This window comes from Okeania sp. KiyG1, assembly GCF_014132355.1.
Classification (GTDB): domain Bacteria; phylum Cyanobacteriota; class Cyanobacteriia; order Cyanobacteriales; family Microcoleaceae; genus Okeania.
Map to the genome: position 1 here is coordinate 1 of NZ_BLZO01000116.1, position 52,209 is coordinate 52,209.

The following is a 52,209-nucleotide window of genomic DNA, read 5'->3' on the forward strand; positions in this document are numbered from 1 at the left end:
TTAAAAGTCAAAAGTGATGATGAAACTTAGATATATAAATAGGATTTGCTGATTAAATCTAACAGTTTTTATAGATCAAGGTTTTAGCCTTTTTAAGTATCAAAAAGTGCGAGATTTTAAGTGGTAATGCTTCAAAAATTTAGGATTTTGGTCAAGATTTAGGCAGAACAATTTTGGGACAATTCTTACTTCTACCTCCTCGCTCATTCCCATTTCTCCTGTCTCCTACTCCTACTAAAAGACTTTTGAGCGCAAACCCTAAATACTTTTCCTACTGTTGCCTGTTGCCTGTTGCCTGTTGCCTGTTACCTGTTACCTACTATAAAATTTCTACAAACTATTCCTAATAGAATTTACAATATATTCTGGAGATTTTACAACATCTATATCTATTATTATTGCTTCTTCTGGCTCTTCAAGATCGTCAAATTGACTTCTTAGCATTTCGACTTTCATGAAGTGATTTTCTCGTTCCCTTAGTCTTTGGGCAAACAAATCAAAAGACCCTTTCAAGTAGATAAGTTTAATATTTTGTGATTCTTTTATCAGTAGATGACGATAAGCTTTTTTCAGAGCAGAACAGGCTAATATAATATTTTTATTATTATCTAACCATTGCTCAATTGCATTTCTCATTTCTATTAACCAAGGAATCCGGTCTGTATCATTTAAAGGATTACCACTACTCATTTTTTTTATATTAGCTTGGGAGTGAAAATAATCGGCATCATAAAAGTCATAATCTAGAGATTTTGCTAATAATTTTCCAATAGTAGATTTACCAGAACCGGAAACTCCCATTATGATAATAATCATTGTATTAATTCTCAAAAGTTCTTAAATATTAAAATGGCAATAGAAATAGAACGTAAGTTTTTAGTTAAAGGCAACGGGTGGCGTAATCAAGCTGTGGGACAAGTTTATCGTCAAGGTTATATGTCTACAGAAGATGGCATAACATTAAGGGCAAGAATTGCGGGAGACCAAGGCTATTTAACTATTAAAGGACCTTCTGTGGGTAATTCACGGTCAGAATATGAGTATTCTATTCCAGTTGAAGATGCTCAAGAGATGTTGAATACTTTGTGTAGTTCACCGTTAATTGAAAAGGTTAGATATAAGGTTTCTCATGGTAATTTTATTTGGGAAGTTGATGAGTTTGCTGGAGATAATCAAGGTTTAATTGTGGCTGAAGTTGAACTTGATAATGAAAATCAAGAAGTTGAATTGCCAGACTGGATAGGAGAAGAAGTATCTCACGACAAGAGATATACTAATTCTAATTTATCTAAAAATCCTTGGAAAAATTGGCATTAAATAATTAATAATTAATAATTAATAATTAATAATTAAATAATTAAGGTTTAATAGAAAAATATCAGGAAAAAGTTCATAAATAGAAAAATTTTTGGCATTTTTTGAATAATTTTTAATTATAGCCTCTGAGTTATGAGATTGTAGATAAATTTTCTGTGTGGCGATCGCTCTGATGTAGATGATAAATTGATGATTTTTTCAACTAGAGCGCTTGGGTTATAATACCACTTTGAAAAAAGAATGCTACAAAATGGTAGAGTTTGATTGGATATGCTTAAAAATAGCTGCTCCAGTTCATTTTAGATATTTATATCTATCGTTTTTCCCTTTTTTTCAATATTTTTCTCCTCTTCCTTCTTCCTTCTTCCTTCTTTATTACTTCTACCATTTGTAACAAACATTTATCAAATTGGTATAAGATGGTAGATAAATTTTCTGTGTGGCATTTCCTTTAATGTGAATGATAAATTGATGATTTTTTCAACTAAAGCGCCTGATTTATAAGATTAAAGTGTCAGAAACTTTTGTGATATTAGCAATATAAAGTAACCAGGAGTCAAAATTAATTCATGCTGTATATGGAATATCAATCAATATCAGATTTAGTGGATATTTTTCAACAATTTATTTATCCATTTCTACATACAAAATTAAATTATGACTCCTGACTTCCAAATGGTTTATCGATAAACTAGCAACAATCTTACATAAATTCTCGTGGGTCAGTCACATATCCAGTCAGGGCTGAAGCTGCTGCTGTATAAGGAGAAGCTAAATAAACTTGTGCCTGTTTATTCCCCATTCGACCAGGGAAATTACGATTAGTTGTAGACACACAAATTTCTGGTTCATTTAATCGCCCAAATGTATCTTTTGGTCCGCCTAAACAAGCAGCACAAGAGGGGGCGGCAGGTTCAATACAACCAGCATCTAAAAATATTTCTGAGAGGGTTTTTCCATCATGTTTTAAGCTAAATAAATCCTCATAAACTTTCTGAGTTGCTGGTACTAAATAGGTGGGAACTTTCACCTGATGACCTTTCATAAGTTTAGCTGCATGAAGAAAGTCAGAAATTTTCCCACCAGTACAGGAACCTATATAAACTCGGTCAATTTTGACATCCCTACAGTTGCGTGCAAGTTCCCGGTTATCAGGAGAATGGGGTTTGGCCACCACAGGTTCTAGTTTTGTCACATCGTAGGAGCGATCGCTATAAAATGCCACATTTTCATCTGTATGAAATGACTCAAATGTTTTATCTGTTCGACCTTGCAAATATTTAAAAGTAGTTTCATCCGCAGCGATAACTCCATTTTTACCACCTGCTTCAATGACCATATTGCAAAGGGTCATTCGTTCTTCCATTGTCATCTGTTCTACAGTCTCGCCAGCAAATTCCATTGTTCTGTAGGTAGCGCCGGAAACAGAAATATCTCCAATAATTTGCAGTATTAAATCTTTTGCTAATAAATAGTCTGGCATTTCTCCATTCAAGACAAACCGCATAGTTGCTGGAACTTTTACCAACAGCTTCCCAGTTCCTAAAATAAAAGCAGCGTCGGTATTGCCGATACCTGTGGCAAATTGTCCAAAAGCACCTGCATTACAAGTATGGGAGTCTGTACCAAACAAAACTTCCCCTGGACGGGTGTGTCCTTCTTGAGCAAGAGCAACGTGGCAAACTCCTTTGTAGTCTGGGTTAGCTTTGAAATTTGAGCGATCGATAATGTCGTAAAAGTATTTGATATTTTGTTCTTGGGCAAAGTCCCGCAAGATATCTACATTACGGTTAGCTCGTTTGTCGGCGGTGAAAATATAGTGGTCTGGGATGAGAACGATTTTTTCCCGGTCCCAAACTTTGGCATTTTCGCCAAATTCTTTTTTGAAAATGCCAATAGTTCCAGGACCACACACATCATGGGTCATTAGAACATCTACGTCGATCCAAATATTTTCTCCTGGGGTAACGGTAGATTTTCCTGACGCTTTGGCCAGGATTTTTTCAACCATAGTCATTGCCATAAATGTTTCCTCTACTGGTGATAATTTAATTAGGGTTTACCGATCAAATATCAAAGTATTGACAGATAAAGGTTTTAGCCTTCTGAGATTCCCAAAAAGTGCCCTTGTTTTAGTCTAAAACGTTCAAAAAGTTAGCATTTTGGGCAAATCAAGGACAAAAAAATTTAGGGACAATTCTTACTTCTACCTCATCTAAATTCCCTGTTTATCCTGACTCCTGACTTCTGAATCCTAACTCCTGACTCCTACCCGTAGCACTCATACTTTATTCAGCAAACCCTAATTAGTTTACATATGTATTTTAGACAACCTAATATTGCTTCGTGCAAGTCATTTCAGTTATCAGTTATCAGTACCTCATGGAATAGGGAGGCAAGAAAATACTGAAGTTGATTTTTTTTCATCCCCTTAAAATGGGAGACTATTGACCTTACTTTTTGGTCAAGGGCGAGGAGGTAATTCTGAGAGTGCCTCAAAATGTTAGAAACACTCTAGAAAATCAGCAAAAAATCAAAAATTAAAAGTTAGAGTTATATTCTACTCTTGACTTCTGATTTCAAAATTGGTTTATTTTTGTGATTTTGAAAGCTAAAAGTGATACAAAAACAATCAAATAAGTTATTTTAGCGATCGCCTAGTCATCAAAATATATTCAAGGGTAGTTGTTGGGTGTTAATATAATTATTTTCCAAACATTTTGGAATAATTAATAGTTGTTTTTGAAGATTTTAGCTGTAATTTTAAACACTAGAACGAGCAATTTTTGAAAAAAATTTACGGGTAGATGGAGGAATGATTTAGTTATTTTTTTGAAAAACTTCAAGATTCAGGGTTTACTATATTTTTGATTTTTGTTTGGCTGGCAGCGATAATTTATTTTCTAAGTAAAAATACTATTATTAATACTTATCTTACTGTAATTATTGAGGGGTAATTCGAGCTATATTTATTAATTTTTTTGACTAACAATATAGTGATGTTTAGACATTTTCAGGGAGAAAAAATGCCTATTTGCGCAGCATTCCGCAGGAAATGTCAGTCTAGTACCGCTACGCGGAAGTTAAAAGTCAAAAGTTAAAAGTCAATCATTTTTGATTGGCCAGGGTTTTAGGATTTTGTAACTGGTCACTTATTTCTGCCATCCTGCACTAGGCAGGGGAATGACTTGACATCCTCTCCGGCGATCAGGCGCGGAGATTCCTACTAAACCGTAGCTCTTAGATGGGTTATGGTTGAATAAAAAGTCATGCGTAGGGGCGAGCAGCACCCAATGATTACATACTACTATGATTTTTTTGAGGATGCAAGGGGAAATACCTTGCCGTTTTTTTGGTGCTTCACAAGATGATGTAGGATTTGTGAATATAATATCGCGATCGCTTCTGGATGAGTAAATATATGGATCTGTTGATGGGGTGGAAATTTTTCGGTGTCGCCACTTCTTGCCACTTCATTTATTTGAGTGCTTCACAGGATAATAATTTTGTCTGCTTTGATGGTGTGAGTATCCCTTCTATATGTATTCAGTAACGATATGCTGTTTTTGGGTTGAATAAAAAGTCATGCGTAGGGGCGAGTAGAACCCAATGATTACATACTACTATGATTTTTTTGAGGATGCAAGGGGAAAATCCTTGCCGTTTTTTTGGTGCTTCACAAGATGATGTCGGATTTGTGAATAATATAATATCGCGATCGCTTCTGGATGAGTAAATATATGGATCTGTTGATGGGGTGAAAATTTTTCGGTGTCGCCACTTCTTGCCACTTCTTTGTCTTAGTGCTTCACTGGATGATAGTTTTCTCTGCTTTGATGGTGTGAGTATCACTTCTATATGTATTCAGTAACGATATGCTGTTTTGGCGTTGAATAAAAAGTCATGCGTAGGGGCGAGTAGAACCCAATGATTACATACTACTATGATTTTTTTGAGGATGCAAGGGGAAATACCTTGCCGTTTTTTTGGTGCTTCACAGGATGAGATTTTTCTGGATTTGTGAATATTGCCTTGGCAGAGCAAGTGCGGTAGCTACATCGCTTCTAGATGAGTAAATATATAGCGTTGCATAGAGTGCGGGATGAATTTTAGGCTCTCGAACACAGGAAGTTTAACGAAGTCACAAGTCACAACTCAGAAATTATTTTTGTAACGGGGATTTGAGCTTCGCTCTAAAAATATTTCCTCTTAAAAGGGGGGGTTGCGCGACCCAATTATTTTGATAAAAAACAAAACATGGGATGTACCTTCTCCGAAAAGTTTTATCCCTTAATTCAGCAACGCTTATTATTGATGTGTTGGGCTATGGGGAGGTAAACGAGGATTAGATATTTCACCTCAATAGTCTATAAATGTATTAGTAATTTCAGCATTAATGACAATGGCTTTAACTAATTTAGAAATTTTTGAACAATTAGATGAACTGGTAAAAGGTTTGCTATGGATGAGTGAATCTGATTATCCTTTTGAAGTTTTTATTTGGGAATTTGGAGAGGTAGTTTCATTAAATAATGAAATTGTTTTGAAAATTACTAAACATTCTTTAGAGACTACGGTTAAAGTAATAGAATTTGAAGTTTTTTTTAGAGTGGTAATTACAGAAAGAAGTTGGCATAATGCACAAGAGTCTGAAGTGGTAAGGAAATATCAGAAACTTGTCAGTATGATGAAGCAATATTTGAGTGATTTAAAGGTTTATAAGGTGGGTGAGGTTAGAAAAGATGTTTATATAGTTGGTAAGACAAATACAGGAGATTATGCAGGTGTAGCTACAGTTTCTGTTGAAACTTGAATTTAGGAAAAAATAATTAGATATAGGTATTTTCTAGGAGAAGAAGGAAAAAGGCAGAAGGAAGAAGGAAGAGGGAAGAAGGAAGAGGGAAGAAGGAAGAAGGAAGAAGGCTTAAAAGCCTGAAAAAACTTAAATTTCCTGTAGATATTCACCCTTGGAATTACACAAACGATACGAACGGACATGATATTATCTGGGATAGTCTGAGAAAGTACATTTAAAACTTAATCCAAATTTTTTGATGTACATTACCTATTTAAAATGTCTACATATAATATTTTGATAATCTTTTAGTATGGGAAAATTAATTTCAAAAGGAAGAGGGAAGAAGGAAGAAGGAAGAAGGAAGAAGGAAGAAGGCTTAAAAGCCTGAAAAAACTTAAATTTCCTGTAGATATTCACCCTTGGAATTACACAAACGATACGAACGGACATGATATTATCTGGGATAGTCTGAGAAAGTACATTTAAAACTTAATCCAAATTTTTTGATGTACATTACCTATTTAAAATGTCTACATATAATATTTTGATAATCTTTTAGTATGGGAAAATTAATTTCAAAAGGAAGAGGGAAGAAGGAAGAGGGAAGAAGGAAGAAGGAAGAAGGCTTAAAAGCCTGAAAAAACTTAAATTTCCTGTAGATATTCACCCTTGGAATTACACAAACGATACGAACGGACATGATATTATCTGGGATAGTCTGAGAAAGTACATTTAAAACTTAATCCAAATTTTTTGATGTACATTACCTATTTAAAATGTCTACATATAATATTTTGATAATCTTTTAGTATGGGAAAATTAATTTCAAAAGGAAGAGGGAAGAAGGAAGAGGGAAGAAGGAAGAAGGAAGAAGGCTTAAAAGCCTGAAAAACTTAAATTTCCTGTAGATATTCACCCTTGGAATTACACAAACGATACGAACGGACATGATATTATCTGGGATAGTCTGAGAAAGTACATTTAAAACTTAATCCAAATTTTTTGATGTACATTACCTATTTAAAATGTCTACATATAATATTTTGAGAATCTTTTAGTATGGGAAAATTAATTTCAAAAGGCAGAAGGAAGAAGGAAGAAGGAAGAAGGAAGAAGGCTTAAAAGACTGAAAAAACTTAAATTTCCTGTAGATATTCACCCTTGGAATTACACAAACGATACGAACGGACATGATATTATCTGGGATAGTCTGAGAAAGTACATTTAAAACTTAATCCAAATTTTTTTGATGTACATTACCTATTTAAAATGTCTACATATAATATTTTGATAATCTTTTAGTATGGGAAAATTAATTTCAAATTAGGTAATTTTTTTTCTACAGATAAAATTTTTGACAACAGAAAAAAAATGATAATTTACAGCACACAAAAGAGTTGTTTAAAATACAGACTAATGATTTCCCTGTCTAAGAGAAATATTTTTACCACTTTTGCTTATTCCCTCTTTCCTTCTCTAGTTTCACAACTTATCTGGAAACTATAGCAATATGATGTTAGTTGTGAGTTCTTGGAGACTTTTGTTTTAGGTATGGAGGGAATAGGGAATAGGGAATAGGGAAGAAGCGAATATATATAAATAAGATAACTAGCTATATTCTATACTTTAAAGGAACACCTCAATTCTCACATATTATTCCTGATTGCTATATATATATATGTACTCGAAAATTTTCAACTAAAACCTAAAACCTACCACCTACGACCTAAAAACTACCACCTTATTGAAGTCAATTTTGAACCTCTTAATTTTAACTTATCTACTGGTTATCAATTCTGCTTTCAATTACATCTTGAATTTCTTTAGGAACTTTTGAAAGAAAATCATAACCAGTCTCAGTTTCAATTTGATCTACTGAAACTCGGTAATATTTCCAGTCACTTCTAATCCGATTTGAATTAGGCATATCCACTGCAATAATTCTAGTATTTTTATTAACTCCTCTCACTCCAGAACCAGGATTTACCACTACTATAATTTTCCATGTACGACTAGGAATAGTTACTTTACCTTTGGCAAGAGTTGCTTTTTTTCTGTACCCTCCAGCAATAATATAAAGTTCATTTCCTTGTTGTACAAGTTCACGAGAATATTGTTCTAATTCCCGCCAAGTTTCACGATTATTCTTTGGGCTTTGAGGAATTATATTTATCATTAAAAATGTAGCTGAATTATCTTCTTCATTAGCTGTACGGTCTGCGGAAGGAATTAAATGTCCTCGGTCATAATCACTATTTCGATAATCACTAGGTCTGACCTGATACCAGTCTTCAGGTAAACTATCATCAGGGCGAAAATTATCCTGTCTTTCTACATTTCCTAACCAAGATTTATTCAGTTGCCAACTTACCCAATTGGCTGTTCCTTTATCCCGGTTATATGACAATACATATTGAGGTTTTTCTATTAAATAATTATCTGTATTTTCGATAGTAGCTGTGGCATTACTTGGGTTTCCTAGAGTGATATGAACTTTCGGAGAAGGTTTTAAAAGTAGAGAACATCCACTGGCAAGTATCAGTAGAAGTATTGTGATTAAAATTGTAAGTTTTTTTGGTAAAGTTAACATTTTTTTGTTTGAACGATACAAAGTTTTTTTCTGAAAGATAGAATAGAAATCTTAATTTTAGTTTTGAGATATTCTAGACTTTTAATCAATAGAAGATATGGTGATAGGAAACACCGAAGTAATCAAATTAGTAAACTATTATTTGGAGTAATGTTATTGACAGAATATTAATAGCAGTGTTTTCCTGTACCATTCTATTACTAATTCTTCCCCACAGTCTCTAACTAAATAATTAAATCCTGGTGCAGAGTTAGCTTCAATTAACCAAAGTTTATTATTTGTATCTAGAGCTATATCTAATCCCGTATATCTTAATTCACTATTTTGAAATATGGGTTTACAGAAAGATTGTATTCGTTCTAAAAAATCTATATCTAATACAATCTTAGCTTTTGCCCCTTCCCAATGCAGTCTACTTAAATTTCCGACAAATTTTGCTCCAGTAATACTCTTCTCATATACACAATGTAAATTACCTTCTAGAAACAAAGCTCTAAATTCTTTCTGAATCTGAATATATTCTTGACTAATAGCAATATAATCGTATTTGTAATTGCTTAAATCATAAATTGTATCAAGGGAATTTATGATTTGACTTCTCTCATTGCACTTAAATACATTTCTTCCCTTTGAGCCTCGGTTTTTCTTCAGTACAACAGGATAGTCAAAGTTTTGCTCAATATTATTTGCTATTTCTTCTACATGAGAATCTTTAACATAACTAGAATATAATTCATTACAATTAGGATTTAAGTAACCCTTAGTTTTGGGAATATTGATATAGGATTTAAAATATTGATAAAAGTATTCTTTGTCACGGCATAAATGAGTAATTGATGATGAGTTTAGCGGTGCTGTCCAATTCACAAATATATGAGATTTACCTTGATTTTTGACTACTACTAAATTTCCAGATTCATGTAGAATTTCATATTCATAGCCTAGATTATTACAGGCTTTAATCAACATTGAAATATTTTGGTTCATAATTTAAGAAGGAAGAAGGAAGAAGGAAGAAGGAAGAAGGAAGAAGGAAGAAGGAAGAAGGAAGAAGGAAGAAGGAAGAAGGAAGAAGGAAGAAGGAAGAAGGAAGAAGGCAAAAGGAAGAAGGCAAAAGGAAGAAGGGAAAATTGCTTATGGATAGTCAACGACCGGCCAATTCCTGTCTACAAAATTCAAGAAGGAAGGAGGAAGAAGGAAGAAGGAAGAAGGGAAAATTGCTTATGGATAGTCAACGAACGGCCACTTCGTGTCTACAAACCCCAAACAATTTTAAACTTCCCCGTTGATAACTGATAACTGATAACTGATAACTGATAACTGATAACTGAAATGACGGTTGGGTATTAAACGCGCCACAGAAAAGATAAATTATTTCATCAATATAAAGCACCCTAATTAATAAATTCAGCCATACCTAAATAGCGAATTTCTTGGGGAGTAACTTCAAATCTACAGGGCAAAATTTCTACCCCTTTTTTAACAGCTTCTCTCAAGAGTTGACCATAATCAGGGTCAGCAATATCTCCGGGGGAAAACTGATAACAATCTCCACGATTTATAAAAAATAAACATACTGCTCTTTCCCCTTTTTTTACTACTTCAATTAATTCTCGCAAATGCTTTTGTCCTCTTTCTGTAACTGTGTCTGGAAATAAAGCAATCCGTTGATTTGCCCAAGTCGTATTTTTAACCTCAAGATAAATATTTTGACTCTGAGTAATTAACTTAAAATCTACCCTACTTTTTTTATCTTTCCCATAAACAACTTCTGGTTTAATTTCACGATAATCTCCCAATTCAGGAAATAAATATTCTGCCAAAGCTAACTTAATAATTCGATTAGGTAAAGCCGTATTAATTCCTACCCAAGTTGGTTCATTATCTGTTACTTGAATTAATTCCCAAGTATAAGCCAACTTTCGTTTAGGATTATTACTATGAGAAACCATCACAGGACTACCAGAAGTACAAACTCCTTTCATCGGACCAGTATTTGCACAGTGAGCAGTAATTATTTCCCCAGATTTTAACTCTATATCTGCCAGAAACCTTTTATAACGTTTAATCAAAGTTCCTGACTCAAGAGTTGGATATTTATAAGAGAATTTAGGAAGATTATTCATAATTATTTGGTAAGCATTTCCTGCGGACTGCTGCGCAAACAGCTATCAGCTATCAGCTATTGTTTTTAGTTTGAAATAAAAGCTTTACTAATTGAGGCAGAATTAAATATTACTACCAAATTACTACCAAAGTTGGCTTTCAATAATTGATAATTGATAATGTAAGCATTCCGCAGGAAATGCTTACATTATTTGACAATAAATCATATTGATTTTAACTAGCTATCAGTTATCAGCTATTAGCTATTAGCTATCAGCCTAAAAATTTGTGTATAGATAATAGTATCTATTTGCAGAGCATTCCCTGAAAAAACGCTTTTTAAATCAATACGGTTCAGATAATACAACAATTAACCCGAACAAAAATGTCAATACTGCTTTGATACATGATACAAAAAAAATTAAAATTATTATAGTAATTCCCAAGAAGCATGAGGTCATTTCAGTTATCAATTATCAGTTATCAGTTATCAGTTATCAGTTATCAGTTATCAGTTATCAGTTATCAGTTATCAGTTATTAGTACCTCTGCAATAAGGAGGCTTGAGAACGGGAATATTCTCTTTTTTTTATCCACTTAAAATGGGAGGCGCATACCCACAATTTATCGGTAAAAAATTCGTTTGTTGTGCGGGAATAAAGTAGTTCATTAATTGATAATTGATAATAGATAATTGATAATTACCTCTGGTTAAAACCGTTACGGAATTGAATATAAGGAGATATTATTTCTTCTCTTGGTCGATTGGATATGGCGAGGAGACCTCGCCATCCCTCGACCGCTTTTTTTTCCCCTTAAAAGGGAGGCTTTAAACCAAAATTATTTAATTATTAATAATTAATAATTCAGTAATATAAAAAAATAAAAACAACTGTACCTCAGTAACTTGAGAAACCCTATATTTCTGTTGAAACTAGGAAAATCTCAACTATTATTTCCTAATTCAGTAGCACCTAACTCCCCTTTTTCAACTTTAGTATCTAACTTATAATTATCAGGAAATAAAACTTTAGCGATCGCTTTAGCAGTTCTTCCTTCTCGCCACAACCAGTGATTATCCTGTCCTTTTTCTCGAATATGAACTATACCCTCATCTATAAGATTACTAATTTCATTAAAATCAGAAAAAGTAGAACCTATTTTTTCCGGCCAACTAACTTGATGTTGAATAACAGGATAATCAGAAGCAATAATATAGCATCCACAAGAAGCAGCATCACTAATTACTCCACTGGTTCGGTAGTAATAACGGTCTTTGTCGTAATGAATAACCAAAATATCTATTTCAGTTAAAATCTGGATATAGTCTTCTTGTTCAGTAGTGTCATAAAGAGTGACATTAAGTTGGTCTAAATAATTTGGTTTCTGACCAAAAGGTGTTCCAATTATCAGTTCGCATTGATGCTCTGAAGATTTAATATATTCTTGTAATTTCTCAATTACTTGAGCAATTGGTTTATCTGGGCGAATCATTCCCACAACACCAATTTTAATTGGAATATTAGAAGGTATTCTTTCTCCTGGTAAAAATTTAGGTTTAGCTTCACTGATAATAGGATGAGGAATTATATATTTAGATTCCTCTGGTAATCTAAATTTTTCAGGCAGCACATCATCATCTACTTCAAAAGAAACAACTTTGAGTTTTTTAAATAGTTTTAAATAAGCTTTTAGATACAGTAATCCCCAAAATTTAATTTTGTTAGTCATCGCAAATTGTTGATTACCATGTAGACATATTAAAACTTTTTTCCCTCGTAATGCCATGATGGCTAATAAAGGCATAACAAAGAGTAAATGTTGATTGTAAACCTCGAAAATAAAAATAGTATCAACATCAGAAAATTTGAGGGATGTTAAACCCATTGAAATGTGGCGATACTCACGGCGAATTTGTAAACCTATTGAGTATTTAATAGATTGACTGAAATTTAGAATCCATTTCGGAAGAGGAACTTCTAAAGAAATAAATCCAATTTTTTGAGACTCTATATATTCTTCTAGTAGCAAAAAATCTTTGAGTCCATCGTGCATCAATTTCATAATTTTATTCCCTTTTATATTATTGGATAAATTTTTATATACGATTTCATATCTACTGTGAGATACATTAATTTCAGTTAAATTATACTACTTGAAATTTTCTCCAAACAAATCTCAGATTGTTTTTCTCAATCAACATCTTAGAGAGTTGAGTTTCTCTTTCTAAGCTTTAATTTTTCCTGATATTAAATTAAGTCGAAAGTTCGTTCAGTTAGAAAAAATTAGATAGAAGTAAAATTTGCTCGGTAAAGTTCTTTGACACTATCGAGTTTACTGATGATTTTTTCGTGGAAACTTTGTTTTTGAGCAATTAATTTATGGACTAATTCTACCAGCTCATCTTGATTGAGAACGAATAGTTTTTTCGGTTCGATAAATAAAGGTTCAAGGTTAAAGTGTTGGTAGAGATCTTCAAATTTTCCCTGATAAGTAATACAAGCAATTGGAGTACCTTGTTCTAAACAAGCTATGCCTAAATGCATGGGTGCATCTCAATGCAAGAATAAAGCCAAAAATTTATCGCTTTTAGGGAACAGGGAACAGGGAACAGGGAACAGGTAATAGGGAATAGGGAATATATAAGAAAAAAGTATTTTTGCAAATATGAGATGCACCCAAATGCATCCTCCCAGTAAGTACACAATCTATATGTTTAACTATTGCTTTAATTTCTCTAGCTAAACAGGGAAAAGGAATTTTAAAACAGCATGAGGCAACTTCAGATGAAAGATTTTCCATGATTTTTTTTGATAAGATTTCATCATTAATACCATTAACAATAAGGCTATCGTGAGGCAAGAAAATCAAACTTAATTGCTCATTATCTTTGTGCAATTTTGTGAGAGTGTCAGCTAAAACTTGAACCAAATCATTAGCTGTGATTCCCTCTAAGTTTTTCAATAGTAAGCCATGAATATTAATTCCCAAAATCATCTTAATTTTGACTTTTCTGAGTATTAATCCATTCCAATACTTCAGCTAATCTCTCCGACTGTTCAGTAAGTTTTAATAAAAAGGCGAAATCTGCTACTAAATTAACAGGGTGTTAACGAAGTCAGAAGTCAGGAGTCAGAAGTCAGAAGTTAACCCACCCCTAACCCCTCCGGTGGAGGGGAGGGGAAGTAGGGGATGCGTGAGCAACTCTCCAAAAATATTTCGCCTTAAAAGGCGGCGTTTTAGACCCATGTTATTTTGATAAATTGAATCAATTAATCTTTGATATGAAATTTTATCTCTTGCATTAAGTCGAACATTTGATTGTAATGTACTCAGCAATTGTTTAGAAATATTTGTTGGCTGACGATTACAACTGAACCCTAAAATTCCTGTCGATCAACCAAGAACTGAAGCTATTATCAGTTAACAATACCTCTGCAATAAGGAGGCAATAAAATACGGAATTATCTTTTTTTATCCCCTTAAAAGGGGAGGCGCATACCCAGTATTTTTCCCTAAAAATTTCCCTAATATAAATTTTTGCTGATGCTTGAATATCAGTCTTTTTGACTATTTTAGTTCCGCCTTCTTTGCCTAATAGATAATTATTTTGGGGTAGGTTATTTTTGATTTTAGAAATAGTTTGATAAGCTGTCTCATTTGTCTCATTATCTAAATTAATTTCTAAATCAAAGTCATAATATTCTTGTCAAGCATTGAGGGTAATCATTACAGTTTCATCAGAACCATATTTATTTTGGTATTCTGGTAAAAAATTACTCAAACCCTTAATAACATCTTTTCCAAATCCCTTCCTAGTTTGTTTCAAAGCCAAGCCTTTTTCCAGTCGGTGATAGTCCATAGTAATTAAAGCTCTTAAATTTGTTTGAGTGCTGATTTTATTACTTCCAGATTACTACTTGAAGAAACGTTGAAAATCAGAATAAAAATTGACAAATAATATCCACCCCTTAATATTTTTAATAATCCATAAACCCATGAGACTGCCATTTAAAGACTCATAAACTCTTTTGATAACTTGTTCTTGTTTTTTCATCATTGAGTTAACCCCTAATTAGAAAAGACAAAAAAACAAATATCCGGTTTTCTATCGCTCAATACCGAATCCTGATTAAACTGATTTAAGCAACATTAATATATTGTACTCGTGTCTGAATCAAAATCACAAAAATCTTCCCGTTCCCTAGCAGGAATAGCTGGCATCGTAGCAGTCGCCACATTAATCAGTAAAATATTTGGCCTAGTACGTCAACAAGCGATCGCCGCCGCCTTCGGAGTAGGCGCTGCAGTGGACGCCTATAACTACGCTTATGTCATACCTGGCTTTCTATTGATATTATTAGGAGGCATCAACGGACCCTTTCATAGTGCCATCGTTAGTGTCTTAGCAAAGCGCCATAAATCACAAGCTGCTCCACTGGTAGAAACCATAACTACTTTCGTTGGTGGAGTATTGTTATTCGTCACAGTTGCCCTGATTATTTTTGCCGACCCTTTGATTGACCTAGTGGCACCGGGGTTAAGCCAAACGTCAAAAGGTCTAGAGATTCGGGCGATCGCCATCCAACAATTCCAGATTATGGCCCCAATGGCTTTACTGGCAGGATTAATTGGTATTGGTTTCGGAGCGCTTAATGCTGCGGATATGTATTGGTTGCCTTCTATTAGCCCCTTATTTTCTAGTGTGGCCTTGATTGGAGGAATTTTTATCTTAGCTTTGCAGCTAGGGGAAAAGATTATTCAACCGGAATATGCCATGATGGGAGGCTTAGTTTTAGCCTGGGGTACCCTCATCGGAGCAATATTACAATGGTTAATTCAAGTTCCTGCTTTGTGGCGAGCTGGTTTAGGAAGATTACGTTTCAGATTTAATTTCCGCAACCCAGGAGTACAGGAAGTTACTAAGGTAATGGTACCTGCTACTTTATCTTCTGGAATGTTACATATTAATGTTTATACCGACCTATTTTTTGCTTCTTATATTCCTCAAGCTGCTGCTTCATTGGCTTATTCTGGTTTGTTAGTACAGACTCCTTTGGGGATTATTTCTAATGTTATTTTGGTTCCTTTTTTACCGATATTTTCTCGATTGGCAGAACCGAAAAGTAGGGATGAATTAAAATATCGAATTCGCCAAGCTTTGGTATTAACTGGTATTACGATGTTGCCTTTAAGTGCGATTATGGTAACTTTGGCTTTGCCTATTGTGAGGGTGGTTTATGAACGTTATGCTTTTGATTTATCGGCATCAAATTTTGTGGCTTCTGTATTGATGGCTTATGCATTGGGAATGTTTGTTTATTTGGGAAGGGATGTTTTAGTTAGGGTTTTTTATGCTTTGGGAGATGGAGAGACTCCTTTTAAGATTAGTGTGATTAATATTTTTCTGAATGTGGTGTTGGATTATTTGTTAGTTAATGCTTTTGGTGCTCCTGGTTTGGTTTTGGCAACTGTGGGGGTAAATTTAATTTCAATGGTAATTTTTTTATGGTTATTAGATAGGAAACTTGATGGGTTGCCTTGGGGAGAATGGTTTATAGTTTTTGCTGGTTTAATTGGTGGAGCTTTGGCTACTGGTTTGGTTTGTTGGAGCGTGCTTTTAGCTTGTCAGTTAGTGTTGGGAAATGAGGGATTTTTTGTACTGTTGTTGGAGCTTGGTTTGGCAAGTTTTTCGGGGTTAAGTATCTTTGGTTTGATAGTAATGAAAATGAATTTGCCAGAAGTAGATATTTTTGTTGGTCGAATTAGACAGAAATTGGGAATTTGACATTCTCTCTAGTTTAAAGTCAGCTTTAATAAGCAATAGTCAGAAATTTCACCACCCACCTCAGATTTTGAGTGCTTCAGAAAATAAAATTACTATTTCTCTATACGCAATAGAAGAAATTTCACCACCCACCTCAGATTTTGAGTGCTTCAGAAAATAAAATTACTATTTCTCTATACGCAATAGAAGAAATTTCACCACTCACCTCAGATTTTGAGTGCTTCAGAAAATGAAATTACTATTTCTCTATACGCAATAGAAGGAAATTTCACCACTCACCTCAGATTTTGAGTGCTTCAGAAAATGAAATTACTATTTCTCTATACGCAATAGAAGAAATTTCACCACTCACCTCAGATTTTGAGTGCTTCAGAAAATGAAATTACTATTTCTCTATACGCAATAGAAGAAATTTCACCACTCACCTCAGATTTTGAGTGCTTCAGAAAATGAAATTACTATTTCTCTATACGCAATAGAAGGAAATTTCACCACTCACCTCAGATTTTCAGTGTGCTCCAGAAAATGAAATTACTATTTCTCTATACGCAATAGAAGGAAATTCACAACGAACCTCTGAGGCGGAATTTTTCATTTCCTGAAGCTTAGATTTCCCGATACGCCATAGAAGGAAATTCACAACTCCCCTCAGATTCCTAGTGCTTCAGAAAATGAAATTACTATTTCCCTATACGCAATAGTCGGAAATTTACAACTCCCCTCAGATTCCTAGTGCTTCAGAAAATGAAATTACTATTTCCCTATACGCAAATTTATGATCGCTCTGTGAGGCGGAATTTTTCATTTCCTGAAGCTTAGATTTCCCGATACACCATAGAAGGAAATTCACAACTTCCCTCAGATTCCGAGTGCTTCATAGAATGAAATTACTATTTCTCTATACGCAATAGCCAGAAATTTCATAACTACTCCCAGAGTCGGAGATTTTCATTTCCTGAAGCTACTATTCTCTAGTGCTTCAGAGAATGAAAAGACTGTTTCCCTATACGCAATAGAAGGAAATTCACAACTCCCCTCAGATTCCGAGTGCTTCATAGAATGAAAAGACTATTTCCCTATACGCAATAGTCAGAAATTCACAACTCCCCTCAGATTCCTAGTGCTTCAGAGAATGAAGCTTCTATTTCCCTATACGCAATAGAAGGAAATTCACAACCACTCTCTGTCATTTCCTGAAACTTCTATTTCCCTATACGCAATAGAAGGAAATTCACAACCCCCCTCAGAGGCTGATAGAGTGCTGCATAAAATGAAAATATTATTTCCCCATAGGCAATAGTCAGAAATTTCACAACTCACCTCAGATGTCGAGTGCCTCAGAGAATGAAGCTTCTACTTCCCTATACGCAATAGTCAGAAATTTCACAACCACTCTCTGAAGGGGAATTCTTCATTTCCTGAAGCTTATGTTCCCTATACGCAATAGAAGGAAATTCACAACTCACCTCAGATATCAAGTGCTTCAGAGAATGAAATTACTATTTCTCTATACGCAATAGCCAGAAATTTCATAACTACTCCCTGAAGGGGAAATTTTCATTTCATGAAGCTACTATTTCTCTATTCTCGAGTGCTTCAAAGAATGAAATTACTATTTCCCCATACGCAATAGAAGGAAATTCACAACCCCCCTCAGATTTCTAGTGCTTCAGGAAATGAAGATACTATTTCCCTATCCGCAATAGAAGGAAATTCACAACTCCCCTCAGAGTTCTAGTAGTGCTTAAGGAAATGAAGATACTATTTCCCTATCCGCAAATTTGCGATCGCTCTGTAAGGCGGAATTTTTCATTTCCTGAAGCTTAAATTTCCCTATACGTCACAGTCAAAATTTCATAACTCCCCTCAGATTCCGAGTGCTCCAGGAAATGAAATTACTATTTCCCTATACGCAATAGCCAGAAATTTCATAACTACTCCCTGAAGGGGATTTTTTCATTTCCTGGAGCTACTATTTCTCTATCCCAATAGTCAGAAATTTCACAACTTTCGAGTGCCTCTGAGAATGAAGCTTCTATTTCCCTATACGCAATAGAAGGAAATTCACAACCCCCCTCAGAGGCTGAGTGAGTGCTGCATAAAATGAAAATATTATTTCCCCATAGGCAATAGTCAGAAATTTCACAACTCACCTCAGATGTCGAGTGCCTCTGAGAATGAAGCTTCTATTTCCCCATAGGCAATAGTCAGAAATTTCACAACCACTCTCTGAAGGGGAATTTTTCATTTCCTGAAGCTTATGTTTCCTATACGCAACAGTCAAAAATTCACAACTCACCTCAGATATCAAGTGCTTCAGAGAATGAAGTTTCTATTTCCCCATACGCAATAGTAGAAAAGTTGAGAACCAGAAGACAGAAAAACCTTAAACTATCCTTTTTCAATCAAGAGGAACTCAAAAAGATACCAAAATATCCTCAACACAATATTTTTTAATGGCCTAGAACGAGTATATATGAGCGCACCTTTTCTATTATACTCAATCTACCATATAAAGTTTTTTTGTCAAGTAACTTCCATGCATCAGCCGTAATAAGAAGCAGAGAATAGTGAGTCAGTGTCATTCCCACTAAAGAAATCAACATTAACCAATCTGTGGAACCCTATCCAGAATACTCAAAATATTTTGAGGGAGTTGATTTAAAGAGAACCTCTTTTAACGAAGTCAGAAGTCAGAAGTTATTTTTGTAACGGGGATTTGAGCTTCGCTCCAAAAATATTTCGCCTTAAAAGGTGGGGTTGCGCGACCCTTATGATTTTGATAATCAAGTAATGAAATACAGTATTTTGTCTTTCCTACTCCCTATTCTCTACTCCCTAAATTCAAAAGAGCAGACATATTTCCATCTGCTAATAAAACAAGAAAAATATCATTATTTGTCACAACAACCTTTTCAACTTCAATTGTTTTTACTTCAATATTTGCATCAATTTCAGAAGGCAACTTTATCTGCTGAATATATTTATTAGCCTCATCTTTAGCTCGAATTAATTCTTGGTCTAAAGGAAAAGAAAGACGTTCCTCAACTTGCTGAAGCAAAACAGGTTTCAAAAGCCAATCTGCTGTCGATATTAGAGTATTTTTGTATCAATATCATAATCAAGTTCAACTACTTTAAGATTATTGGAATCTCGATCGTAGAAAATTTTACCCCAAAGATATAATACTCCTTTTGCTCCCTGAAACAAATTACCTTGGTCAGCGTTAAAATCAACTTTAACAAGAATTTTTTCACCTAATGCAGATAAATTAATTTGATTAACAATGAGTTTCAGATTTTCATCAATAGACAAAGATTTACCTCTAAATTTAGATTCAAGAGTATTATTCAATTCATCAAGGGAAACTTGCACGGGCAAATTTATTAAAAATTTATCTATTATCTGCTCTTGGATAGTCAGATTAGGCAAAGGTTTAAAATTAATAACAGGAGCTTCTTTACATATACAAGTATCGACAAACATCTTAATAGCAATTCCAGATTGAACATTTTCACCATCACTCAAATCAAACTCCTTGAAACTAACACTTTGTGGTTCAGTTTTAATCCAGATTGAAGGGTCTTGATTTATTTGTTCTGACAAATGCAAATTATTCCATTGTTTTGTTACCTCTGCTTTTAGGTTTAAATTTTTAACAAGTTCAGCGATTAATTTAGGCTTCTCTTTATTAATAGCCTTATCCACCTGTTTTTTCAGAATACTACGAATACTAATAGTGCCAATATCTTTTATTGGTACTTCTGCTTTAGTTAAATTAGTCGATACATTTAGATTCGGTTGAATATTCCATTCATTATCTATTCCTAAAGAAAGATCGCCAAAAATTGTACCTGCAATATTTGTCTGCACGCTAACTGGTATCTCAAAAAGACGTAAATTAACTTCACCTTTTACTTTTGCATTTCCTGATATTGGTACTGAAAAAGTTATCAGATTATTTTGAGTACCAATACTGAAGTCTTGGCGATTAATTTCGTAGGTAAGATTATCATTAGAGAGCAAATCTGTAGGGTCAGATTCTGTACCTACAAATGTCTGAGGAATATTCAGGTTTAATGCTTTTTCAAGATGAGCAAAAGGAATTTTTACAGGTAGATTTAATATACTTTCGCTACGTTCAAGTTGTGATGTATTAGCTGATGTAAACTCCGGCAGTTTAGGTTGAATATCTATTCCATTAAAAGCTGCTCTAGAAGAAAAAACAATAATAACAATAATAAGTCCGAATATCATTAAAATAGAAAATTTTATGATTCGTGGAATAGAGGATATTTTCATTGATTTTTTTGTATAAGCTTAAAATATTTAAACTCTATTTTCGTAAACATTTACTGTGGAATGCTACCCAAACAGCTATTAGCATTCACCTGTCAGTAATTAGTAATGATACCATGCATGAAAAAAGAATGTGTTTGAATAATAAGCACAATCTCCCATACTTCATAAGAAAATCTATTTGACGAAAAAGATAATTTACAACATCAAAAATTGTATTAAATCTATTCCCGTGTAATACCAATTTGAAAAAAGAATACTATGAAAAGTGCCACTCTATCAGATATTATTAAAAATAGTGACTATCCTGGATTTTAGATAGTTATTTATATTGTTTTTGCCTTTTTTAAAATATTTCCTTCTTCTTCCTTCTTCCTTCTTCCTTCTTTCGTACGGACGTTGCATAAGGGTGTCCCTACTATTTGTAACAAACACTTATCAAATTGGTATAACTCATAAATTCAGTAATTATTACCGAATAATTAAGGTTTAAACCCACATTCCGCACTTCAATTTGTAACATGAAAATTAGTATGAAATCCGTAGCTTGCTTAGGTATTTATACTATATAAATTATCTTCATTTACCTCGATCAGGAGTCAAATTCTCAGTTAAATATTAAGCATAAATACTTACTGAATCCTTGACTCCTATTGACCACTATAATTTTCTTCTGACTTCTAATTTTTGACTTTTGATTTATGACTTTTGACTTGTATGTTTTAATTTTCTTCTGACTTTTGACTTTTGACTTGTATCTTTATGCTACGTTTTGTCGTGCGGAATGTAGGTTTAAAGCCTATCTTTTAAAGGAGAAAAAGCGGTCTATCTTCGGAGTTTCCCGTAGGGTGGGATGGGGTTAGGATTTGCAATAGCATTCCGTAAGGAAAAGCGGGTCTACAAGAACTGGTCTCCTCGCCATATCTAATACCATTTTTAAAAAGAATGTTACAAATAATAAGCATGAGAAAAATACTTTACAGCAGGTCTTCCTTTGACAAAAAATAGAATTTACTAGCTCAAAACTGGTATCGAAGTTATTCCCATAGGACTCCTGACTCCTGACTTCCCCTCCCCTCCACGGTCGGGGAGGGGCGAGGGGTGGGTTGACTCCTTACGAAATAGCCTAACTATTTGTAGCAAACATTTATCAAATTGGTATAATAGACCAAGAGAAGAAAAAATTTTCCTTTTACTCAATCCTCTTATTTTCAAGGAGAGGTCATTTCAGTTATCAGTCATCAGTTAGCCTCCTGTCGGAGGAGCTACGCTAACAGTTAACAGTACCTCTGTAATAAAGAGGCTTGACATCAAGAATATTATCTTTTTTTATCCCCTTAACAACCTCTGCTTTATCAATATATTTTTTAACATAAAACGTAGACATTATAGAAAAGTTATGCGTTAGTGTTTCAGAGGCTTTTTCTTCAAAAATCATGTATTGAAAAGTAGATTTTTTGAGAACTTAAATAGTTTTGCCTAGCTAAATTAACTTTTTCTCCCTTCTCCCCTACTCCCTACTCCCCTGCTCCCCACAATGTTTTCAGAAGTTCCCGATCAGGGATAGCTTGAAAGGGGAGACTTTAGACCAGAATTTTTCGGTAATTATTAATTATTAATTATTAATTGTTGAAGTATTTTCTCCTTACTCAAGTAATAAGATGTGGGTTTAACAAAGAGGCAAAATATGACCATTATTTTTCCATTCCCCCTCTACCTTTTTTCCCTTTGTTTACTGTAAATATATTCTTTTAGTTGGCAATAAAATCACAAATAAAACAAATAAAAATAGATTAACAGTAAGGACTCACCCATCAGCTAGTCTCTTATACCAATTCCAAAAAAAATGCTATATTTCATTAGAACTTCAGTTATTAGGTAATTAAGTTATGTAGAATAACCTTTTACTACTTTAAGGTAAGTTAATGTTAATTATTCTTATTTTTAATTCTCCCTGTACGGACATTACATACAAAGTCCCTACCCACTCCCCTACTCCCCTACTATGCGAAAATATAGAAAAGTTTTTGATAAATGGTATTATACCAAGCGTCAAAAAAGAATGTTACGAATAATAAGTGCGATAAAAATATTTTGTAGGAAATGTCCCTTTGACAAAGCGGTCGAGGGATGGCGAGGAAACCTGCGCCATATCCAATCGACCAAGAGAGCGGTGCGACCCTGCGACGACGCCAGCTCGCTTGCGGAATGCTGACCAAGAGAGGGAACGCGCACCAAGAGAAAAAGAGAATTTACGACCTAAAAACTGGTATTGAAGCAATTCCTATACGACTCCTTACCGAATTATTAATTATTAATTATTAATTATTAATTATTAAATAATTCGCGCCTTGAAGCCTCCCCTTTTAAGAGGAAAAAAGCGGTCGAGGGATGGCTCCGAAACCTGCGCCATATCCAATCGACCAAGAGAAGAAATAATATTTCCTTATATTCAATTCCGTAACGGTTTTAACCATAGGTAATTATCAATTATCCATTATCAATTATCAATTAATGAATTCCCCTCCCAGGAGGGATTAGGGGTGGGTTAACTCCTTACGAAATAGCCTAACTATTTGTAGCAAACATTTATTAAATTGGTATTACAGAAGAACTGCGGACTTCAACTATAATCTATGAGTTATTAACTATTATCTTGGAATAACACAATAATTAGTCTCCAAGAACTGCCATAAGAATAAAATTGGTCATCAGCTAACCTTAGTAAGTTATTACGTTCAAAAGCAAAAGCTATTTGCGTAACATCACCCAGGAAAAGCTGTTTGCGGAGCATGACCTAGGAAATGCTAATAACTGAATGCTGACGATTAACATTTGACAAAACAGAATTTTTCTGAATAGAATATTATCCTTCCTAGTTAAATATGCACTAAGAATCAAAGGTATTCTGAGTGGAAAAACTCAGGATGTCAACTTATCTGAAGGTAAGCATTTCCTGCGGAATGCTGCGCAAACAGCTATTAGCAGTCAGCTAGCTGATGACTGACTGCTGAATGCTTACATCTGAAGTATGTAGAGAAAATTATCTAAAAATTATGTCAAAAGAAACATTCGACTTTGTTATCCCCCTTTACAAAGTTCGTTGGAATACCCAAGCTGTTTTAGAAGGAATTACTCATCACTACAAACCTCGGGCTATCCACATAATAGCCCCAGAAAATGAAGTTCTATTGCTAGAGCAAAAAGTGAAGGAATGGCAAGTTGCTCCAGTCCATAACCATAAAGAAGAATTATTTTTTCAAAAGAGTGGTCTGACAAAAGAAGCAATTTGCTCAGAGCTAGACTTAGGCAAATCACTATATACTCCTGGTTGGTTTTATCAACAATTATTAAAACTTGGTGCTAATGAAGGTATTGAGAATTTGAGTGAATGGTTTGTTGTCTGGGATAGTGACCTACTTCCAGTCAATACTTGGCCACTCATCAGTAGCGATCGCCAAACTACAGGACACACATTTGCACTTCTTCAAGATAATAGATATGGTAATTCTCATATTGTATCGAAGTGGGCTGAATGGATTACTTCGGTATTGGGGGTTGAGCCACTGACAGATAAAGATGCTACTTTTATTCCACATCATATGTGGTTTAAGCAGGAGCATCTGGAATCTTTTAAACAGCAAATTCAAAACTATTTTCAATCTGAGGATAATTGGTTGCTGTTAATGATGCGCTCTGCTAATAAGTTTGAAACTTTTAGTGAATACTGGTCTTACACTTCATGGGTAGCTGCGAAAGCTCCTGGGGATCTGGCCTTTCATCCATACAAAAACTACGGAGCAACCACTGAGAGATTCTTTGATGACGGCACTGGTTTATTTTCTAATGCACTCAGGAGTTATAACTCAAGGATATTTTCTGATGAAATTAATAGTTACCAATCTATAGTATCCCATCGGATTTTCTTTTCTCCTTCATATCAGGAAGTAGAATCATTTATTGCAGAGAAATATGAGTCAGACCATCTTCCTTCATCTTTATCTTTTGAAAGTAGTCCGCGACATCTAAAGAAGGATCGAAAAAACACTCATATTGAAGAGCAACGTTCTCGTTGGAACCCCCGCAAGTTTGAATCTGACTTATATTTAAATCTGGGATGCGGAGCAAGACATTTAGATGGTTACGTTAATGTAGATAAGTTTGGCAGTCCAGACATTAGCTTAGATTTAGAAACATTCCCTTGGCCGTGGGATGATAATAGCGTGGCAGAAATTGAAATGAGTCATGTATTGGAGCATTTAGGACAACAAGCAGACATCTACCTCAAAATTATTCAGGAAATATATAGAATATGTAAGCTAGGGGCTAAGGTGCATATTAAAGTACCTCACCATCGCCACGATAATCTTTTACACGATCCTACTCATGTACGTCCAATAACACCCTATGGTTTAAGTATGTTTTCTCAAAAATTGAACCAGGAGCGACAGGATAAAGGATATCCTACTACACCACTAGGTATGTATTTAGGTGTGAATTTTGAGTTGGCAGAAGTTCGCTATCTTCCTAGTAAATTTTGGTATGAACGCGAGAGCGATCGGGTTAATGATACAGAGTATCTCCTGGAACAGAGTGCTCTATACAGTAATCTTATCCAAGAGGTGGATATGATATTAGTGGCGATAAAGTGAAATGGATTCTGCTCTTATGTTGCTGTTGTTGCTCATAGCCACTTTCAACATTTTGTGAGCCTTAGGAAATTAAGGGTGGAGGGGGGTTGTTTGTTACTTATATACCTCAATCCCCTTTTTTTGGTAGCGTTCAGAATGATTTGTACCTGGAATGGAAGTATTTCAACTCAAACGTTATAGTTTTATTTATAGCTACCTTTAACATTTTGTGAGCTTTCAGAAATTAAGGGTGGAGGGCTAGTAACTGTTGCCAATAATCTGGTATAATCTATTATAATCTCTAATTATCTGTTTTATGCTACTTGGATTTAAAACTGAACTACATCCGAATAATCAGCAAAAAACTTTACTAGCTAAACACGCGCTTTGTTGCTAGACACGCCTGGAATTGGGGATTATGGCTAACTACAAACATCCTTAATCACAATTCCAATAATCCTGAGAGTAAACTTAAATTTCCTACTGCTATTGATTTGCATAAGCTGTTGGTAGCAATGGTAAAACCTAATAACTGTTGGTACTATGAAGTGTCTAAATGTGCCCCCCAATATGCTTTAAGGTACTTATCATTAGCTTGGAAACGTTGTTTTTCTAAAATATCTGCAATGCCTAAATTCAAGAAAAAAGGTAGAGATGATAGTTTTACTTTAGACGGTTCAATATCAGTAGGTTTTAGTCATATTAAGTTGCCAAGAATTGGATGGATTAAAACTTATGAACTTTTACCAAATAATGTCACTCCTAAATCTGTAACTATTAGCAAAAAAGCTGATAGATGGTTTGTCAGTTTCAAAGTAGAAACCATACCTCAAAATACGGATAAATCAGTAGATGTAGTTGGTGTTGATTTAGGTATAAAATCTCTAGCTACACTCTCAACTGGTGAGGTTTTTGTTGGTGTTAAATCTTATAGAAAGTTAGAAGCTAAACTGTCTCGGTTGCAATACCTGAACCGACATAAAACTAAGTTTTCTTGCAACTGGAAAAAAGCACAACTGAAGATAGCCAAACTACATAGCAAAATAGCCAACATCAGAAAAGATACATTGCATAAACTTACTACCTATCTAGCTAAAAACCACAGTCAGATAGTAATTGAAGACCTTAATGTATCAGGTATGATGTCAAATCACAAACTAGCTAAGGCTGCCCTAGTCTATGGGATTTTATGAGTTTCGTAGACAGCTAGAGTACAAATGTCAACTGTACGGCTCATCCTTAACAATTGTTGATAGATGGTTTCCTAGTTCTAAAACTTGCTCCTTGTGTGGAACTGTTAAAGAATCTCTGTCTTTATCAGAGCGCGTTTTCAATTGCGAACACTGCAATTTTAGCTGTGATTGCTCCGCAACGCTAGCGCGAACGAGACTTGAATGCAGCATTGAATTTAGCTATGGCGGGCAGTTTGCTCCGCAACGCTAGCGCGTTTCGCGTCAGCGTTGCAAAGCAAACGTCCGTGTCAGCCTGTGGACTGGATAACGCCGACGTTGCCAGCTAGAAGCAGGAATAGAACAGATAATCATAGATTTCTATAGATTATCGTAGGTTTCTAAGAACGGGAGGTTGTTTGTTACTTATATACCTCAATCCCCTTTTTTGGTGGCGTTAACAATAATTAAGACCGGGATGGAAGTATCTCAACTCTTTTGATAGAGAAATTTTAATGCTTTGAATTAGTAGCGATCGCCTAATTTTGTGAGTAGTTAATTAAATTAATTACTTTCAGGATTATTTCTGCCTAAATTTCTGACTGTAATTCAAAATAGACATCTTCATAAAGGTCAGCTAAACTGCCTTCAAATTCAATACTTTTTAGTTGAAATACAGATTTTTCTGCCGTGTAAAATTCCAAGATCCACAACCCATTATCCCCACGTCGAAAACATTCTACTCTCTGACGTTTTGGATTAATTAAAACATACTCCTGCAAACTATCTAAAGTTTGATAATCAGCAAATTTATCTCCTCTATCAAAAGCTTCTGTAGAATCAGAAATAACTTCTACAATTAAACAAGGAAAACTTTTATAATTAATAGTTTTTTGGTCTCGTTTGTCACAAGTAACCATCACATCAGGATAATAGAATTTATTCTTATATGTAGTTTCAATTCTGGCTTTCATATCAGAAATATAAACTCGACAACCACGACCTCTAACATGACTACGAAGCAATGCTGCTAAATTAAGAGATATTGTGACATGAGCATCACTATCTCCAGCCATTGCATAAATTTCTCCATCAATATATTAATGTTTAATTGAGCTTTTATCTTCCATTTGAAGATACTTTTCTGGGGTGATACTAAAATTTTTGGGAGAAGCAATCATAGTTAAATTGAAAAAGCTAAACTATAACTAATTTGTAAGCATTCAGCATTCAGCTATTAATTCATTGCCTTTATAGCAGGAATTAGTATTGAGAGATTTAAAGAGAATTCAAAGTATTGGAAAAAACTAATCTTGACCTTAGCAATGTATATTAATTATTTATGAAACAGCTATTACCTGTCATCTAGAGCGCAACAAGACTCTCTCAATATAGGACAGTTTTTCAATTAATATAGGCTTTAAGGGCAAGGGAGGCAACTTTTGTAGTAAGACAATTAATAGAGCTTTTATCCTAAACTAAAAGCAATAGCTGAAGTCCGCAGTTCCTCCGGAGGAGGCTAGCTGATAGCTGACTGCTGAATGCTTAGATTATTGTAGTAAAATTATCCAGAAAATATTATCTATATTAATTATGAATTTTGCAACTAGAATGAATGGTTTAGGTGGCGATGCTGCTATTGAGGTTTTTACTAAGGCAAAATATTTAGAATCTCAAGGTCGAAATATTATTCATTTAGAAATTGGTCAACCTGATTTTAAGACTCCTCAAAATATTCGCGAAGTTGCTTTTCAAGCTATGAATAATGGTTATACAACTTATACTCCCGCAGCAGGTTTATTGGAGTTAAGGGAAGTAATAGCAGAACATATTTCTCAAACTCGCAATATATTAGTTAATCCTGATGAAGTTGTGGTAATGCCAGGGGCAAAACCAGTCATATTTTTTACTCTTTTAGCATTAATAAATTCTGGGGATGAGGTGATTTATCCTAACCCTGGATTTCCTGTTTATGAGTCAGTGATTAATTTAGTGGGAGGGAAATCTATTCCATTACCTTTATTGGAAGATTTAGACTTTCAATTTAGTCTGGATAGTTTGATTAATTCTATTTCTGAACGGACAAAATTATTAATTCTCAATTCTCCCCATAACCCTACTGGCAGTGTATTAACTCCTGAGTATTTGGAAGCTATTGCTAAATTGGCAGTTAAACATAATTTTTATATCCTTTCTGACGAAATTTACTCCCATTTAGTCTATGACTCAAATTTTTCCAGTATCATCAGTTTTCCTGGTATGAAAGAACGCACAATTTTATTAGACGGACATTCAAAAACTTATGCTATGACTGGGTGGCGTTTAGGTTATTCTGTTTCTCCTAAGGCAATAGCTGAAAAGTTAGACCAGTTGATGTTAAATTCTAATTCCTGTGCTTGTTCATTTACTCAAATAGCTGGTATTGAAGCGATTAAAAATTCTCAGGGGTTTGTCAAGGAAATGTTTGCAGAGTTTAAAGAAAGACGTGATGTTATTGTCGAAGGTTTAAATTCTATTGGAGGTATTAATTGTGGAAAACCCGCAGGTGCTTTTTATGCTTTCCCCAATGTGAAGCAACTGTCGATAAGTTGTGAAAAACTGGCTGATTATTTATTATCTGAAGCTGGAGTTGCTTTATTGCCTGGAACTGCTTATGGAAATTTTGGAGATGGATATTTAAGGTTGTCTTACGCAAATTCCATTGAGAATATTCGAGAAGGTATTCGTCGGATAAAAATGGCTATTGAAAAATTTAGTTAAGTAGTTGAAGGTCATTCAACAATTAATAATTAATAATTAATAATTAATAATTAGGGTTTGCTGAAAAAGTCTGATGGTGATGATAGGCAACAGGCAAAAGTTTAGACTATCTGCTACGGCCTAATTTTCTGATAGTCATGGGAAAAGTATTAGCATTTTGAGACAAATTGAGCCAAAAACTTTGCACTTTTTCATAATAAAAAACCCTGGAAGCTTTTACAGGTATTGATTACAATTTTATTCAGCAAGCCTTAAGTAGTTTTGCCTGGCTAAATTGACTGTTTTTCCCTTCTCCCCTACTCCCTACTCCCCTCCTACCCACAAGGTTTTCAGAAGTTCCTTATAAGGGATAGTTAAGTGCTTTGAAGGTTTTTCCAAATATTAAACAACTGCCGATAAGTTGTGATAAACTGGCAGATTATTTATTAGTTGAAGGTAGAGTTATTACAGGGAAATGCCTATAAAAAATTTGAAGTAGTAAAATTTTATGGGAAGGTAAATATAGAAGATATTAACTGCGGGAAAGCAGCAAGTGGTTTGAAGATTTTTCCCAATGTTAAACAACTGCTGATAATTTATGAAAAACTGACTGATTATTTATTAGTTGAAACTAGAGTTGTTTGATTACTGATAATTACTGATGGAAAATTTAGAGATGCATATTTGAGGTGGTTTCATGTAAATTTAATTTAAAATATTCCCTCAGATATTAGTCGGATAAAAAAGCTATCGCTCAACTATATAAATTATATTTGAATAGTCAAATTTTCTGGGATGGAGAATTTAAGAATTATTTTTTGGAGACGTGATGTAATTGTTTCGGAATTAAATTATATGGAATATATTGACTATGGAAGACCTCTTGATGCAATTGATGCTTTTCTCAAGTTGTTTAATTACTGATAATTGCTCATGGAAAATTTAGAGATGCATATTTGAGGTGGTTTCATGTAAATTTAATTTAAAATATTCCCTCAGATATTAGTCGGATAAAAAAAGCTATCGCTCAACTATATAAATTATATTTGAATAGTCAAATTTTCTGGGATGGAGAATTTAAGAATTATTTTTTTGGAGACGTGGTGTAATTGTTTCGGAATTAAATTATATGGAATATATTGACTATGGAAGACCTCTTGATGCAATTGATGCTTTTCTCAAGTTGTTTAATTACTGATAATTGCTCATGGAAAATTTAGAGATGCATATTTGGGTTGTTTTATGTAAATTTAATTTAAAATATTCCCTCAGATATTAGTCGGATAAAAAAAGCGATCGCTCAACTATATAAATTATATTTGAATAGTCAAATTTTCTGGAATAGGGAATTTAATAGTTATGTTTTTGGAGATGTGATGTAATTTTTGAGGGATTAAATTCTATGGAATATATTGACTGTAGAAAACCTCCTGGTGCAATGGATATTTTTCTCAAATATTAAACAACTGCCGATAATTTCTGAGAAACTGGCAGATTATTTATTAGTAGAAACTGGAGTTGTCTTATTACTGGGAATTGCTGATGGAAAATTTAGAGACGAATATTTGAAGTTGCCTTATGCAAATTATATTAAAAATATTCGGTCAGATATTAGCCAGATTAAAAAAGCGATCGCCAAACTATAGCCATCATTTTTGAGTTGTCAATTTTTCTGTTAAATTTCTCTAGGAGTGAGAGAAATTTTTACTGATAACTGATAACTGATAACTGATAACTGAAATAACCCTTATTTATTCCAGCAAAACTCTTTCATTCTCAAATTTTTTGATTTTTGTGAGTAGAGTTATCCTAAACTCTAAATTCCGTAATTCTAAAATCTCAAGGTGTAGATCCTCAACAGAACCTTAGAAGTCTAATTTAGATAGGTATAGTATTTTTACTTCACTAAATTTAGGAGTTTTTATTCCATGAAGAATATTCTTCATTTATTTGTTGTGATTGGTATTATTTTCTTTCTAGTAGGGTTTTTGGATCTTACTAAATTTACTATTGGCGTTAGCGGAGCTGAAGTGTTCCTCGGTAAACCTATAAAAGTTTGGCAAAGATTTATTTTTATATCATTGGGTACGTTACTTTTAGCTTTCTCATTGCACAAATATTTCATCCCCGATAAACCACACTTTATTACCTTTAATGGAATTGTTTGTAAGCCATACAAAGAATATTTACAACTTGAAGGTGAAAGAATATTCTTACGTTCCTCAGAATTTCAAAAGCTTAACCTACCTATTGGTACAGAAGTTAAATTAACTGTTGATGTTGATGGTTCTGAAAAAAGTACATTACTTATTCTCGACAGTGATAAAAATATCAATAAATGTCCGTTGCTAATAAGTCGAAAAATTCGCCGGACTTTGGGTATTGATTCTGATATAGATGTTGATGCTGGCGCAAAGGAAGATTGGAATAACCGTCCCGAGCGTCGTTGGAAAGTCACTAGCAATACTACAATTGAAGCTCACTAATTAGGTAGGTAGATTTCAACAATTAATAATTAATAATTAATAATTACCTATCCTTGAAAATGGATAGGATTGACTAAAAGGAAAATTTTTCTTTTTATCCTCTTAAAATAGGAGGCTTTAAACCACAATTTTTCGGTAAATATATTCGGGGTATTAAGTTGTATAACGAAAGCCAAATGCCCCTGGGTAAAACGAAAATAATGACAGATAAATCCCATTATCAAACAAAGTCATTAATAGCAAAATAGTTCTTATTTCAAGATAAAGCTGAGACATGAAATACCAAAAAGGATTCACTTTTTTTGAGGTAATAATTTCACTGTTGATAATTTCTATATTAGCTACTATTGCTGCATCAAGCTGGACGAATTTTATTCAGAAGCAACGAGTCAGAACAGCAACGTCTCAAGTCATGAGAATACTCTCAGAAGCACAATCAAAAGCTAAGATAACAAAAACTTCTATTAGTATTCGGTTTAAGACACTAGATGGTATTCCTCATTTCTCTAAACATCATCATAATGACAAACCAAACTGGAAACCATTACTGAATGAGTTTGGGATTAAACCTAGACAAATTGAGATATTTGGGCAGCTAAATAATTTAACCATAACATTTAATCATATAGGAGCAGTTTCTACATCAGTTCCATACACAATAAAAATAGCTGCTCCGACTCGCAACGCCGATCCTTCTTACAGAAGATGCGTTGTTGTTTGGACGCTTTTAGGATACAAAAAAATAGGCACTAGATCAAAGGATTGTCCAACATGGAAAGGAGCAACTCCAGCAAAGGGAAAAATGATTTATTTTTGATTTAGCGCATTCAAGAAATTAGGGTAGTAAAGTTAAATCTGACCAACTTCCATAGCTTTCTCTTTTGGCTTTCTTTCAAAGATAAATCTTGGTTTTAACAATACTTGTAATAATAACCATAAAGATTTTAATTCACTCGGTACTTCTCGTCGTTGCCATTGTCCGGGACGACAGAATAATAATTCTATTAATTGTCGCTTCTCAGATAAATTTACTTCCTCAAATATTACCTCCATACAAGGAAATTCTCCATTCATTTGTAGATTAGTAATTTTTCCTGATAAACAAATTTTTTCTTCAATAATTTTCAACTTTACTGGCAAAGTCTCTCCTACTAAATTAAAAGGAATTTTCTGATTAACTTCTATCTTTGCACCTACTTCCGATATTTGTGTAGTAATACCCCATAATGTCTGGTCATCAATTTGTAATTTCACCACCCTTCGCAGATTAAACCATTCATATATATCTTGCTTAGGTACATCTATTAACATTAATAATGCTACCCAAGTCATCAATATATTATACCCACTCCAAAATAACCCCAAATTAAAATATTGTGTTTGTTCCATTACTGCTTCATTATGACTTATATAGTTAGATAAACCTAAGCATAAACTTATACTATTAAGTGCTAAAAATATAATTAAAGGCAAAGCTAAATTCCAATTAAAATAGTAGCGATCGCTTTTAATTCCTTTTGGTGTAACTCTAAATCCTTTTGAAAAGGGATTGAGTAATGTCTGAATTATTGTCACTACCAAAGGAAAAGCAAAAACTATATGATAAAAATTTGCCAGAAATGCTGACCGGGAACGATAATTTAACCAAGAAAATACAGTAAAGTTAACAAAATAACAGGGTAGAAAGAAATATAAATATTCAGCAACAGTAGCTTTAATAGGAATAACATCCCAAAAAATATAAGCTAATGGCATTAACAAAAAACCCACATGACTAGCGTTAGTAAACCAATGTAAAAATGTTTCTAAATATGCCAATCTTTGGATAGGACCTAATCCAGGAATTGTCAGAGGATTTGAATTAATAAAAAATCCTTGAAAAGTTCCTCTTGCCCATCTTAATCTCTGAGTTGCATGACCGGAAATATTTTCAGCAGCTAAACCAGCACTTAATTTTTCTTCTAAATAAACTAAACTATAACCTTTCGCTGCTAAACTAATTCCAGTAAAATAATCTTCACTAATTGATTTTGTAACAAATCCTCCTACTAATTCCAAAGCTTTTCTTCTGACTATAAAAGAAGTTCCTACACAACCAACCCCACCTACCCCATCTCGAATAGGTTGAACTTGTCGATAAAATATTTCTTCTTCTGGAGTTAGAATATTTTCTAAACCTAAATTTCGGGTGATCGGGTCGATATTATAAAAAGTTTGAGGAGTTTGTACTAGAGCAACTTGTTCATTTTGGAAAAATCCTAAAGTCCGAATTAAAAAGTTTTTTGTGGGAATAAAATCAGCATCAAAAATAACAATAAATTCACTGTTTGTTTGAGCAATGGCATGATTGAGATTTCCAGCCTTCGCATGAGTATTATCAAATCTAGTAATATATTCACAATCTAATTTTGCTGCTAATTTTTTCACCCCCGGTCTATTAGTATCATCTAGTAAATAAACTTTTTTATTGCCATAGTCTAGAGCTTGACAGCCAATAATAGTACGTTCCAAAATAAACTCAGGTTCATCATAAGTAGGAATTAAAATATCCACTGACGGCTGAAAACTTTTGTCTAAAATTGCCAGAGAAAAATAGTCTGCTTCCTTGTGGCGATTTTTGACTCTTAACATCAAAAACAAACCAAGGATACTACTACTTATTGTCAAAAATTCTAGACCAAATAAACCTAGACTAAATACACCATTTACCGGATCGACAAAATTTAAGGTAGAGAGCGATCGCCAAGATAAATAACGAATAGTTAAACCTAATAAAATCCCTACTACCAAGATGCGCGACCAATTTTTGGGAGTAGGAGAAACTTTCATAATTCCTTGAGCTATGAGAAATAGTAATATTGTGGGCAAGATTAAATATTTACTCTTTTTTGTTGGTACTTCTACCCACATTGGCGGATTTTCTTGAAAGTAATGAATTTGAGCAAAAAATCTGTCTATTTTATCGACTCCCACTAACCAAACAAGAAAAATAATTGTTAATAGTGTGACTAATCCAATGAGTAATAATTTTTTTAAATTGCGTTGACCAAAATTCAGAGTATTTATACGGCTTTTGAACTTTTTTTTAGTTATATTCGAGGTGGTCATTTCAGTTATCAGTTATCAGTTATCAGTTATCAGTACCTCCGGTTAAAGTAAGAGGCTTGAGATACTGAAGTTTACTTTTTTCACCCCCTTTCAAGGGGAAACTATTGACCCTATTTTTTGGTCATAGCTAGTTATATCTACTCATTTAAACTTAATTACCAGAACTAAAGATATACTATAACTTTCAACTTAGTATTATTCTAATTAATGCTGAGATTTTCCTGAGATTTATCGATAGTTTAATCAATTGATTTTTATACCATTTCATCATATAGTAGTCACCATTACTTTATTTGACATATCAAAAGTTTAAAACTCAGACAATGCCAGATTTTTCCTCTTTTGCTATATGTAAAAGCCACCATAATTTTTGATTGAAAATTATTCCTGTTTTGTATATCTCCTCGTGTGTTCTACTATTTAATGTTTTTTCCATTCTTGAATATTCTCTCCATACCTCCAGACCTTTTTCATAGCAATTTATCTCCACATATTTAGGGTTTGCTGAAAAAGTCTTATGGGTGAGGGTAGGAGACAGGAGACAACCCACCCCTAACCCCTCCCAACCCACCCTAACCCCTCCCAGGAGGGGAAGGGAATACAGGAGAAAAAGGAATGATCGAGGAGGTAGGATTCAACAATTAATAATTAATAATTAATAATTACCTCTCCTTGAAAAGAAGAGGATTGACTCAAAGGAAATTTTTTTTCTTTTTCCCCTTAAAAGGGGAGGCTTTAAACCACAATTTATCGGTAAGAATTTTCCCAAGATTGTTCTGCCCAACTATGCGCCTAAAATACGCTCCTTTTTGAGGGTGAAGAACTGATTCTCTGGCACTTTTTTCGATTCCAAAAAGGCTAAAACATTTATCTGTAAATACTTTTATATTTAATCAGCAAGCCCTATTTATATCAAAAACCCTATATAATTTTTTTAGTCAAATCAAGAACACATTAGGGAATTAAATGCATAAATATTTGATAAATAAATCGACTATTAACTACTCTATTTTTTCTTGAATATTACTAGATTGGTTGTTCCCTAAAAACTTATAAATTTGTACTCGATAAAGTTGCAAACTTCTATAGCAATCCTAAATAGGTTGCGACAAATTAAAAAGTAGATAAAAAAACTGAAACTCTTACCTGTTCCCTGTTCCCTGTTCCCTGTTCCCTGTTCCCTAAAAAGCAGTAAGATTTTTGACACGAATAAAATAGGATTGCTATATATTAAATCCAAGGTCATTTCATTCTAGATTTTGGCAATGAATTTATTGATTTTCAGACAGCGAAAGATAAATTTCCTAAAGCTTGAAATAACGTAGTTTCGTTAATACATAAAATGGCACAGTTTACAATGAAATAGCCCTGTATTAAATCTGTTGCTTTCGCCCTACAAATATCAATATTTTTTAGGTCGATAAAAAAATTAGATTGCCTATGAAAGTCAACTTCAATAGACAACCTAATTATTATTACTTCTGTAGACTAAAGTATTTTTTCAAATTAAATTTGTCGCCTAAAATCTGCTAAAACTTCTATCAACTCAGTCTGACACTGCATCGGCAACAAATCAATCAGAGGAAGCTCCCTTCTACCACCACCTAACTTAACAGGAATTCCTTGTAATATTTCCACAACTTGACCTTCCGAAGGTACTTCCTCTGTCAGAATAGGATAAAACTTTTCTGCCAAAGTAGTATGCAACTTTGCATCAGATAAATAAAGATGCCAACCAGCAATATCAATGTAAACCTTATCCCCAATTTCTGCTGCTAAACCTTCAATTATTTGTGTTGTACTACCATTACTCATTTCAGTTATCAGTTATCAGTTATTAGTTATTAGTTATCAGTTATCAGTTATCAGTTATCAGCTATTAGTTATCAGTTGAAATGGTGGCATAATCTGCAAGGACAAAAATATATACCCCATGAATCAACAATAATGATACCCAAACACCTGTTACCCAGATAGCCCAAGGCCAAGTCGCTGCTGTGAGATTACGGAAGAACCATATACCAGAATTACTGGCCGCAAAAATAGCCACATGAATAGCAAAATTCATTCGGTCGTCCAACTTGCGGAATTCTGGGTCATTACGGTCAGGTTTACGAGGCCAACGAGGAGGCATAATACTTTTAAAATATTTAATTACAGTTCAGTTTCTTTAATTATTCTAAAGGTAAAGCAGTAATTTCGGGATTTATTGTTGTGGAGCATGAAGAAGAAAAGAAGATTGACTAATCTTCAGTCTCAAGAAACAGGGTTTTACTTTCGTCAAATATGGCCTCAGTAAATATGAACTAAAATAATAAGAGCTAAAATTTTGTCATCAATAATTAAATCCGATAAAGTTTGTGATGCTTTAAGCAACCCTATAACAGCAATTTTAGTTGGAATTAAACTTATTGCTTCTATACAACTTTTTTTCAAGACAATACTTGTATTTTTATCAAACAATTTATTTAAAATTGGTACAACTGCATCTTGAGCTTTTAAACAAAACTCACCTAAAGTAGTAATTACACTAATTTGTATAGCTTCTGTCTCATCATTCAAAACTGATAATAAAGGAGAAATAGCTAATTCTCCAAATGCTTGACAATCAGACCATCTATTTTCTGCAATAGTTAAATAAAGTTGTTCCTTGTTAGTTTCTGGTTGCCAACCTGAAGATTTCAAAGAAGTTAAACAAGCTTGACCAACATCATTGTTTGCATCAATTAATCCATCAATCAGAGGTAAAGTTGCCTCCTGATTTTTCAAACGACCCAAAGCATATATAGCAGGAACTCTTAACTGTAATTGAGAATTTTGTGACTTATCTCCCCAAACTCTATCCCAAGCATCTTGAGTTTTTGATAAGAGCTTAGAAGTTTTATTAGAGGTCAATGCTGCTAATGCTAAACCACCAACACTTGAAGCAGTAATAACTGTTTACTTTTAATTTTTGACTTTTGACTTTTGACTTTTGACTTTTAACTTAATTGATAGTCCCCAGACTTACCCCCACTCTTACTCAACAGACGAATTAACTCAATAGAAATAGACTTTTCCAAAGCCTTAGCCATATCGTACAAAGTCAAAGCCGCCACAGAAACCGCCGTCAAAGCCTCCATCTCCACCCCAGTTTCCGCCTTAGTTTTCACCATGGCCCGAATCTGATATCCAGGCAGTTGTGGATCGGCAATTAACTGAACATCTATTTTTTGCAACGGCAAAGGATGACACAAAGGAATAAGTTGAGCCGTTTGCTTGGCTGCCATAATTCCAGCCAACTTAGCAGTTCCCAAAACATCACCTTTTGGCGCATTACCAGCTTGAATAACTTCAAATGTTTCTCTTGACATCCGTACTTGTCCACCAGCTTCAGCTTGGCGCACAGTAGGCACTTTAGCAGATACATCAACCATTTGAGCTTCCCCCTTTTCGTCCAGATGAGTCAAACTTTGCTCAAATTTAAAAAAATCTCTTGTCATTTTGTTCAAGTGTGCTATTATTTATTATTAGTGCGGAAGAAAAGCTATTTAATTAAGCTTAATCCAACACTAAATCTAACGGGGGCCTGTAGCTTAGTGGATAGAGTGCGTGGCTACGGACCATGAGGTCGGGGGTTCGAATCCCTCCAGGCCCGTATCAAGAGTTAATAGCATAAGTATCTTGTCCCTGACCAGAAGCAAATCTGATGGAATGGGGCAAGTCTTTGTTTGACATGGTGATAAATGTAGCTAGTGCCAAACAAACAAGACAAGCATCCAGAGCAAACATACTTCTATAACTAAAGCTAAGTTGCTCTGCCAACAGACCAAAACAAGGACCAGCTATAGCCAAACCTAAATCAAATCCACCAATACAAAAAGAGAAAAACTTACCTCTTTGAGTAGGAGGACATCGGTCTGTCATTAAAGTAATCATCATAGGAAGAACCAAGCCAGCAGAAGTCCCTCCGAGAATAGCTGCGAGTAAAATGGTGTTGCTGCTATTTGCTGTCCATAACGTTAACATACTCAACAAACTACAGGCGAGACCTCCACTGATAAAAATGCCACGACCAAATCTATCTGAAGCTCTTCCAGTAAAACAGCGGATGATAAAACTAGCGATCGCTCTGACTGTATAAAAGAGTCCTGCGTTAAGAGCAATTCCACTTTCTTGAATAAAAAGTGGCAGAAAAGTAACAGTTGTGCCAAATACTAAACCCACCATCAACATCACAAAACTGGGAACTAAAACTCTACGACTCCTTAATATTTGCCAGAACTTTTGTTGCTGTAACTCATTTAAAACAGGATTTAGATCGGTTTGATTTTTTCCTACTGTAGTGTTTTGTTCCCTGACAAAAGAACCACATAATAAACTCATAACTCCCAGAGCAGAACAAACGATAAATAAAGCTACATAACCACTCGCCTCTGCTAAAAAACCTCCTATTGCTGGGCCTATTCCCATACCTATAGGAGCTGCTAAACTCATATAACCAATTAATTCTCCCCTACGACCGGGAGGAGACAAATCAGCCACCAAAGCACTATAACCAATAGTAACTCCAGCAATACTAATACCGTGAAAAGCACGAACTCCCATTAGTAGAGGAAAAGACTTTAATAGTAAATAACCAAATGGGGCGATCGCCGCTGCACTTGTGCCAACTATCAGGACTAACTTCCTGCTTCTCGTATCAGCTAATGGTCCTAGAAAAAATCGTGATAATAATAGTCCCACAGCAAAGCAACCCATTACCAGGCCAATTTGTTGTTTTGTACCTCCAATAAAACTTATATAGAGAGGTAAGGTGGGTAGTAAGGTGGTTATACTTGACCAAAATAATAAGCCTGCAACGAACAACATCATTAGGCTGCGCTGGTTTTGAGGCTCAAGTGTTCGGAATACTTTCACAGTTAATTGACCCTGACCTAAATAACTTGTATTCCTATATTCTGTAACACATTGTTAAGATTTGCCTTTCTAAACTTTCCTAAATACCACTGTGGTTATATTTTTGTCAATTATTGGTTAAGGAGGGTGGTTAACGCTCGTCAGAAGTCAGTAGGGGCGAATGGCATTCGCCCGTACAGAAGTCAGAAGTTATTTTTGTCAAGGGGATTTTGAGCAACCCTCATTGAATATTTCTGCTTTACACTATCGTTATATATTTGTCAATTACTGGTTAAGGAGGGTGGAAAAAATTAGTTTGCTATGCCATGAAAAATTGAGGGCGATCGCTACAAAAATAACGACATGATAGGTATTTGCAGCTTTGTTTTGCTATTAAGTCATAAATAGCTACAGATTATACTATTATCGATAATATCACAAAATTGAGAAAAAGCTCTGAAAGTTTTGAAATTTCGTGAGTTGATTCAGGAATTTTTTGATGTTTTTTTGTCAGAGATTGATGACAAAATTTTGATTTTTAAATTAAAAGCTGAAACTTATAATTAAAACTTTTCAGATATCTATAAACTATAAATGCCTATGGGAAGTTTTTGAAGATGAGTCGGTAGACTTACCGAATAATTAAGGTTTAAAGCCTCTCACTCGCCGTGGAGAAACAAGGAGTCTTAGCGCAGCTTCCCGTAGGGTGGGATGGCGTTTTGCTGGCGCATAACTACGTTAACGGCTGTCGCCGACATGGCAAGCGTAGCATTCCGCACCGAAAAGCGGAGTGGCTCTGATAAGAGCGGGTCTCCTCGCCATATCCATGAGACCAAGAGAGAAAAAATTTTCCTTTTATTCAATCCTCTTCCTTTTAGGGCCATGCTTTATAAACATCTTTCTTAAGATAAAACGCGGACATTAGTGAGAAGTTATGTGTAATACCAATTCCCAACAATAATGCTATACTTCCCATGGCAATTCAGTTATTAAGTAATAATAATGGTTGAATAATGTTTGTGACGATTCTCGACATTAAAACAAGATATCTTATCTCTTTTCACCCTACTCCCTACTCCAAAATTCCCCTCCTGGGAGGGTTAGGGGTGGGTCCCTACTCCCTACTTTCAAGGAGATGTAGCAAGACTTTTGAGAAATGGTATAAGTCATTTGAGAGGCTTTTTCCTCAGAAAAGTGTATTGAATTAGATGTTTTTTGAATATTCTTACGAACCACACTCCCCACACCTCCCAATCCTCCCCACCCTCCCATCAAGGTTTCAGGAGTTCCTTATCAGGGATAGTACTCCTTACAGGGGTAGGTTTTTAACCAAAGGGGTGAGTAATCACTTTTATTCAGTATAAAATTTCCACACTCAATGCACTTTTTTATACAACAAATAACTTAAAACTTCTCCCATTCCACACTTCCCACACTTGTTTTACATCAAAGGTAAAAAATCTACCCTTTTGACATCCTCCCCGGCCTAAAGGCACGGGGATTCCTACCGAGCCGTAGCTCCTCAGCGAGTTGACGTCTCACAGGCTGCTGCTACCAGATGCGGTAGTCTTACACTTGCCTCCACGTCCGCGCACGAGTCTCAGAATGCCCTCCCGCGACTTATCAAGAATTCTTATGGATGCTGATCTGTGCCTCCAAGTTTAAGCTGCTCATTGACCTGAAAGCTTCCCTTGTTCAGCTCTCAACTGAAGGAATCTCGACCTAATCTTCTTTTCTACAGTATTTATGAGACAAGGCGGGTATATAACCAATTTCATTATAGCATAGTATAGAAAGTCGCCCGCTTATGGGCGAGGCCTTAAACCCAATTTTTCGGTAAGCTACTCCCCACCCCCAAATATGATGATAAGTACTCAACCAGATTGTATATAACTCCGAATTCCTGCTTCATAAAACTGATACAAAGCGTCACAAACAGTGACGAATTGATAGGATAGCTCCGACCTAGGAGGCTGTTTAGTTCCTGTTTTTTGTGAGACCGTCGGCAGTTACTCATCCACAGGCATTTTCATGTCGGCGACAGCCGAAACGCTCAAGCCAACCGCACCTCTTGAGTGCGTCTTTAATTCTGAGGAGACCTCTCTGAGGAGACCTCCCCAATTAGCACTAGCTTTTTTAAATTAATTGACGCATTCAGGTCGCGGTCTATTGACAACCCACATTCTAGACAATCATAAGTCCTCAGATTTAATGGCATCTCTTGGACGTGACCGCACCTGCAACAAGTTTTTGATGATCGAAAAAATCTATCTACTACTACTAGCTCACTACCGTACCATTGGCACTTATACTCAAGTTGTCGCCTGAACTCATAAAAGCCTTAGTCAGCACCCACCTCTTTAGCTCCCCTCCCAGGAGGGGATAGGGGTGGGTTGTGGTTCAAGGCTTGCGTATGTTGTCAGTCGATCGAGTGTGTCTTTGTGGATGTTTCGCTGCGCGACATGAAAAGCTACTCTTTATATATAGTCTTGCTATCTTTTTTTGTGCTTTTTTCAAGTTAGCTGAACCTATGATTTTATGGCGGTTCAGCTATTGTTGTCTGGATAGTTTGGTTTCACTAGAGCTTTGACATCCTCCCCCGTTAAATAAGAGCGATTATAACGGGAGACTCCCAAACCTCACATCGGCACGGTTTACTGCTTGATAAGTCAATGCTCCCTTGAATATTCTGGTCAAAGTAATAATACTATTCACCTAAAACCTAAAACTTTTCCTTCACTTCAAAAAACGACTTGCCATTCCCATCATATCTGAAATATCAACATCCCCATCTCCATCAGCATCCAAAAAGCTATTTAAAACATTATTAGATGCCTGATTAGGATTTTGAGTGTCATTACCAGTTTTCAATAAATTCAGAATTAGTGGTACTAAAGTAGGCAATAAATTCTGGACTTGTGAGAGGTCAAAACCTGTTTTTTGGGATATACTCTGAACAATTTCAGTAATTTGATTATCTGAAAATAGAGATGCCACAGCTTGGCGGTTAGGGTTTGTACCTGCAAACTGATTGACAATTGCTTGAACTGCTCCATTACCAGACTCTTCTCGCTTCTGCTGTAAAGCTGAACGTACATGACCACCCAAAATTGACATAGCAACTTGAGTTGCACCAGAATTTCCTCCGAGATTGCCGCTTAGTTGCTGCACTGTACCAAGAATACTGCTCAATTGATTTGTACTAGCTTCTTGATTAGGGTTATTAATAGCACCAACAATTTGATCGAAAAGTCCCATGATTTTTAAACTGTGATAATTGAGTTGACAACGAGCTTCAGAAAGGCCAATAACCTCTTAGAAAAAATGTACTTAAAACGAGTAATTGTATCCATCTCGTCTATGGACAGGTTGGATATGGTTTCGAGATACAGACAAGATTTTATCCCCCTGTCGGATATCAAAATTGCCTTTGCTTCTCACCGTTTTAATCCTGACTCCTTTTAATCCAGCATTTTGGCCTTTGATGACATTGATAATGTCCCCTGTTTTCCAACCTGGTACAGGTTTTTTTGCTTTGTAACCAATCCTAGGAAAACCAGTTAGAGTCGAGGGAGAAGTTGCCTCCTCGCCCCTCTCCTTCAGAACGTAGCGTGCGACTTTCACCGCACTACGCTCCTAGATAATCTTAGGCTTTTGACCTTTTGCCTTCATGTGGATGTAATCGTGGCATGATTTGTGGATTGCCGTTAAATTATTGGTTTTCCAGTTGTCATGGTTGCCGTCTATGTGATGCAGATGTACCCTTTCGTTACCGTCTAGGTAGTGTCCGCAATGTCCACATTTGTAACCTTGTCGCTTTAACGCTTTAGTAGTGTACCCGTCGTAAAGGTTGGAATTTCTCTTACTCCAATAAGTAAGGTCTCCGTCGTAGGGGGATTTTTCTCCTTTGACGATGACGAATTTGTTCTCGGAGTAGGGAACCGCTGGAAATGCTTGATTTACGAGTGTCTTGGCTTCATTTTTGCCTTTGTTTTTATCCTTGAGGAATTTTAAGAAGGCATCGTGGCTTAAGTACCACAAGCTAAACCTTGACCCGTCCATCTTGCAATAACGGTGGTAGTTTCTCCAACCCCGTATTACTGGAGCTAACTTTTTCGCTTTGGCGGCAGTGGCTAATGCAGAGTTGTTGACTATAGCCTTAACTTTCAAGCGGAATTTTTCATAGTTCTCCTCTGAGGGAGTACACCGGAATTTCCCGTTTTTCTGCACCAAAAAGTGCCATCCCAAGAAATCAAAGCCTGCCGTTGACCGCGTTATCTTGGTCTTCTGCCGATACGTTCATCCCGCGTTCTGTGAGGAATTGCTGTATTTTCTCTAAAATTTTCTCAGCGTCGTCTTTGGGCTTAAGGAAGAACACCATATCGTCCGCATATCTTACGGATGGGTGGATGTCCTCTATACCGTTTAATGCTATATTGGCTAGTAATGGCGATACTACACCGCCTTGGGGTGTTCCTTGTTCTGGGAACTCTGGGGATACCCCTGCCTTTAAGCATTTCCACAACCCCGTTTTTATTTGTTGGGGTGCGATTACTTTGGACATAATCGCCTTGTGGTTAATTCTATCGAAACATTTTTCAATGTCTAGCTCGATTACCCTTTTGTCTTGGCCGTTGGATTTGCTTTTGAGATGATCGAAGACGTATTTTTGTGCGTCTTGCGTACTCCTGCCTGGTCTGAAGCCGTAACTGCGGGCATGGAAAGTTGCCTCGTGGGCGGGTTCAAGAGCGTATTTTACCAGACATTGCCAAGCCCTATCAGCGATGGTTGGAATTTTGAGATTCCTAATCTTCCCGTTTTTCTTAGGGATTTTAACCTCTCTTAATCCTTGATGTTCCCATTTATCTGCTTCTTTTAGCTCTTTAACTAATTTAAGACGTTGTTCAAAGTTCAAGGACTTGACACCATCTACCCCACAAGTTTTCTTCCCAGAATTTAGCTGAGTTATTTGTCGTACAGCAAGCATCCTTGCAGCGTGGGACTTCAGCACCAGACGTTGGAGATTTCTGACCTTGCGGTGGTCTCCATTCTGCATGGCTTTGTAGATTCGTTTTTGGAGGCGGAACAGATTCTTCTGGAATTTCTTCCAGTTAAGACTGCTCCAGACTTCACTATGATTACTCATGTGTCTAAGGGTACTCTCTTACTAAATTCCTCTACGCTGATTACCCTGCAAGCAATTAATGACTTGCATCCTACCCGCTGGAGAGATTTCCGTGCTTCCCACCTACTTTGGGTTTTCGACCTTTTCCCAAAGACTCTCTCAGCGTTTTTCTTCGTTCCGAATTACAGATTGTTATGACGGTTTAGGGCTGCCCATTTCGCCTACACGATTCCCGGGGATGCACCTACTCAAATATTGTGGTGCGGGAGTTTTACCGTGTACGGTCAAGAGTATTGGGTGTCTCTTGCTGGATGGTAAGACGCTTTTTCAGGACATTTGTTAATCTACCCATGCCGTCTCCCCATTACCCCCAGTGTGCCTATCACCCTTAGCTCTGGTTGGGGCCTGTTGCCAGCTTCGTTCTGTCAGTGGAAAGGTCTGACTCAACGTGGCCAGGTCGGGAGTCCGCTGTCCCTTGGCGGGTGGGGTTTTCACCCACATCTGTAACTCAGTTATCCAACAGGCTTTCTTTGGTGTCCTCGCCATTGGCAGGCTCTTCCTCCGTGTCCTCATTGGACCCTACTCATACCCCTTTAGTCTCTAAAGGCTCCTAGTAGGAACGAATCGCACTATTTGTCCATCTGTACCATTTGTCGGCAACCATGTCCCATTGCTGTGACGACCAGGGGTTGAGAAGTCAGCATTGTTAACTTTTCAACTTCACCAATACAGGCAGCATCTATCCAGTGTTCTTTTGGCAAATTCAAGCGACAACGGTTATATTTAGTACCAGCACCACTACCAGTAATCACAGGCAGACCTGTTGCTGTTAAAGTTTCAAAGATTTGAGTGCGAGTTGAGTTCACGGCAGCAGCATCTTTTAATGGGGTTTTGGCAACCTTTAGAACATGAGCTAGTATAGATGGTTTATTTTCGAGAAATTCCCGAATATCCATAGCACCCTTATTTTGGTTACATTGATGACAAGCTATGGCTAAATTAGACACCCTATTACTACCACCTTTTGACCGTGGAACTATATGTTCAATTTCTAAGGGCGTATCTGTTGCCCCACAATAAGCACACGATCTACCCCATTTCTCTAATAGATATTCCCGGACATCATAACCAAATAGTTCTCCTTTTTGATATTCAACTCCTGAAATTTCTGGGTTCTGTATTTTCTGAGTGTCAAATTTGACCAATTCTATAGCCAAACTACTTACCGGGCTTAGTTTAGACAGTCTATTCACCCAAGTTTCTACAGTCAAAACCCGATGGCTTAAACTTGGTGGCAGCCATCCTTTTTTCGTTTGCGGTTGAAAAATCTGCACTTACGGTAGCGAGTTTTCGACAACGACGACCTCGACGAAGAGTTCGCCGTCGCAGCAGCGCATTTTTTGATTTGCTGGCCACGATGGATTAAAACCATTGCAAAGATAACTTTTTCACTTTGGGTAACTATTGCAAAGCCTGTTTGTTTGGAACCAGGGTCAATTTTTAATTGCAAGCCTTGAAAATCAAGAGCTACAAATTTCTTCAGAATTATTGTGAACGGGTAGCGCTTGAAAACGCAAGGCTATTGCCTGCTTTTAACAAAGACCTCCCCATGGCTGGTTTGCATGGTGCTAGGGGTTTTTTCTTGGCGTCAAGTACGAATACATAATTGGTTGAATTGGACATTGTTGCGTCCCTTCTACAAAAAGTGTAAAGTTGGCCTCGCCCGGTTATTGAAGCTTTTTACGTTCGGCACACTAGCTTTTCAAATCTCTTTGCCTGTTTAATGCCGAACACTCTTAGGTCGGAACTGGCGGAGCATCCCGACGTATTGTGACTAAAATAACGTTTACTTGAAAAAGTGGGCTGGACTCACCATTTAAATACAAAATTTGCGTTTTGATTAGATTTGTGGTTAGTCTACTGAAGTCGTCTTTATCAGGAAAGGCAGAGGGCAGAAGACAGAAGGCAAAAGGGAATTCTGACTCCTGCTCCTGCTGCCTATGACCGAATGGAGCAAGGGTATAAAACCCCATCCAATTGTTTCTTCTGCCCTCTGTCTGCCCTCAGCATAAGTGCCTTCGTTATATTATCTATCTTAGTTACCCAAATAGCTACTAAAAAATGCCTCAACTTCATCTACAGTAGGTTGAGCAGACATCGCTCCTGTTTTAGTAGTACTTAAAGCACCTACTGCACTAGCATAAGTAACAATTTTTTTTGCTACCTCTGGTTGCTGTAGTTGACGAATACCATATTGGCGTAACTGATGTATAAAACCTGCTACAAAGCTATCGCCAGCACCAGTAGTATCTACCACATCTATTGAAAAAGCTGGGACTTTCCCTTCATTTTCTGACAAGTAGTAAGCACAACCTTGCTCCCCTGAAGTTATTAATGTACCTTCTACTGAATTTAATTGGTAAGTAATTGCAGCAGGTTCGGTAGATTCAAATAACCACTCAGCTTCTTCTATAGAGAGTTTGACAAAATCCACTCTTTTTAGTAAAGAGTATATAAGCTCTTTAGCTTCATCTGGATTAGGCCAAAATGAAGGACGCCAGTTGACATCTACCATGATTTTGAGATGGTATTGGTCAGCCAATTCAAGAGCTTGGTAAATTGCTTGTCTGGTTTTAGGGTAAGCTAGTCCAAGGGTTCCTAATATTAAAAACTCACCATTTAAGAATAAAGATTCTGGTAAAAGTTCAGCTTGTAAATGAGTATCAGCAAATTCTGTTGTCTGGCGATCGCCAAAACCAACAAATTCACGTTCCCCTGTTGTAGAGTGTAATACATAGACTTTCCGTGTTGGTGCATCAGAATTTTGCTGGATGCCTGTAGTGTCTACTCCCACTTCTTGCAAAAGTTTTACCAGTGTTTTGCCTTCTGTATCTTGACCTACTGTACTAATTAAAGCAGTAGGAGTCCCTAGTTTGACTAAACCACAAGCAACATTGGCCAGGGCACCACCAGGGTAGATTGTCCAAGACTGAACTTGATTTAGAGGTATTCCGGGTTGATCGGCCAAACAATCAAATAAAATTTCACCGAGACAGAGAACATGAAGATGGGTCATATTGATTAGAGTATCTCAAATTATATATAGGTAGGGAAATTAGGAATATTTTAGTGGTGATTAAAATCTAAGGTATAGCAGGGAACAGGCAACAGGCAACAGCTCATCTGGTAACAGTGGGAAAAATATTTCCCTGTCTTACGGTTTATTATTCGCATAAGTCCTAACCAACCTATTCTTTGCTATATATTTAAAATCAATATTTTTTTATTTTTTGAAAAACATAATTAACTAATTTTATCCTTCCTCAGCTTTATTCATACTTTTCCCACTTATAGATTGTCATTAAGGTGAATTTTGTCAAGATGTCTCTAAAATTATAATTAGGCAGATATACATATATAGGCAAAAGTTATGACTGGTTGCGAGTCTCAAACCAAAATATCCCTTTCAGAAAGGGAACTTCAAGTTGTGGAGCTAGTGGCAGACGGGTTGACTAATGAAAAAATCGCCGAGAAGCTAGAAATTAGCAAGCGAACGGTAGATAATCATATCAGTAATATTCTGAGTAAAACTTCAACCCATAATCGAGTAGAACTGGTTCGTTGGGCTTTGCAGTGGGGCAAAGTATGTTTGGATAGTATTAACTGTTGTAATTTACCAGATACAACTGAACAATTGGTAAATCATAGCTTAGAGGGCGATCTATTAGGAAGGTAAATATTTAAGATGCAGACTGCGAAACAAAAACAACAACGTTATCAAATTAGCTGCCAGGGACTACCACTGGCAGTATATCGAGAAGTAGCAGCTCATTTGCGTCAAGTCGGCAAAGTAGAAGTGGACTTTTTTTTTCCTCCTGCCTCAGAACCATTTGACTATAAAAAAAGTCAAATAGGAGGTCTGTGCTTGGAGTATACAGAAGATGCTGAAGATGCTGTTCGTCAAAAAGTAGACCAAATATTAGCCTATTATCAATCTAAATTTGGGCCTTGGGAAGCAAATCAAATTGCAGCTAATGGTGAGGGCTAGTAATTGTTGGCTATAATCTGGTATTATCTACGATCATCTCCAATTATGTAGAATAGCTAAAATTCGCATTTATACATTGCATAAACTTACTAAAAAGTAAGCAGAACCCTAGGCATTGGCCTTAGCCGACTGTGTAGGGGCATTTTGATTTGTCCCCAAAGAATATATCTTTGGTCAGCTAAGAATAGACGAAGCAATACGGATTTATCCTGTTGCGTAATATATACTTAGAATCTCCGTGACTTGAGTCGGGGGAGTAGTCAATACCTACTTGTCTAAAAACCACAGCAAGATAGTAATAGAAGACCTAAATGTATTAGGGATGATGGCTAATCATAAGTTAGCTCTCGGCTATAGCTGATATGGGATTTTATGAATTTCGTAGACAGCTACAGTAGAAGTGTGAGTTATATGGCTCTGAGTTAATTGTTGTGGATAGATGTTTTCCTAGTTCTAAGACTTGCTCTAACTATGGTGAGTGTTAAACAGTCTTTGTCTTTATCTGAGAGAGTGTTTAAGTAGGAACACTCTGGTTTTACAGCGACTGAGATTTGTTTGCGGAGCATGACAAACGGAAATGCTAGTTTAAATTTAGCTATGGCGGCCAGTTCCACCGTGACAGTCTGTGGACTGGATAACGCCGATGTTGCCAGTGGAATAGGGAATGGACCAGATAATCATAGATTTCTATAGATTATCGTAGGTTTCTAAGAACGGAGATTAGTCATTGCTTAAATACCAGGGACTAATGACTGTCCCCTTTCTCAATTTTTTAGTAATTATTGTTGTAATATCTGGCCTGAAACTCGCTCTAGAATATTAAACAAAAGTCTTAATTATCGTAAGCATTTCCTCCGGAATGCTGCGCAAACAGCCGTCAGCGCTTCCCTGCGGGATGCTACGCAAAGAGCGTTCAGCTATTGCTTTTAGTTTTAGATAAAAGCTTTAGTAATTGAGGCAGAATTTATACTTACTACCAAAGTCGGCTGAAAAAGTCTATATTCATTTAAACCCTCCTCATGAGAGCTGAGAGCTTACAGCTAATAGCTTAATGCTTACTAATTATCAGTAGTTAATATCAACATAATTACATTTTTCTAGGGATTAAGATAGAATTATAATAATTCTGCATTAATTAACTATTGAAACATCAGAGATGTTGCTATGCCACCAATACCATCTTATTTAATCCCTCTAGTAATTGTTTTAGTAATTGTACCATCTGTGGTTGCTATATTATTAAGAATTGTACTTCATTTTGACTTAGTAAATCAAGGAAATAAAGTAAGAAGACTAATTAATCAGCAGTCAGTAAATAAGCCAAGATTTATCGAATATTTAGAGGACAGATTTACAGATGCGAGTAGTAAACTAGAGCAAGTTAATACAGGAGCATTAATAGACCAAGTTTATAGTAGACAAAGGTTATTTGGATTAATATCTTACGAACAAATAGAATATTTATGTCGAATTTTACCTAATCTTCTTGTGTCTTTTGGATTATTAGGTACTTTTGTCGGCATTACCATTAACTTGACTTCTTTAAGTCAAACAGTTAGTGATACTAATGCTACCGATGTTAGTAGTTTGCTCCGGGAATTACAAGTACCATTACAAGGCATGGGAATTGCCTTTACTAGCAGCTTAGTAGCAATATTATTTAGTGCAGTAGTTACATCAGTTAATTTTATTTTTAATACTAGCCTTGCCAAAACTAGATTAATTAGTTTACTAGAAGATTATTTAGATAATATTTACTTACAAACAATAGAAGGTCAAACTCAGCTTGATAAAGTAGTAAAAGCAGTTGCTTATTCTTTTGAAGGATTTTTAACCAGATTTGGTCAAACAGTCAGAGTAGGAGTAGAGTCAGCTCTACAAGATAAAATTCAAGAAATTCATAATGCCAATACTACTACCAGTAAATTAGCAGAACAGACCTTTGTGCGATTAGGAGAAGCTGCTGCTACAGTGGCAAAAAGTTCTAAAGATTTTCAGATAGCAGGGGATAAATTTCTAGAAGTAGCACAGACATTCGAACATAGTCAATTCCCGCAAAAGTTAGCTAATTCAACAGCAGAATTAGCTAATATTCAGAGTAATTTTTCTCAATCAACCTCGACTCTAGCTACTGCTGTTCAAGCAATAGAAATAGTAGTCATTGAACTACAGGGATATAGTAAGAGACTAGCAAAGTTTGGAGAACAAATTGCCAGTAATAATCAAACTTCATTAAGACTATTAGAATCTCATCAAAGTAATCAAAAATCTTTAGCTGAGATGATTCGACAACTCCAAGAAGCATCACAAGGTTTTCAGTTAGCAGTGGGAAGTCTGGATACTTTACAAAGAAGAGTAGTATCCAAAGCAGATAATTTAGATGAAGTACAAATTCAACTCAAAACTCTAGCAAATGCCTTGAATAATTCCACAGATGGTATTAGTCAGAGCATTAAATCTTTAGGAGACCAAATAGGGAAAGGCATGAGTAATCAAGCCAATCTAAATAATTCCCATTTAAGCGTCATCGCCACAAATTTACAAGAATATATCAGTCAAATGAAAGAAACTAAAAATGAAATTTATCGACTGACACATATTATAGATAGATTAGCAAATAAGTAGACACCATTTCAGTTATCAGTTATCAGTTATCAGTTATCAGTTAGCCTCATAAGGTCAGAACTAAAAAAAATGTACTTTTTCACATATTTTTTCTCCCTAAAAACCCTAACCAGGACTCACGCATGACTTGTATATTTTGTCAAGTTTTATATTAAGTAAAGATGTGGGTAATGGATAGCTTAAAAGGGGAAGCTTTAGACCGAATTTTTCGGTAATGGATAGAATTATGGAATCCGGTTATACAATATGTATTTATAATTCTATAATTACTTCAATATTCAATCTTCCCTACTCCCCCACTCCCCTATTCCCCTACTGCCTTACTCCCCTACTCCCCTACTCCCCCACTCCCTTACTCCTCTACTCCCTTACTCCCTCACTCCCCTACTCCCCTACCCCCTACTCCCCTACTCCCTACTCCAGGTCTCCCTCTTTTAAGGAATTAAAATAATTATGCGTCATCGTTCACGACTTGTTGAAGATAATCGCGACCTAGAAATTT

At 35.6% G+C, this 52,209-nt stretch carries 43 protein-coding genes, 1 tRNA gene and 5 pseudogenes; 21 read left to right on the forward strand and 28 right to left on the reverse strand.

Features of this window, described 5'->3' with window-relative positions; genetic code table 11:
• Positions 1-330: 330 nt before the first annotated feature.
• A complete protein-coding gene (locus SAGCYANO_RS27065) occupies positions 331-816 on the reverse strand; it encodes a gluconokinase (protein WP_202221381.1) in 486 nt (161 codons plus the stop codon).
• A 33-nt stretch (positions 817-849) separates the two neighbouring features.
• Here SAGCYANO_RS27065 and SAGCYANO_RS27070 point away from each other — a divergent pair, with 33 nt between their 5' ends.
• Positions 850-1,317 (forward strand): CYTH domain-containing protein, encoded by a 468-nt coding sequence (locus SAGCYANO_RS27070; protein ID WP_202221380.1) that lies wholly within the window; start codon positions 850-852, stop codon positions 1,315-1,317.
• Positions 1,318-2,020: 703 nt separating this feature from the next.
• Here SAGCYANO_RS27070 and SAGCYANO_RS27075 read toward each other — a convergent pair.
• Positions 2,021-3,340 carry a 3-isopropylmalate dehydratase large subunit gene (locus SAGCYANO_RS27075; RefSeq protein WP_202222916.1) on the reverse strand — a complete coding sequence of 440 codons (1,320 nt, stop codon included), beginning with the start codon at positions 3,338-3,340 and terminating at the stop codon, positions 2,021-2,023.
• A gap of 1,523 nt (positions 3,341-4,863) precedes the next feature.
• Positions 4,864-5,169, reverse strand: coding sequence for a hypothetical protein (locus tag SAGCYANO_RS27085; protein WP_202222918.1), 306 nt, complete (start codon positions 5,167-5,169; stop codon positions 4,864-4,866).
• A 550-nt stretch (positions 5,170-5,719) separates the two neighbouring features.
• Between SAGCYANO_RS27085 and SAGCYANO_RS27090 the strand changes: the two genes are divergently transcribed.
• Entirely contained in the window at positions 5,720-6,130 is a 411-nt protein-coding gene (locus SAGCYANO_RS27090) for a nuclease A inhibitor family protein (RefSeq protein WP_202222919.1), read from the forward strand.
• A 1,765-nt stretch (positions 6,131-7,895) separates the two neighbouring features.
• Here the strand turns inward: SAGCYANO_RS27090 and SAGCYANO_RS27095 are convergent.
• The gene (locus tag SAGCYANO_RS27095; protein ID WP_202222920.1) at positions 7,896-8,705 is read right to left on the reverse strand and encodes a DNA/RNA non-specific endonuclease; all 810 of its coding nucleotides are present in this window, start codon (positions 8,703-8,705) and stop codon (positions 7,896-7,898) included.
• Between the two features lie 153 nt (positions 8,706-8,858).
• Positions 8,859-9,692 carry a RimK family alpha-L-glutamate ligase gene (locus SAGCYANO_RS27100; protein WP_202222921.1) on the reverse strand — a complete coding sequence of 278 codons (834 nt, stop codon included), beginning with the start codon at positions 9,690-9,692 and terminating at the stop codon, positions 8,859-8,861.
• Between SAGCYANO_RS27100 and SAGCYANO_RS27105 the strand changes: the two genes are divergently transcribed.
• Positions 9,684-10,001: a hypothetical protein gene (locus SAGCYANO_RS27105; protein WP_202222922.1), complete on the forward strand. Its 318-nt coding sequence runs from the start codon at positions 9,684-9,686 to the stop codon at positions 9,999-10,001. The genes SAGCYANO_RS27100 and SAGCYANO_RS27105 overlap by 9 nt on opposite strands.
• Positions 10,002-10,099: 98 nt before the next feature.
• Here SAGCYANO_RS27105 and sfsA read toward each other — a convergent pair whose 3' ends face one another.
• From sfsA to SAGCYANO_RS27140, 6 genes are all read right to left on the reverse strand, one after another.
• Complete coding sequence (sfsA, locus tag SAGCYANO_RS27110; RefSeq protein ID WP_202222923.1) at positions 10,100-10,831, reverse strand: DNA/RNA nuclease SfsA; 732 nt, start codon at positions 10,829-10,831, stop codon at positions 10,100-10,102.
• 925 nt (positions 10,832-11,756) lie between these two features.
• Entirely contained in the window at positions 11,757-12,875 is a 1,119-nt protein-coding gene (locus SAGCYANO_RS27120) for a glycosyltransferase (protein WP_202222925.1), read from the reverse strand.
• Positions 12,876-13,096: 221 nt separating this feature from the next.
• Positions 13,097-13,357, reverse strand: coding sequence for a hypothetical protein (locus tag SAGCYANO_RS27125; RefSeq protein WP_202222926.1), 261 nt, complete (start codon positions 13,355-13,357; stop codon positions 13,097-13,099).
• Positions 13,358-13,400: 43 nt separating this feature from the next.
• Positions 13,401-13,808, reverse strand: a complete 408-nt coding sequence (locus SAGCYANO_RS27130) for a hypothetical protein (protein WP_202222927.1) — start codon at positions 13,806-13,808, stop codon at positions 13,401-13,403.
• Between the two features lie 712 nt (positions 13,809-14,520).
• Positions 14,521-14,673 (reverse strand): hypothetical protein, encoded by a 153-nt coding sequence (locus SAGCYANO_RS27135; RefSeq protein WP_202222928.1) that lies wholly within the window; start codon positions 14,671-14,673, stop codon positions 14,521-14,523.
• A 54-nt stretch (positions 14,674-14,727) separates the two neighbouring features.
• On the reverse strand, positions 14,728-14,871 hold the full coding sequence (locus SAGCYANO_RS27140; RefSeq protein WP_202222929.1) for a hypothetical protein: 144 nt from the start codon (positions 14,869-14,871) through the stop codon (positions 14,728-14,730).
• Between the two features lie 108 nt (positions 14,872-14,979).
• On the opposite strand from SAGCYANO_RS27140, the gene murJ reads away from it, so the two are divergent.
• Positions 14,980-16,599, forward strand: a complete 1,620-nt coding sequence (gene murJ, locus SAGCYANO_RS27145) for a murein biosynthesis integral membrane protein MurJ (RefSeq protein ID WP_202222930.1) — start codon at positions 14,980-14,982, stop codon at positions 16,597-16,599.
• Between the two features lie 2,824 nt (positions 16,600-19,423).
• On the opposite strand, the pseudogene SAGCYANO_RS27155 reads toward murJ, so the two are convergent.
• Together SAGCYANO_RS27155 and SAGCYANO_RS48110 are read right to left on the reverse strand one after the other, a co-directional pair.
• A pseudogene (locus SAGCYANO_RS27155) lies at positions 19,424-20,901 on the reverse strand (DUF4403 family protein).
• Between the two features lie 276 nt (positions 20,902-21,177).
• Positions 21,178-21,303: a hypothetical protein gene (locus SAGCYANO_RS48110; protein ID WP_255502723.1), complete on the reverse strand. Its 126-nt coding sequence runs from the start codon at positions 21,301-21,303 to the stop codon at positions 21,178-21,180.
• Between the two features lie 1,706 nt (positions 21,304-23,009).
• Here SAGCYANO_RS48110 and SAGCYANO_RS27160 point away from each other — a divergent pair.
• The 5 genes from SAGCYANO_RS27160 (at position 23,010) to SAGCYANO_RS27175 (ending at position 26,972) form a co-directional block, all read left to right on the forward strand.
• On the forward strand, positions 23,010-23,174 hold the full coding sequence (locus tag SAGCYANO_RS27160; RefSeq protein ID WP_202222933.1) for a hypothetical protein: 165 nt from the start codon (positions 23,010-23,012) through the stop codon (positions 23,172-23,174).
• 738 nt (positions 23,175-23,912) lie between these two features.
• Entirely contained in the window at positions 23,913-25,550 is a 1,638-nt protein-coding gene (locus SAGCYANO_RS45715) for a DUF6492 family protein (protein ID WP_237396737.1), read from the forward strand.
• A 295-nt stretch (positions 25,551-25,845) separates the two neighbouring features.
• Complete coding sequence (locus SAGCYANO_RS45720) at positions 25,846-25,926, forward strand: helix-turn-helix domain-containing protein (protein WP_237396741.1); 81 nt, start codon at positions 25,846-25,848, stop codon at positions 25,924-25,926.
• 37 nt (positions 25,927-25,963) lie between these two features.
• Positions 25,964-26,722, forward strand: coding sequence for a transposase (locus tag SAGCYANO_RS27170; protein ID WP_237396742.1), 759 nt, complete (start codon positions 25,964-25,966; stop codon positions 26,720-26,722).
• Positions 26,709-26,972, forward strand: a complete 264-nt coding sequence (locus SAGCYANO_RS27175) for a zinc ribbon domain-containing protein (protein WP_202222934.1) — start codon at positions 26,709-26,711, stop codon at positions 26,970-26,972. Before SAGCYANO_RS27170 ends, SAGCYANO_RS27175 begins: the two co-directional genes overlap by 14 nt.
• Before the next feature lie 316 nt (positions 26,973-27,288).
• On the opposite strand, the pseudogene SAGCYANO_RS27180 reads toward SAGCYANO_RS27175, so the two are convergent.
• A pseudogene (locus SAGCYANO_RS27180) lies at positions 27,289-27,879 on the reverse strand (Uma2 family endonuclease).
• 412 nt (positions 27,880-28,291) lie between these two features.
• On the opposite strand from SAGCYANO_RS27180, the gene SAGCYANO_RS27185 reads away from it, so the two are divergent.
• From SAGCYANO_RS27185 to SAGCYANO_RS27205, 5 genes are all read left to right on the forward strand, one after another.
• A complete protein-coding gene (locus SAGCYANO_RS27185; protein ID WP_202222935.1) occupies positions 28,292-29,458 on the forward strand; it encodes a pyridoxal phosphate-dependent aminotransferase in 1,167 nt (388 codons plus the stop codon).
• A 429-nt stretch (positions 29,459-29,887) separates the two neighbouring features.
• A complete protein-coding gene (locus SAGCYANO_RS27190; RefSeq protein ID WP_202222936.1) occupies positions 29,888-30,082 on the forward strand; it encodes a hypothetical protein in 195 nt (64 codons plus the stop codon).
• A 767-nt stretch (positions 30,083-30,849) separates the two neighbouring features.
• The gene (locus SAGCYANO_RS27195; RefSeq protein WP_202222937.1) at positions 30,850-31,083 is read left to right on the forward strand and encodes a hypothetical protein; all 234 of its coding nucleotides are present in this window, start codon (positions 30,850-30,852) and stop codon (positions 31,081-31,083) included.
• Between the two features lie 282 nt (positions 31,084-31,365).
• On the forward strand, positions 31,366-31,923 hold the full coding sequence (locus tag SAGCYANO_RS27200) for a hypothetical protein (protein WP_202222938.1): 558 nt from the start codon (positions 31,366-31,368) through the stop codon (positions 31,921-31,923).
• Positions 31,924-32,197: 274 nt separating this feature from the next.
• Complete coding sequence (locus SAGCYANO_RS27205; RefSeq protein ID WP_202222939.1) at positions 32,198-32,740, forward strand: Tfp pilus assembly protein FimT/FimU; 543 nt, start codon at positions 32,198-32,200, stop codon at positions 32,738-32,740.
• Positions 32,741-32,772: 32 nt separating this feature from the next.
• Here SAGCYANO_RS27205 and SAGCYANO_RS27210 read toward each other — a convergent pair whose 3' ends face one another.
• The 5 genes from SAGCYANO_RS27210 to moaC all read right to left on the reverse strand — a co-directional run bounded on the left by SAGCYANO_RS27210 (position 32,773) and on the right by moaC (position 38,513).
• The gene (locus SAGCYANO_RS27210) at positions 32,773-35,031 is read right to left on the reverse strand and encodes a glycosyltransferase (protein ID WP_202222940.1); all 2,259 of its coding nucleotides are present in this window, start codon (positions 35,029-35,031) and stop codon (positions 32,773-32,775) included.
• Positions 35,032-36,537: 1,506 nt separating this feature from the next.
• On the reverse strand, positions 36,538-36,846 hold the full coding sequence (locus SAGCYANO_RS27215) for a DUF3181 family protein (protein WP_202222941.1): 309 nt from the start codon (positions 36,844-36,846) through the stop codon (positions 36,538-36,540).
• Positions 36,847-36,910: 64 nt separating this feature from the next.
• The gene (locus SAGCYANO_RS27220; RefSeq protein WP_202222942.1) at positions 36,911-37,165 is read right to left on the reverse strand and encodes a 2TM domain-containing protein; all 255 of its coding nucleotides are present in this window, start codon (positions 37,163-37,165) and stop codon (positions 36,911-36,913) included.
• Between the two features lie 158 nt (positions 37,166-37,323).
• Positions 37,324-37,926: a HEAT repeat domain-containing protein gene (locus SAGCYANO_RS27225; protein ID WP_202222943.1), complete on the reverse strand. Its 603-nt coding sequence runs from the start codon at positions 37,924-37,926 to the stop codon at positions 37,324-37,326.
• A gap of 86 nt (positions 37,927-38,012) precedes the next feature.
• Positions 38,013-38,513: a cyclic pyranopterin monophosphate synthase MoaC gene (gene moaC, locus SAGCYANO_RS27230; RefSeq protein ID WP_202222944.1), complete on the reverse strand. Its 501-nt coding sequence runs from the start codon at positions 38,511-38,513 to the stop codon at positions 38,013-38,015.
• Positions 38,514-38,595: 82 nt separating this feature from the next.
• Between moaC and SAGCYANO_RS27235 the strand changes: the two genes are divergently transcribed.
• Positions 38,596-38,668: transfer RNA gene (locus SAGCYANO_RS27235), tRNA-Arg, on the forward strand.
• A gap of 2 nt (positions 38,669-38,670) precedes the next feature.
• On the opposite strand, the gene SAGCYANO_RS27240 is transcribed toward SAGCYANO_RS27235, so the two are convergent.
• The gene (locus tag SAGCYANO_RS27240) at positions 38,671-39,882 is read right to left on the reverse strand and encodes an MFS transporter (RefSeq protein WP_202222952.1); all 1,212 of its coding nucleotides are present in this window, start codon (positions 39,880-39,882) and stop codon (positions 38,671-38,673) included.
• A 208-nt stretch (positions 39,883-40,090) separates the two neighbouring features.
• On the opposite strand from SAGCYANO_RS27240, the gene SAGCYANO_RS27245 reads away from it, so the two are divergent.
• Positions 40,091-40,276: a hypothetical protein gene (locus SAGCYANO_RS27245; protein WP_202222945.1), complete on the forward strand. Its 186-nt coding sequence runs from the start codon at positions 40,091-40,093 to the stop codon at positions 40,274-40,276.
• A gap of 1,716 nt (positions 40,277-41,992) precedes the next feature.
• Here the strand turns inward: SAGCYANO_RS27245 and SAGCYANO_RS27250 are convergent.
• From SAGCYANO_RS27250 to SAGCYANO_RS27280, 8 genes and pseudogenes are all read right to left on the reverse strand, one after another.
• A pseudogene (locus SAGCYANO_RS27250) lies at positions 41,993-42,247 on the reverse strand (RNA-guided endonuclease InsQ/TnpB family protein); the annotation flags it as partial.
• A gap of 398 nt (positions 42,248-42,645) precedes the next feature.
• The gene (locus SAGCYANO_RS27255; RefSeq protein ID WP_202222946.1) at positions 42,646-43,167 is read right to left on the reverse strand and encodes a DUF937 domain-containing protein; all 522 of its coding nucleotides are present in this window, start codon (positions 43,165-43,167) and stop codon (positions 42,646-42,648) included.
• 72 nt (positions 43,168-43,239) lie between these two features.
• Positions 43,240-43,533: a hypothetical protein gene (locus SAGCYANO_RS27260; protein WP_202222947.1), complete on the reverse strand. Its 294-nt coding sequence runs from the start codon at positions 43,531-43,533 to the stop codon at positions 43,240-43,242.
• 12 nt (positions 43,534-43,545) lie between these two features.
• The gene (locus tag SAGCYANO_RS49465) at positions 43,546-44,157 is read right to left on the reverse strand and encodes a group II intron maturase-specific domain-containing protein (protein WP_307785976.1); all 612 of its coding nucleotides are present in this window, start codon (positions 44,155-44,157) and stop codon (positions 43,546-43,548) included.
• A 4-nt stretch (positions 44,158-44,161) separates the two neighbouring features.
• On the reverse strand, positions 44,162-45,055 hold the full coding sequence (locus tag SAGCYANO_RS49470) for a reverse transcriptase domain-containing protein (RefSeq protein ID WP_307785977.1): 894 nt from the start codon (positions 45,053-45,055) through the stop codon (positions 44,162-44,164).
• 318 nt (positions 45,056-45,373) lie between these two features.
• Positions 45,374-45,580, reverse strand: coding sequence for a hypothetical protein (locus tag SAGCYANO_RS27270; RefSeq protein WP_202222948.1), 207 nt, complete (start codon positions 45,578-45,580; stop codon positions 45,374-45,376).
• Positions 45,581-45,663: 83 nt separating this feature from the next.
• Positions 45,664-46,583 (reverse strand): annotated as a pseudogene (gene iscB / locus SAGCYANO_RS27275) (RNA-guided endonuclease IscB).
• Positions 46,584-47,129: 546 nt separating this feature from the next.
• Positions 47,130-48,110: a carbohydrate kinase gene (locus SAGCYANO_RS27280; protein WP_202222949.1), complete on the reverse strand. Its 981-nt coding sequence runs from the start codon at positions 48,108-48,110 to the stop codon at positions 47,130-47,132.
• Positions 48,111-48,464: 354 nt separating this feature from the next.
• On the opposite strand from SAGCYANO_RS27280, the gene SAGCYANO_RS27285 reads away from it, so the two are divergent.
• The 5 genes and pseudogenes from SAGCYANO_RS27285 (at position 48,465) to SAGCYANO_RS27295 (ending at position 51,707) form a co-directional block, all read left to right on the forward strand.
• Positions 48,465-48,770: a response regulator transcription factor gene (locus SAGCYANO_RS27285; RefSeq protein WP_124143783.1), complete on the forward strand. Its 306-nt coding sequence runs from the start codon at positions 48,465-48,467 to the stop codon at positions 48,768-48,770.
• Between the two features lie 9 nt (positions 48,771-48,779).
• Positions 48,780-49,082, forward strand: coding sequence for a hypothetical protein (locus SAGCYANO_RS27290; RefSeq protein ID WP_202222950.1), 303 nt, complete (start codon positions 48,780-48,782; stop codon positions 49,080-49,082).
• A 259-nt stretch (positions 49,083-49,341) separates the two neighbouring features.
• Positions 49,342-49,558, forward strand: a pseudogene (locus SAGCYANO_RS45730) (IS200/IS605 family accessory protein TnpB-related protein); the annotation flags it as partial.
• Positions 49,559-49,646: 88 nt separating this feature from the next.
• Positions 49,647-49,775, forward strand: a complete 129-nt coding sequence (locus tag SAGCYANO_RS48115) for a hypothetical protein (protein WP_255502724.1) — start codon at positions 49,647-49,649, stop codon at positions 49,773-49,775.
• A gap of 471 nt (positions 49,776-50,246) precedes the next feature.
• Complete coding sequence (locus SAGCYANO_RS27295; protein ID WP_202222951.1) at positions 50,247-51,707, forward strand: hypothetical protein; 1,461 nt, start codon at positions 50,247-50,249, stop codon at positions 51,705-51,707.
• Positions 51,708-52,209: the final 502 nt, after the last annotated feature.

Bases quoted from the DNA above. Each gene is read 5' to 3' on its own strand.
- SAGCYANO_RS27255 (WP_202222946.1), bottom strand. From the start codon at position 43,167: ATGGGACTTTTCGATCAAATTGTTGGTGCTATTAATAACCCTAATCAA.
- SAGCYANO_RS27100 (WP_202222921.1), bottom strand. From the start codon at position 9,692: ATGAACCAAAATATTTCAATGTTGATTAAAGCCTGTAATAATCTAGGC.
- SAGCYANO_RS27205 (WP_202222939.1), top strand. From the start codon at position 32,198: ATGAAATACCAAAAAGGATTCACTTTTTTTGAGGTAATAATTTCACTG.
- SAGCYANO_RS27270 (WP_202222948.1), bottom strand. From the start codon at position 45,580: ATGGCGAGGACACCAAAGAAAGCCTGTTGGATAACTGAGTTACAGATG.
- SAGCYANO_RS27090 (WP_202222919.1), top strand. From the start codon at position 5,720: ATGGCTTTAACTAATTTAGAAATTTTTGAACAATTAGATGAACTGGTA.
- sfsA (WP_202222923.1), bottom strand. From the start codon at position 10,831: ATGAATAATCTTCCTAAATTCTCTTATAAATATCCAACTCTTGAGTCA.
- SAGCYANO_RS27240 (WP_202222952.1), bottom strand. From the start codon at position 39,882: ATGTTGTTCGTTGCAGGCTTATTATTTTGGTCAAGTATAACCACCTTA.
- SAGCYANO_RS27200 (WP_202222938.1), top strand. From the start codon at position 31,366: ATGAAGAATATTCTTCATTTATTTGTTGTGATTGGTATTATTTTCTTT.
- SAGCYANO_RS27175 (WP_202222934.1), top strand. From the start codon at position 26,709: ATGGGATTTTATGAGTTTCGTAGACAGCTAGAGTACAAATGTCAACTG.
- SAGCYANO_RS48115 (WP_255502724.1), top strand. From the start codon at position 49,647: ATGACAAACGGAAATGCTAGTTTAAATTTAGCTATGGCGGCCAGTTCC.
- SAGCYANO_RS49470 (WP_307785977.1), bottom strand. From the start codon at position 45,055: ATGAGTAATCATAGTGAAGTCTGGAGCAGTCTTAACTGGAAGAAATTC.
- SAGCYANO_RS48110 (WP_255502723.1), bottom strand. From the start codon at position 21,303: ATGCAACGTCCGTACGAAAGAAGGAAGAAGGAAGAAGGAAGAAGAAGG.
- SAGCYANO_RS27075 (WP_202222916.1), bottom strand. From the start codon at position 3,340: ATGGCAATGACTATGGTTGAAAAAATCCTGGCCAAAGCGTCAGGAAAA.
- SAGCYANO_RS45720 (WP_237396741.1), top strand. From the start codon at position 25,846: ATGCTACTTGGATTTAAAACTGAACTACATCCGAATAATCAGCAAAAA.
- SAGCYANO_RS27285 (WP_124143783.1), top strand. From the start codon at position 48,465: ATGACTGGTTGCGAGTCTCAAACCAAAATATCCCTTTCAGAAAGGGAA.
- SAGCYANO_RS27140 (WP_202222929.1), bottom strand. From the start codon at position 14,871: ATGATGAAAAAACAAGAACAAGTTATCAAAAGAGTTTATGAGTCTTTA.
- SAGCYANO_RS27120 (WP_202222925.1), bottom strand. From the start codon at position 12,875: ATGAAATTGATGCACGATGGACTCAAAGATTTTTTGCTACTAGAAGAA.
- SAGCYANO_RS27125 (WP_202222926.1), bottom strand. From the start codon at position 13,357: ATGCATTTAGGCATAGCTTGTTTAGAACAAGGTACTCCAATTGCTTGT.
- SAGCYANO_RS27290 (WP_202222950.1), top strand. From the start codon at position 48,780: ATGCAGACTGCGAAACAAAAACAACAACGTTATCAAATTAGCTGCCAG.
- SAGCYANO_RS27185 (WP_202222935.1), top strand. From the start codon at position 28,292: ATGAATTTTGCAACTAGAATGAATGGTTTAGGTGGCGATGCTGCTATT.
- SAGCYANO_RS27065 (WP_202221381.1), bottom strand. From the start codon at position 816: ATGATTATTATCATAATGGGAGTTTCCGGTTCTGGTAAATCTACTATT.
- SAGCYANO_RS27095 (WP_202222920.1), bottom strand. From the start codon at position 8,705: ATGTTAACTTTACCAAAAAAACTTACAATTTTAATCACAATACTTCTA.
- SAGCYANO_RS45715 (WP_237396737.1), top strand. From the start codon at position 23,913: ATGCTTACATCTGAAGTATGTAGAGAAAATTATCTAAAAATTATGTCA.
- SAGCYANO_RS27295 (WP_202222951.1), top strand. From the start codon at position 50,247: ATGCCACCAATACCATCTTATTTAATCCCTCTAGTAATTGTTTTAGTA.
- SAGCYANO_RS27135 (WP_202222928.1), bottom strand. From the start codon at position 14,673: ATGGACTATCACCGACTGGAAAAAGGCTTGGCTTTGAAACAAACTAGG.
- SAGCYANO_RS27280 (WP_202222949.1), bottom strand. From the start codon at position 48,110: ATGACCCATCTTCATGTTCTCTGTCTCGGTGAAATTTTATTTGATTGT.
- SAGCYANO_RS27220 (WP_202222942.1), bottom strand. From the start codon at position 37,165: ATGCCTCCTCGTTGGCCTCGTAAACCTGACCGTAATGACCCAGAATTC.
- SAGCYANO_RS27210 (WP_202222940.1), bottom strand. From the start codon at position 35,031: ATGACCACCTCGAATATAACTAAAAAAAAGTTCAAAAGCCGTATAAAT.
- SAGCYANO_RS27130 (WP_202222927.1), bottom strand. From the start codon at position 13,808: ATGATTTTGGGAATTAATATTCATGGCTTACTATTGAAAAACTTAGAG.
- SAGCYANO_RS27245 (WP_202222945.1), top strand. From the start codon at position 40,091: ATGGCATTCGCCCGTACAGAAGTCAGAAGTTATTTTTGTCAAGGGGAT.
- SAGCYANO_RS27070 (WP_202221380.1), top strand. From the start codon at position 850: ATGGCAATAGAAATAGAACGTAAGTTTTTAGTTAAAGGCAACGGGTGG.
- moaC (WP_202222944.1), bottom strand. From the start codon at position 38,513: ATGACAAGAGATTTTTTTAAATTTGAGCAAAGTTTGACTCATCTGGAC.
- SAGCYANO_RS27215 (WP_202222941.1), bottom strand. From the start codon at position 36,846: ATGAGTAATGGTAGTACAACACAAATAATTGAAGGTTTAGCAGCAGAA.